General features: G+C 43.4%; 60 protein-coding genes, 3 tRNA genes, 3 rRNA genes and 2 pseudogenes (1 of these 68 running past the window's edge). 22 read left to right on the top strand and 46 right to left on the bottom strand.

The window, feature by feature from the left end:
• Positions 1-8: 8 nt before the first annotated feature.
• Complete coding sequence (locus AC04MN_RS09340; protein WP_475382910.1) at positions 9-407, bottom strand: hypothetical protein; 399 nt, start codon at positions 405-407, stop codon at positions 9-11.
• Positions 408-542: 135 nt separating this feature from the next.
• On the opposite strand from AC04MN_RS09340, the gene AC04MN_RS09335 reads away from it, so the two are divergent.
• Positions 543-740, top strand: coding sequence for a hypothetical protein (locus tag AC04MN_RS09335; protein WP_475382909.1), 198 nt, complete (start codon positions 543-545; stop codon positions 738-740).
• Here AC04MN_RS09335 and AC04MN_RS09330 read toward each other — a convergent pair.
• The gene (locus AC04MN_RS09330) at positions 737-1,462 is read right to left on the bottom strand and encodes a hypothetical protein (protein WP_475382908.1); all 726 of its coding nucleotides are present in this window, start codon (positions 1,460-1,462) and stop codon (positions 737-739) included. The two genes, AC04MN_RS09335 and AC04MN_RS09330, sit on opposite strands and share 4 nt — an antisense overlap.
• A gap of 79 nt (positions 1,463-1,541) precedes the next feature.
• Here AC04MN_RS09330 and AC04MN_RS09325 point away from each other — a divergent pair.
• The 4 genes and pseudogenes from AC04MN_RS09325 (at position 1,542) to AC04MN_RS09310 (ending at position 3,175) form a co-directional block, all read left to right on the top strand.
• Positions 1,542-1,618, top strand: a tRNA-Pro gene (locus tag AC04MN_RS09325).
• 388 nt (positions 1,619-2,006) lie between these two features.
• A pseudogene (locus AC04MN_RS09320) lies at positions 2,007-2,854 on the top strand (integrase core domain-containing protein).
• Positions 2,855-2,992 (top strand): annotated as a pseudogene (locus AC04MN_RS09315) (AAA-type ATPase lid domain-containing protein); the annotation flags it as partial.
• A gap of 33 nt (positions 2,993-3,025) precedes the next feature.
• Positions 3,026-3,175 carry a hypothetical protein gene (locus AC04MN_RS09310; protein ID WP_475382972.1) on the top strand — a complete coding sequence of 50 codons (150 nt, stop codon included), beginning with the start codon at positions 3,026-3,028 and terminating at the stop codon, positions 3,173-3,175.
• A 90-nt stretch (positions 3,176-3,265) separates the two neighbouring features.
• Here AC04MN_RS09310 and AC04MN_RS09305 read toward each other — a convergent pair whose 3' ends face one another.
• Genes AC04MN_RS09305 through AC04MN_RS09290 form a run of 4 tightly spaced genes read right to left on the bottom strand, consistent with a single transcriptional unit; the run spans position 3,266 to position 8,453 of the window.
• Positions 3,266-6,403 carry an efflux RND transporter permease subunit gene (locus AC04MN_RS09305; RefSeq protein WP_475382907.1) on the bottom strand — a complete coding sequence of 1,046 codons (3,138 nt, stop codon included), beginning with the start codon at positions 6,401-6,403 and terminating at the stop codon, positions 3,266-3,268.
• Positions 6,404-6,406: 3 nt separating this feature from the next.
• A complete protein-coding gene (locus AC04MN_RS09300) occupies positions 6,407-6,838 on the bottom strand; it encodes a hypothetical protein (protein WP_475382906.1) in 432 nt (143 codons plus the stop codon).
• Positions 6,835-8,037, bottom strand: a complete 1,203-nt coding sequence (locus AC04MN_RS09295; RefSeq protein ID WP_475382905.1) for a TolC family protein — start codon at positions 8,035-8,037, stop codon at positions 6,835-6,837. Before AC04MN_RS09295 ends, AC04MN_RS09300 begins: the two co-directional genes overlap by 4 nt.
• Positions 8,034-8,453 (bottom strand): ArsR/SmtB family transcription factor, encoded by a 420-nt coding sequence (locus tag AC04MN_RS09290; RefSeq protein ID WP_088616658.1) that lies wholly within the window; start codon positions 8,451-8,453, stop codon positions 8,034-8,036. The genes AC04MN_RS09295 and AC04MN_RS09290 overlap by 4 nt, the downstream gene beginning before the upstream one ends.
• 76 nt (positions 8,454-8,529) lie before the next feature.
• Between AC04MN_RS09290 and AC04MN_RS09285 the strand changes: the two genes are divergently transcribed.
• The 5 genes from AC04MN_RS09285 (at position 8,530) to AC04MN_RS09265 (ending at position 11,844) form a co-directional block, all read left to right on the top strand.
• The gene (locus AC04MN_RS09285; protein WP_088616657.1) at positions 8,530-8,769 is read left to right on the top strand and encodes a hypothetical protein; all 240 of its coding nucleotides are present in this window, start codon (positions 8,530-8,532) and stop codon (positions 8,767-8,769) included.
• Between the two features lie 11 nt (positions 8,770-8,780).
• Positions 8,781-9,602 carry a cation efflux transmembrane domain-containing protein gene (locus AC04MN_RS09280; protein WP_475382904.1) on the top strand — a complete coding sequence of 274 codons (822 nt, stop codon included), beginning with the start codon at positions 8,781-8,783 and terminating at the stop codon, positions 9,600-9,602.
• Between the two features lie 324 nt (positions 9,603-9,926).
• Complete coding sequence (locus AC04MN_RS09275; RefSeq protein WP_475381949.1) at positions 9,927-10,304, top strand: transposase; 378 nt, start codon at positions 9,927-9,929, stop codon at positions 10,302-10,304.
• A 5-nt stretch (positions 10,305-10,309) separates the two neighbouring features.
• Complete coding sequence (locus AC04MN_RS09270; RefSeq protein WP_475382970.1) at positions 10,310-11,131, top strand: IS3 family transposase; 822 nt, start codon at positions 10,310-10,312, stop codon at positions 11,129-11,131.
• Between the two features lie 98 nt (positions 11,132-11,229).
• Positions 11,230-11,844, top strand: coding sequence for a hypothetical protein (locus tag AC04MN_RS09265; RefSeq protein WP_475382903.1), 615 nt, complete (start codon positions 11,230-11,232; stop codon positions 11,842-11,844).
• Here the strand turns inward: AC04MN_RS09265 and tnpC are convergent.
• From tnpC to AC04MN_RS09250, 3 genes are read right to left on the bottom strand one after another with little or no spacing between them, the layout of a single operon-like run.
• On the bottom strand, positions 11,765-13,321 hold the full coding sequence (gene tnpC, locus AC04MN_RS09260) for an IS66 family transposase (protein ID WP_475381868.1): 1,557 nt from the start codon (positions 13,319-13,321) through the stop codon (positions 11,765-11,767). The genes AC04MN_RS09265 and tnpC overlap by 80 nt on opposite strands.
• A complete protein-coding gene (tnpB, locus tag AC04MN_RS09255; RefSeq protein WP_475381867.1) occupies positions 13,321-13,734 on the bottom strand; it encodes an IS66 family insertion sequence element accessory protein TnpB in 414 nt (137 codons plus the stop codon). Before tnpB ends, tnpC begins: the two co-directional genes overlap by 1 nt.
• On the bottom strand, positions 13,725-14,135 hold the full coding sequence (locus AC04MN_RS09250) for a hypothetical protein (RefSeq protein ID WP_475381866.1): 411 nt from the start codon (positions 14,133-14,135) through the stop codon (positions 13,725-13,727). Before AC04MN_RS09250 ends, tnpB begins: the two co-directional genes overlap by 10 nt.
• A 51-nt stretch (positions 14,136-14,186) precedes the next feature.
• Here AC04MN_RS09250 and AC04MN_RS09245 point away from each other — a divergent pair, with 51 nt between their 5' ends.
• The gene (locus tag AC04MN_RS09245) at positions 14,187-14,711 is read left to right on the top strand and encodes a hypothetical protein (protein WP_475382902.1); all 525 of its coding nucleotides are present in this window, start codon (positions 14,187-14,189) and stop codon (positions 14,709-14,711) included.
• Positions 14,712-14,738: 27 nt separating this feature from the next.
• Positions 14,739-15,653, top strand: a complete 915-nt coding sequence (locus AC04MN_RS09240; protein WP_475382901.1) for a hypothetical protein — start codon at positions 14,739-14,741, stop codon at positions 15,651-15,653.
• A gap of 6 nt (positions 15,654-15,659) precedes the next feature.
• Here AC04MN_RS09240 and AC04MN_RS09235 read toward each other — a convergent pair whose 3' ends face one another.
• From AC04MN_RS09235 to AC04MN_RS09225, 3 genes are all read right to left on the bottom strand, one after another.
• On the bottom strand, positions 15,660-15,830 hold the full coding sequence (locus AC04MN_RS09235) for a hypothetical protein (RefSeq protein ID WP_475382900.1): 171 nt from the start codon (positions 15,828-15,830) through the stop codon (positions 15,660-15,662).
• The gene (locus AC04MN_RS09230) at positions 15,827-16,099 is read right to left on the bottom strand and encodes a hypothetical protein (protein ID WP_475382899.1); all 273 of its coding nucleotides are present in this window, start codon (positions 16,097-16,099) and stop codon (positions 15,827-15,829) included. Before AC04MN_RS09230 ends, AC04MN_RS09235 begins: the two co-directional genes overlap by 4 nt.
• Positions 16,100-16,458: 359 nt before the next feature.
• Complete coding sequence (locus AC04MN_RS09225) at positions 16,459-16,725, bottom strand: GNAT family N-acetyltransferase (protein WP_475382898.1); 267 nt, start codon at positions 16,723-16,725, stop codon at positions 16,459-16,461.
• A gap of 178 nt (positions 16,726-16,903) precedes the next feature.
• On the opposite strand from AC04MN_RS09225, the gene AC04MN_RS09220 reads away from it, so the two are divergent.
• From AC04MN_RS09220 to AC04MN_RS09210, 3 genes are read left to right on the top strand one after another with little or no spacing between them, the layout of a single operon-like run.
• Positions 16,904-17,689, top strand: coding sequence for a DUF4423 domain-containing protein (locus tag AC04MN_RS09220; protein WP_475382897.1), 786 nt, complete (start codon positions 16,904-16,906; stop codon positions 17,687-17,689).
• A gap of 2 nt (positions 17,690-17,691) precedes the next feature.
• A complete protein-coding gene (locus AC04MN_RS09215) occupies positions 17,692-19,092 on the top strand; it encodes a hypothetical protein (RefSeq protein ID WP_475382896.1) in 1,401 nt (466 codons plus the stop codon).
• 14 nt (positions 19,093-19,106) lie between these two features.
• On the top strand, positions 19,107-19,793 hold the full coding sequence (locus AC04MN_RS09210) for a hypothetical protein (protein ID WP_475382895.1): 687 nt from the start codon (positions 19,107-19,109) through the stop codon (positions 19,791-19,793).
• Positions 19,794-19,848: 55 nt separating this feature from the next.
• On the opposite strand, the gene AC04MN_RS09205 is transcribed toward AC04MN_RS09210, so the two are convergent.
• Entirely contained in the window at positions 19,849-20,202 is a 354-nt protein-coding gene (locus AC04MN_RS09205; protein ID WP_475382894.1) for a hypothetical protein, read from the bottom strand.
• A 23-nt stretch (positions 20,203-20,225) separates the two neighbouring features.
• Positions 20,226-20,624: a hypothetical protein gene (locus tag AC04MN_RS09200; protein ID WP_475382893.1), complete on the bottom strand. Its 399-nt coding sequence runs from the start codon at positions 20,622-20,624 to the stop codon at positions 20,226-20,228.
• A gap of 95 nt (positions 20,625-20,719) precedes the next feature.
• On the opposite strand from AC04MN_RS09200, the gene AC04MN_RS09195 reads away from it, so the two are divergent.
• From AC04MN_RS09195 to AC04MN_RS09185, 3 genes are all read left to right on the top strand, one after another.
• Positions 20,720-21,514 (top strand): hypothetical protein, encoded by a 795-nt coding sequence (locus AC04MN_RS09195; protein WP_475382892.1) that lies wholly within the window; start codon positions 20,720-20,722, stop codon positions 21,512-21,514.
• Between the two features lie 126 nt (positions 21,515-21,640).
• Positions 21,641-22,375 (top strand): hypothetical protein, encoded by a 735-nt coding sequence (locus tag AC04MN_RS09190; protein WP_475382891.1) that lies wholly within the window; start codon positions 21,641-21,643, stop codon positions 22,373-22,375.
• A 366-nt stretch (positions 22,376-22,741) separates the two neighbouring features.
• Positions 22,742-23,497: a substrate-binding periplasmic protein gene (locus AC04MN_RS09185; RefSeq protein WP_475382890.1), complete on the top strand. Its 756-nt coding sequence runs from the start codon at positions 22,742-22,744 to the stop codon at positions 23,495-23,497.
• Here the strand turns inward: AC04MN_RS09185 and AC04MN_RS09180 are convergent.
• From AC04MN_RS09180 to AC04MN_RS09170, 3 genes are read right to left on the bottom strand one after another with little or no spacing between them, the layout of a single operon-like run.
• On the bottom strand, positions 23,494-24,222 hold the full coding sequence (locus AC04MN_RS09180; RefSeq protein WP_475382889.1) for an amino acid ABC transporter ATP-binding protein: 729 nt from the start codon (positions 24,220-24,222) through the stop codon (positions 23,494-23,496). The genes AC04MN_RS09185 and AC04MN_RS09180 overlap by 4 nt on opposite strands.
• Entirely contained in the window at positions 24,219-24,962 is a 744-nt protein-coding gene (locus tag AC04MN_RS09175; RefSeq protein WP_475382888.1) for an amino acid ABC transporter permease, read from the bottom strand. Before AC04MN_RS09175 ends, AC04MN_RS09180 begins: the two co-directional genes overlap by 4 nt.
• 5 nt (positions 24,963-24,967) lie before the next feature.
• A complete protein-coding gene (locus AC04MN_RS09170) occupies positions 24,968-25,774 on the bottom strand; it encodes a basic amino acid ABC transporter substrate-binding protein (RefSeq protein WP_475382887.1) in 807 nt (268 codons plus the stop codon).
• A 184-nt stretch (positions 25,775-25,958) separates the two neighbouring features.
• On the opposite strand from AC04MN_RS09170, the gene AC04MN_RS09165 reads away from it, so the two are divergent.
• A complete protein-coding gene (locus tag AC04MN_RS09165; protein ID WP_475382886.1) occupies positions 25,959-26,930 on the top strand; it encodes a GNAT family N-acetyltransferase in 972 nt (323 codons plus the stop codon).
• A 140-nt stretch (positions 26,931-27,070) separates the two neighbouring features.
• The gene (locus AC04MN_RS09160; RefSeq protein WP_475382885.1) at positions 27,071-27,697 is read left to right on the top strand and encodes a hypothetical protein; all 627 of its coding nucleotides are present in this window, start codon (positions 27,071-27,073) and stop codon (positions 27,695-27,697) included.
• Here AC04MN_RS09160 and AC04MN_RS09155 read toward each other — a convergent pair.
• The 9 genes from AC04MN_RS09155 to AC04MN_RS09115 all read right to left on the bottom strand — a co-directional run bounded on the left by AC04MN_RS09155 (position 27,694) and on the right by AC04MN_RS09115 (position 34,766).
• On the bottom strand, positions 27,694-28,419 hold the full coding sequence (locus AC04MN_RS09155) for a coenzyme F420-0:L-glutamate ligase (protein WP_475382884.1): 726 nt from the start codon (positions 28,417-28,419) through the stop codon (positions 27,694-27,696). The two genes, AC04MN_RS09160 and AC04MN_RS09155, sit on opposite strands and share 4 nt — an antisense overlap.
• Before the next feature lie 2 nt (positions 28,420-28,421).
• Complete coding sequence (locus AC04MN_RS09150) at positions 28,422-28,937, bottom strand: asparaginase domain-containing protein (RefSeq protein WP_475382883.1); 516 nt, start codon at positions 28,935-28,937, stop codon at positions 28,422-28,424.
• Complete coding sequence (locus AC04MN_RS09145) at positions 28,934-29,737, bottom strand: hypothetical protein (protein ID WP_475382882.1); 804 nt, start codon at positions 29,735-29,737, stop codon at positions 28,934-28,936. The genes AC04MN_RS09150 and AC04MN_RS09145 overlap by 4 nt, the downstream gene beginning before the upstream one ends.
• Before the next feature lie 20 nt (positions 29,738-29,757).
• Positions 29,758-30,954 (bottom strand): exo-beta-N-acetylmuramidase NamZ family protein, encoded by a 1,197-nt coding sequence (locus AC04MN_RS09140; protein WP_475382881.1) that lies wholly within the window; start codon positions 30,952-30,954, stop codon positions 29,758-29,760.
• A gap of 72 nt (positions 30,955-31,026) precedes the next feature.
• Positions 31,027-31,362 (bottom strand): DUF1904 family protein, encoded by a 336-nt coding sequence (locus AC04MN_RS09135; protein WP_475382880.1) that lies wholly within the window; start codon positions 31,360-31,362, stop codon positions 31,027-31,029.
• Between the two features lie 6 nt (positions 31,363-31,368).
• The gene (locus AC04MN_RS09130; RefSeq protein ID WP_475382879.1) at positions 31,369-32,061 is read right to left on the bottom strand and encodes a FliG C-terminal domain-containing protein; all 693 of its coding nucleotides are present in this window, start codon (positions 32,059-32,061) and stop codon (positions 31,369-31,371) included.
• Between the two features lie 205 nt (positions 32,062-32,266).
• On the bottom strand, positions 32,267-33,070 hold the full coding sequence (locus tag AC04MN_RS09125; RefSeq protein ID WP_475382956.1) for an IS3 family transposase: 804 nt from the start codon (positions 33,068-33,070) through the stop codon (positions 32,267-32,269).
• Positions 33,071-33,093: 23 nt separating this feature from the next.
• Positions 33,094-33,471, bottom strand: a complete 378-nt coding sequence (locus AC04MN_RS09120; protein ID WP_475381949.1) for a transposase — start codon at positions 33,469-33,471, stop codon at positions 33,094-33,096.
• A 104-nt stretch (positions 33,472-33,575) separates the two neighbouring features.
• Entirely contained in the window at positions 33,576-34,766 is a 1,191-nt protein-coding gene (locus AC04MN_RS09115) for a hypothetical protein (RefSeq protein WP_475382878.1), read from the bottom strand.
• A 310-nt stretch (positions 34,767-35,076) separates the two neighbouring features.
• On the opposite strand from AC04MN_RS09115, the gene AC04MN_RS09110 reads away from it, so the two are divergent.
• A complete protein-coding gene (locus tag AC04MN_RS09110) occupies positions 35,077-35,496 on the top strand; it encodes a hypothetical protein (RefSeq protein WP_475382877.1) in 420 nt (139 codons plus the stop codon).
• Positions 35,497-35,591: 95 nt separating this feature from the next.
• Here the strand turns inward: AC04MN_RS09110 and rrf are convergent.
• From rrf to AC04MN_RS09080, 6 genes are all read right to left on the bottom strand, one after another.
• Positions 35,592-35,708 (bottom strand): 5S ribosomal RNA (rrf, locus tag AC04MN_RS09105).
• 88 nt (positions 35,709-35,796) lie between these two features.
• Positions 35,797-38,724: ribosomal RNA gene (locus AC04MN_RS09100) — 23S ribosomal RNA — on the bottom strand.
• A gap of 90 nt (positions 38,725-38,814) precedes the next feature.
• A tRNA-Ile gene (locus AC04MN_RS09095) sits at positions 38,815-38,891 on the bottom strand.
• A 115-nt stretch (positions 38,892-39,006) separates the two neighbouring features.
• Positions 39,007-40,519, bottom strand: a 16S ribosomal RNA gene (locus AC04MN_RS09090).
• Together the 16S, 23S and 5S rRNA genes with 2 tRNA genes alongside form the textbook arrangement of a ribosomal RNA operon.
• A gap of 266 nt (positions 40,520-40,785) precedes the next feature.
• A tRNA-Ala gene (locus tag AC04MN_RS09085) sits at positions 40,786-40,861 on the bottom strand.
• A 157-nt stretch (positions 40,862-41,018) separates the two neighbouring features.
• Positions 41,019-41,534, bottom strand: coding sequence for a hypothetical protein (locus tag AC04MN_RS09080; protein ID WP_475382876.1), 516 nt, complete (start codon positions 41,532-41,534; stop codon positions 41,019-41,021).
• Between the two features lie 253 nt (positions 41,535-41,787).
• Between AC04MN_RS09080 and AC04MN_RS09075 the strand changes: the two genes are divergently transcribed.
• Positions 41,788-42,093 carry a cupin domain-containing protein gene (locus AC04MN_RS09075; protein WP_475382875.1) on the top strand — a complete coding sequence of 102 codons (306 nt, stop codon included), beginning with the start codon at positions 41,788-41,790 and terminating at the stop codon, positions 42,091-42,093.
• Between the two features lie 82 nt (positions 42,094-42,175).
• On the opposite strand, the gene AC04MN_RS09070 is transcribed toward AC04MN_RS09075, so the two are convergent.
• The 14 genes from AC04MN_RS09070 to carA all read right to left on the bottom strand — a co-directional run.
• Positions 42,176-43,465, bottom strand: coding sequence for a replication-associated recombination protein A (locus AC04MN_RS09070; RefSeq protein ID WP_475382874.1), 1,290 nt, complete (start codon positions 43,463-43,465; stop codon positions 42,176-42,178).
• Between the two features lie 55 nt (positions 43,466-43,520).
• A complete protein-coding gene (locus tag AC04MN_RS09065; RefSeq protein ID WP_475382873.1) occupies positions 43,521-44,120 on the bottom strand; it encodes a hypothetical protein in 600 nt (199 codons plus the stop codon).
• A gap of 11 nt (positions 44,121-44,131) precedes the next feature.
• Complete coding sequence (locus AC04MN_RS09060; protein ID WP_475382872.1) at positions 44,132-46,273, bottom strand: type IV pilus secretin PilQ; 2,142 nt, start codon at positions 46,271-46,273, stop codon at positions 44,132-44,134.
• 14 nt (positions 46,274-46,287) lie between these two features.
• A complete protein-coding gene (locus AC04MN_RS09055) occupies positions 46,288-46,851 on the bottom strand; it encodes a pilus assembly protein PilP (protein WP_475382871.1) in 564 nt (187 codons plus the stop codon).
• 17 nt (positions 46,852-46,868) lie between these two features.
• On the bottom strand, positions 46,869-47,441 hold the full coding sequence (locus AC04MN_RS09050) for a type IV pilus inner membrane component PilO (RefSeq protein ID WP_475382870.1): 573 nt from the start codon (positions 47,439-47,441) through the stop codon (positions 46,869-46,871).
• Between the two features lies 1 nt (position 47,442).
• Positions 47,443-48,063, bottom strand: a complete 621-nt coding sequence (locus AC04MN_RS09045) for a PilN domain-containing protein (protein ID WP_475382869.1) — start codon at positions 48,061-48,063, stop codon at positions 47,443-47,445.
• On the bottom strand, positions 48,060-49,145 hold the full coding sequence (gene pilM, locus AC04MN_RS09040; RefSeq protein WP_475382868.1) for a type IV pilus assembly protein PilM: 1,086 nt from the start codon (positions 49,143-49,145) through the stop codon (positions 48,060-48,062). Before pilM ends, AC04MN_RS09045 begins: the two co-directional genes overlap by 4 nt.
• An 86-nt stretch (positions 49,146-49,231) precedes the next feature.
• Positions 49,232-50,035, bottom strand: a complete 804-nt coding sequence (locus AC04MN_RS09035; RefSeq protein ID WP_475382867.1) for a prepilin peptidase — start codon at positions 50,033-50,035, stop codon at positions 49,232-49,234.
• Complete coding sequence (locus AC04MN_RS09030) at positions 50,028-50,789, bottom strand: ABC transporter permease (RefSeq protein ID WP_475382866.1); 762 nt, start codon at positions 50,787-50,789, stop codon at positions 50,028-50,030. The genes AC04MN_RS09035 and AC04MN_RS09030 overlap by 8 nt, the downstream gene beginning before the upstream one ends.
• Positions 50,786-51,529, bottom strand: a complete 744-nt coding sequence (locus AC04MN_RS09025; RefSeq protein WP_475382865.1) for an ABC transporter ATP-binding protein — start codon at positions 51,527-51,529, stop codon at positions 50,786-50,788. Before AC04MN_RS09025 ends, AC04MN_RS09030 begins: the two co-directional genes overlap by 4 nt.
• A 56-nt stretch (positions 51,530-51,585) precedes the next feature.
• A complete protein-coding gene (locus AC04MN_RS09020) occupies positions 51,586-52,467 on the bottom strand; it encodes a phosphate/phosphite/phosphonate ABC transporter substrate-binding protein (RefSeq protein ID WP_475382864.1) in 882 nt (293 codons plus the stop codon).
• Positions 52,464-55,658 (bottom strand): carbamoyl-phosphate synthase large subunit, encoded by a 3,195-nt coding sequence (gene carB / locus AC04MN_RS09015; RefSeq protein WP_475382863.1) that lies wholly within the window; start codon positions 55,656-55,658, stop codon positions 52,464-52,466. Before carB ends, AC04MN_RS09020 begins: the two co-directional genes overlap by 4 nt.
• Positions 55,659-55,671: 13 nt before the next feature.
• Complete coding sequence (locus AC04MN_RS09010) at positions 55,672-56,337, bottom strand: DUF7986 domain-containing protein (RefSeq protein WP_475382862.1); 666 nt, start codon at positions 56,335-56,337, stop codon at positions 55,672-55,674.
• Between the two features lie 13 nt (positions 56,338-56,350).
• Positions 56,351-57,075: the 3' portion of a glutamine-hydrolyzing carbamoyl-phosphate synthase small subunit gene (gene carA / locus AC04MN_RS09005; protein ID WP_475382861.1), read on the bottom strand. The gene runs 346 nt beyond the window's last position; only the last 725 of its 1,071 coding nucleotides appear in the window; its start codon lies beyond the right edge, outside the window — the gene reads right to left on this strand; it ends in the stop codon at positions 56,351-56,353.

Genomic DNA, 57,075 nt, shown 5'->3' with positions numbered 1-57,075 from the left:
TGGCTTTTTTATTTTCGAATCGATGCTTTTCTCAGACTCCAATAGGCCCAGACGGTGCTTGCCATCATGGCCATAAAACTGATGTTCGACCAACGATGTAAATTTTGCCCACTCACTCCTAAAATACTTAGCGAATTAAAATCCGCATCCCAATTCATCAACCGAAGTCCCAAAATTGGGAACGCAAAAAACACCAAGAACTGCGCGTGACCTAAGAACCAAATCCAGTCCTTTGATTTAAACTTTAAAACTTCCCTTAATATCAACAGCAAGGGAAGCCCCACAAATAATGTCCCCGCCTGGGTCGCGGCCAACTTGCGATCTGGAGTGATTTTAAAAATAAGTAAAACTAGCGGGATCACCGCAAGTTCAAGCAACAAATAAATTAGATAGCGTCTTTGTCTCATATCCAAGAACCTAATCCAAAGTTTTAGACAGAACAAGCTCAGCTCAAAGATATTGCACTCGGACAGTTCCGAACCTCGGCCCTACTCCTGCAATAAAGCCCCAACATCAAACATTCACAAAAAAATGGGGGAATTATGAAAGCGAAAAGAGTTATCAAATTAAATACAAATCTAAAACAATTCGGACTCAATCCGACCGAGTGGGTGATTCTACCTAAGACTCCGGGCATCTTTAAAATCCAAAACAAAAAAGACGCCGAGCTCAGCTTGCTTGGACACGGTAAAATCACTTTTGACGGCATTCAGTGGCAGCAGTTGCATTGGGCTTTTTAATAGGCCTCACAACGGACTGAAAAAAGACTGCGATTAAAAATCTCCTGCTCTGAAAGGCTCTCAGAGGCCAGCTTCACAACTGGCTCTAGCTCTTCGCCAGGAGTCCCCGCCTCGCCAGAAACTGCGGGGTCAGGTTCGACTACGGCCACCGGCGCCTCTTCAACAGGGGGCGGTGGCTGCTCGCCAGGAAACTTAGCTGAAATTTGCTTCCGAAGCTCGTCAAAGGCTCCCTCGCCCGCCCCACGAATATAGACGCTCTTGATACGACAAAACGTCGATATCTCTGCCTCTTGCATCCAACTAAACCGATTAGTCGCTGCCGGATCCGGTGGAGCCGATCCCCATGCGATTCTGGCCATCACCTCGATCCCATCTTTCAAGGTTTTTTGAATCTCGGGAACTTCAAAGTATTTAGGAATGCATTCCGACGTCGAGCCGCTGACCAAGTTCGACAGGTCCCGCAGGATATCAAAATATTCGTAACAAGAGCCCGCACTATTACCCAACTGACAGGCCTCTTTCACCGATTGAATTTTAGCTGGCGCAGTATTCTTTTTAAACTTTTGCGGAAAAAGAACCCCCGTGAGCGCCTCTCGCTTTTGCTCAAGCTCGGCATCACAGACTGTATGCGGGGGGTTGGTATTCCATAAAAAGAATACAACTAATACCAGAACCAAAATTGCCAAAATAGGCTTCGGAGTCGAATTGATGAACTGTTCCATAAAAACATGATAGCGCCAAAAATATCAAAAGATCAAATTGACAAGCGCATACAGATCTTCTAATTTGGGCCCTCGACCTCGGGGAGTAGCGCAGTCTGGTAGCGCATCTGGTTTGGGACCAGAGGGTCGCAGGTTCGAATCCTGTCTCCCCGACCAATTTTAATTCTAAACGAACTTAAAACCTTCTCATCCCGAGAGGGTTTTTTCGTTTTAAGACCTGCATTTTCAATAGCTTGAAGACTTCCAGACTCAAAATCATCCCCACTCACTTTGTCCAAACCTGATAGATCAGCGACATTTTTACTACTTCCCCAATAGATCAATTTCACTTCATTAGATTTGACAACTACAGCCTGAAGAACGCGCTTCAAAAGTAATTTCCTCTTGGCGATCGATGCTTTTTTCCAACCACGAATAAACTCATCCATTTGACCGCTAACAATTTCCACTCGCCCATCAATATCTTGAATGGCATCTGCTGATTCTGACCTGAACCCCTTAACTTAATCCACCTCATAAGATAATATTGAGGGATAAATAAGGGATTGTCTATGGCAAGAAAAAATATAGCCCCGAACAGATCGTTCAGATCTTACGAAGTATTGAAATTGAGCAAGGACGAGGAGCCACTCAAGAAGAGGCCGTAAAGAAAGTTGGAATAACGCTACAAACTTACTTCAGATGGCGCAAAGAGTTCGGCGGACTTAAAACCGATCAAGCAAAAAGACTGCGCGAGCTCGAATCCGAGAACCAGCGATTAAAGAAACTAGTCGCAGACTTGGCGCTTGATAATTCTGTCCTCAAAGAGATCAACAAGGGAAACTTCTAAGCCCGTCTCGAAAAAGAGAAGCTGTCGAACACGCAATTGAAACCTTTTCGATTTCCGAACGACGGGCTTGCAAGATCCTTGGACAAAGTCGTTCCTCACAAAGATACACAATTCAATACTCGCCAGACGAGGATCGCCTCACTCGAGAAAGCTTAGTAATTAAAGTCAGCAGAAAACTCACTAGCGATGATGTCATTGAGACTCTCGGAGACTTATTTGTAGCCAGAGGAGTTCCAACGCATGTTCGCTCAGACAATGGGCCCGAGTTCATCGCCACGAAACTAAGGCTTTGGTTCGAGCAATTGGAGTTAAAGCCGCTCTTTATACAGCCAGGAAGTCCTTGGGAAAATGGATATTGTGAATCGTTTAACGGGAAACTCAGAGATGAGCTTTTGAATGGAGAAATTTTCTACTCGCTAAAGGAGGCCAAGGTAATGATTGAAAGATGGCGCAAGCACTACAACACCGTAAGACCGCATAGTTCGCTCAAATATAAGCCACCTGCACCAGAAACTTTTTCACCTACACCGATAAAATTTGAAAGACGTCTAGTCGCATTGTAATTGGTACTGAAACTGGGTTCAGGTCAGTTTAGGTCATTCGATTGGCCGGGAAATGTTCGTCAATTAAGGTCAGTCGTTGAAAGACATCTTTTATGTGCTGAAAGTGATTCAGTTAAAAAAGAAGATCTTGAGCCAGCTCTATTCCAAGTCATAAAAAATTCACCCGTTACTATGAGAGAGCTTGATGCCCAGCTTGAAGAAATAAAGAAAAACCACTTTCGTGAAATACTTCGAAGTACACCAAAAAAAGCTGAAGCTGCTCGGAAATTAGATATTGAACAAAATCTCCTGTCCTATTTTGTCAATAAATGGGGATTATAGCTCTACGACTATAATCCCTGACCTGCTGATCGCGCTCAAGAGAAGGGCTACGGAGAACCGAGGTCCCAATTTTTCAACCCTCGAATTTTACTAATTGTGTTTCGAATTTCCGTTTTTCATATACCGTTCAAACATCAAGTATAACACTGGCAATACCACCAATGTCAGAATTGTTGCAGAAAACAATCCCCCAATGACAACGCTGGCTAGAGGACGTTGAACCTCAGCACCGACACCCGTGGAAAGCATCATTGGAATAAAGCCGAAAATGGCAACTAAAGCAGTCATCAACACAGGTCGAATTCGCAACGATGTTCCTCTTCGCACAAGCTCAAGGCCGCTAAGTCCCTGGCGTTGCAAATCATTAAAGCAATTAACAAGAACCACACCATTCAAAACTGAGATGCCTGAAAGCGCAATAAAGCCAATCCCTGCTGAAATACTAAATGGAAGACCATTAAGCTTGAGTCCTAAAACCCCACCAACCAGAGCTAGCGGAACTCCGACGAAAACCAAAATGGTTTGCATAACATTTCCAAATGCCCAGAATACCATCGCGAGAACAAGGAAAAGCGCCACCGGAGCAAAAATCATTAACCTTGCGCGTGCCTCTTGAAGATTTTGGAAGTTTCCACCCCATTCCAAGTAATAACCAGGTGGAAGCTTCATTTCCTTATTCACAACCGTTTGAGCATTTTTGACGAATGTCTCCGTATCCACTCCACGCGGATTTATCATTACAGCCGCTCTACGCTTCGATTGTTCGCGATTGATAACACCATAGGTCTCATCAAACTGTATCGAGGCGACCTGCTTAAGAGGGATTGTAGAGCGCTCTCCAATCTGCACAGGAAGAGTCTTTAGCTTCACCAGGTCCGAACGATCATCCTCATTCAGTCGAACAAGAATCGGAAAGCGTCTCACTCCATCAAATAGATAACCGGCCTCTTCACCGCCAAGGGCGATTTGCACCGTTTCTAAAACCTCACGCTTTGGTACTCCTAGATTTGCAAGCAGACTTGTATCAGGGCTGACCTTCAGAATAGGCGATGTTCCCTGCATCTCTGCCTCTACATCTCCTGCGCCGGGAACTTTACGAATGACTTCTGCAAGTTTTTGGGTCAACTCAGTTAGCTTCTCCATATCTTCACCAAACACTTTGACGGAGACGTCGGCTCTTGTACCTTCTAGCATTTCGTTAAAACGCATTTGGATAGGCTGACTGACAAGCACACGCTGCCCGGGGATCTCTTCCTCCAACCTCTCCACAATATGTTCTGTAACTTGAGACCAAGTTTTTGCGCTGTTATCTTTAGGCCACAATGAACGATCTTTAAACATCACAAATGTATCTGAAAGATTCACGCCCATCGGATCAGTTGCGACTTCACCTGTGCCAATTCGACTAAAGACAGATTCTACTTGTGGAAATTCTTCGATAATTTTTTGCGACTTTCTTTGAAGATCAATTGATCTATCCAAACCAATATTAACAGGTCTTACAAACTGAATCGTTCTTGAAGCTTCATCCATTTGCGGAACGAACTCGCCTCCGAGAGTCGTAAAGACTATACCGGCTACGACGACTGACAAAACACCCATGCCAATCGTAACAGCTCGCTGCTTTAAGAAGAAGTTGAGCACTGGGCGATAAAGTCTCTCAGCTTGCCTCATTAACCATGGATCTTTTTCTTTTGCACTTCCTCCCAGCCAAAGACTTGCAAGCGCTGGAACGGTAGAAAATGACAAAATGAGTGCTGAGAACACCGCAATAGCAAATGTTGCTGCCATCGGCTTAAACATCTTGCCTTCAATGCCAGCAAGAGCAAGCACAGGAAGGAAAACCACTACAACAATAAGCTCTCCGAAACCTGCTGCAGTTCGAATCTCCACAGTTGCTTCATAGACCGTTGATTGAACTTCTTCCTTTGTCAGACTACGCTTGCGGGCCTTCACAGCATCGTGAATTTTTCGCACGCTATGATCTAGAACAATAACCGCGCCATCCACGATAATCCCGAAATCCAATGCTCCCAAGCTCAAAAGATTTCCAGAGATACCAAAATACTTCATCGCAATAAAAGTTATGAGCAGCGACAATGGAATTACGAACGCCGTGATAACGGCAGCACGGATATTACCCAATAGAAGCAAAAGGACAATAATCACCAGGCTCGCACCGAAAAGCAGGTTGTGTTCAATCGTCCCAAGCGTCTTATTCACAAGCTCGGAGCGATCATAAAGCACTTTGATTTCCATTCCTTCTGGCAAACCCTTTTTGATTTCCTCAAGGCGCTCAGCTACACGAATTGAAACATCACGGCTATTTTCCCCCATTAACATGAGCACAGTTCCAAGAACCGCTTCATTTGAACCGATGATTGCGGCACCCGTTCTCAGCTCAGAAGCCAGTGTTACCTTTGCAACGTCTTTAATAAGGATCGTTTTGAGTGCATCTAAATTCTTGATAGGGGTATTTTCAATCTCATCAATATCAGAAAGAAGACCACTTCCTTGAACTAAAAATTGCTCGCTTGTCTGTTGAATGTATCCGCCGCCAACATTTTGATTGGTGGCATTGAGCGCCTCAACGATCTCGTGAAAACTAATACCATAGCGCGCCAGCTTCACAGGATCTGGCTGGACATGGTATTGCTTTTCGAAACCACCGATAGTGTTGACTTCAGCAACTCCCGGAACGGTCAAGAGTCGTGGCTTTACATACCACTCCTGGATAGATCTTTCTTCCATCAATTGCGTTAATCGTTTTTCGCCCTTTTCAGGATTTTTAGATTCAATTGAGTAAAAGAAGACTTCCCCAAGCCCCGTACTGATTGGGCCCAACTTTGGATGAACTCCTTTCGGTAGTTCATTTGAAAGACCTTGTAGGCGCTCAGAGACCATTTGTCGCGCTCGATAAATATCTGCGCCATCATGAAAAACGACGTTAACGACTGACAGTCCAAAGCGGCTTAATGAACGAACCTGTTTAACACCAGCAATACCCGCCATTGAGTTCTCAACAGGGAAGGTGACATTCCTTTCAACTTCTTCGGCTGACAGGCCTCCAATGGTTGAAAAGACTTGAACCTGGGTATCAGTAATATCTGGAACCGCGTCAATAGAAAGATGGCTAAAGCTATACCAGCCTAGCCCTGCGAGAAGCGCTGTCATAAAAAGAACTACGCCACGATGATAGACTGAGAAATGAATAATTCGATTTATCATAAATTAATCCGCGCAAGCATCAGCTTCAGGCCCAAAGACATCGAGATCAATGACTCGAATCAGCCCGGCATTCCTCGTTACAATTCGGTCCCCAGGCAAAATATCTTTCGATGTGAAATGAGCAGACAATCCTTGAATAACAGGCTCAATTTCTACCATCTTAAACCACCCCGCCCGTTCTCTATAAACAGCAGAGAAATCTTGAAAGTGAACCAACGATGACGCTGGAACTACCAAAGTGGATTTTTCAGAGACTTTCAAAAACTCAAGCTCCAAATTATTGAGTGCCTTTTCTGAAAGCTTAAGGCCTTCCTTTTCGGACGCTTCAATCACAGCTTTTCCGGGGCCCACCCTGCCCTTTTTTCCTTCTTCCGCTTCCTCTGCAAAACCTTTAAAAGTGAAAAGAATCATTGCAACAAGTAAAAAATGTTTCATGGTAGTTCCTTTGGAAATGAACCTTTCAAGTTTTCGGCTGTTGACCACATCAGCATTGCCTGAATTTCGTTTCTATGAATTTCCTCGATAAGTTCGAAAGTCGAGCGATACATCTCAATAAGTGATGCGGGAGAGATCAGGGATCTATCAAACAGCCGCTCACTATCCTTAACAGAGCGAGTTAGGTCAGTTACTGGCTCCATTTCGCTCAATATTTTTATCAAGTCTTCATATTGTTTCTGAAGACTATTGATCTGACTCATTTGTTGACGTTTGGTTGATTCATGCATCGCTTGCGCAGATTTCATGCGGGCTTTAGCGAGATCTTTGCCAGCACCATTTATATTCCAAAGAGGAATAGTCACTCCGACTTTAACGCCCCATGAAGCCTCGCTCTCGTCAGGCTGGCGTTCAAAACTAGGTCCAACTCGTAAATCCGGCCAGCTTTCACTCTGAGCCAATTTCATTTCTGATTTTGCAAGCTCCAATTCGGCCATTGAAGTCCTAAGAGCTGTCGTTTGCGTGGAGGCTGTTGCTAAATCAAGACTTGGCCACTTTTTAAAAGCTGCTACATCAAGATGATCATTCTTAGTGATAGGCCTTCCAATGGCGCCTTCAATAAATGCATTTGTTTTTTGGACATCTTTCTCGATATTGAGTTTTCTAAAAAGCAAAGTCTTTTCAAATGTAGAGAACAAACGAAGTGTCGTTTTTTGTTCCGGCGATAGAGCTGGTCGAGATTTCAATTTTCGATTCACTCGATCAAGAATTGAAAGACTATCTTTGACCAAATCAGCCTCAGCTTTAAGCTGTCTAAGACGAATTAAAGATTCAAGGGCCGCATTTGAAGCTTCTATGCGCGCCTCAAGATCTTTTGCCGACAAAAACGAAGCTTCGGCTTGGGCTCGCTCTACGCGAGCACCTCTCTTGCCTCCGATTTCAAGTGGCTGAAGTAGACTTACTTCGAGCTTCTTCTCCCCAGTAAATTCAAGACCGGCATCAAGCTCAGGATTCGGGATTTGCTTGGCTTTTGCAGAGAGGGCTTTAACCTCATCCTCTCTAAAGCGTAACGCTTGCATCCCAGGACTTTGCTCTAAAATACATTGGTAAGCATCAAATCCTGACTTCAGTGGTTCGGGGCATGACGCCCGACTTTGAATAGAAAAGAAAAACAATAGAGCAATTATAGTCTTTTTCATACGGTTACTTTGCGAGGTGAACGAGGTGCTTGACGCTCAAAATCCGATCCATCTTTGGTACAAAGTTTGTTGGAACGCTTTGCTAGCTCGTTTTTAAAACGTTTTAAGTCTTTAGCGAATGTTTGATCTAGATCTGGAATCTCGGCGATGAGTCTATAAAATGGCTTCACTGATTTCTCAGAGCTTAAACTCTGATACACCCATCGCCCATCTTTACGAGAACTTAAGAGTCCCGCATTCCTTAGAACTTTGAGATGCCTTGAAACATTATACTCTGGTTCCTGTAGGCTATCCGTTAAATCACATAGGCAAGCCTCTTCTTTAGGAAGAGATACCAGAATGCGAAGAATCCGTAGTCTTGTTTTATCTGCAATTGCTTGAAGCAGCGCCGTAGGTTCAATATTAATTGAGTGCATACTTGCATCATAGTGCAAGTATGTTAGTAATGTCAATAAACCGTACCTTAATGAAAATCAAAAAAAGGAGTCACATTTGAAAAGCCTCTTAGTACTTACATCCCTTCTCATTTCACTTTCATCTTACGCACAAGAAAGCGCTGACGTGGTCGCCGCTTGCAAAAAGGACTGCCCCAAAGCAACAAACAACGAAGAAGCTCATAAATGTGCAGAAAAAAAAGGAAGACTCAATAAAGAATTTAGAAAGTCTCAATGTTGGGAAGTGAATGAGAAATACGAAGCCGCACAAGCTAAAGAAAAAGCAGAGACTCACTAGGGAGCCTTAATTTGAAACAGACAGTCTTTGATATTCCTCAGATGGATTGCCCATCTGAGGAGAAAATCATTCGCATGGCACTTGATGGCAATGATGCTATCAAGGATTTGGCCTTTAATCTCAAGTCTCGACAACTAACCATCTCGCACGAAGGAGATTCTACTAAACTTCTAAGGGCTTTAGAGCCGTTGGGGTTTGGCGCGAAGATTTCAAATTCACGGGACCTTTCAGAAATGGAAGAAGCATTACTCGGCCCGGCAGAAGTAGACAGCAAAACTGCAGCGTCCGAAGCAACAGTCTTGCGGCAGCTTCTTGCAATTAATGGCATTATGTTCATTGTCGAACTCTCAATAGGGCTCTACGCCCAGTCAACTGGATTGATTGCCGACTCTCTTGATATGTTCGCAGATGCTGCCGTATACGGCCTTAGCCTTTATGCAGTTGGTAAGACAATCCAACTAAAAAAGAAAGCCGCCCACCTGAGTGGATATCTCCAAATTATACTGGCAGTTGGTGCCTTAGTGGAGGTTTCCCGCAGACTTGCATTCGGCAGTGAACCCGAAGAGTTTCTGATGATGGGAGTCGCCTCCGTAGCACTCATCGCAAACACCTTTTGCCTTTGGTTACTATCAAAACATCGCGATGGTGAAGTGCACATGAAAGCGAGTTGGATTTTCTCAACAAATGACGTTATTGCGAACGCCGGAGTTATCATAGCTGGCGCCCTAGTTTGGCTTCTACAGTCCAACTGGCCTGACTTGATCGTCGGCCTGATCATAGCGATCATTGTCTTAAGAGGCGGACTTCGAATCCTGGCAATCTCCAAAGCTTAATCTCAGAATTTAAAAGTCGATTTTCGCGTACGATACAAAGCATTGTTGTTTTGTATCGTACACATTTCATTTTTACAGACCAAAAGGGGTTTTACTTTTTACTTGAAAATACTCGTGGACTTTCCCATGTCGAAGTTCGTGATTCAAACACGATCTTGCTATCCGAGCAGCAGGTGAAAAAGTGTTCAAAGAACAAATGCCAGGAATCGAAACTCAAGTTCCGAAAAAACCGCTTCAAGACATTAGTTCAGTTTAATTCCTTATTAACAAACCAAGATGTTCCTGACCCCGATTTGATTTGGACACCCAACCCAGGGGGTCTTTATGGAAGTAACGTCTAGCAGACGGAAAGTATTTACACAGGAAAAGAAGCAATTAATCATCAAAGAGCACTATTCGCAGGGAATTTCCATCCCCGTACTTGCCAGGAAATATGGGGTTCATGCTATCACTCTCTATAGTTGGAAGAGGCAAATGAACCACAAAAAAGACGAATCACCAGTCAATGCGGAATACATCCAAAAGCTGATCGAAGAAAACGACAAGCTCAAAGCTGAGAATCAAAATCTCAAAGCCAAGGTTGGTGAGTTGGCGATCAAGAACGACATCTTGAAAGATGGTCTGGAGATCGTCCAAAAAAAAGCGATCTTAAAAGCACTTCAACCGCCAAAGAAGTCAAAGCGCTTGATCGGTATGAAGTAACCCACATCGCGGAAGCCTTCGAAATCAGTCGAAGTTCACTTTACTACGAACCAGTTTCTCAGGAGGAAATTGGCATGCCTCGCTTTTACCAAAAATCGGAAGATGAAGTAATTTTAAAAGAAATCAAAAGTGTTATCGCCATCAGATCAACTTACGGTTATCGCCGAGTTACCACGATGGTGAATCGCCAGAGGTCTCTTGACGGTCGCAATAAGATCAATCGCAAGCGTGTTCAGCGAATCATGCGTATGAATGGCCTTTCACTGCCACAAACATTGCCGCAGCAGAAGCGACCACATACGGGCGTGGTAATGACAATGTTTCCAAACTTGCGTTGGTGTTCGGATGGAATGGAAATCCGTTGTTTTAATGGCGAAAAAGTTTTCGTGGCATTTGCCTTGGACTGCTGTGATCGAGAAGCTTTTGCTTACGTCGCTAGAACCGAGCCACTGTCTGCCGACGACATCGAAGAGCTAATGGTTAAAGCTGTTGAAGCGAGATTTGGTGAGTCGTTGAGATGCCCTAGGGAGATCCAGTGGTTGTCAGATCGTGGGTCAATTTACAGAGCGAAATCAGTAAAGGATCTTGGTAAAGAATTGAACCTACAATGCTGCTACACCAGAGCATACAGTCCAGAGTCCAACGGTATGGCCGAAGCCTTCGTTAAAACAATTAAGAGGGATTACGTTTATCAAGCAGACTGCGACAGTGCAGAGACGGTTCTTAAGCTTTTACCGCAATGGTTTGCTGACTATAACAACGTCGCTCCGCACTCAGCCCTTGGCATGAAGAGCCCGGTCGAGTATAAGGAGTCCGTGAACTTTTAAACCGTGTCCAAAAAATCGGGGTTCACTCCAAAGATTATTTGGCGTTGGGAACTAAATTTAATATTGTTTTACATATACCTGATCGAAATAATTAAGGAATGCTAGTTGATCAAAACGCAGGTGACCAAAATAATGTTTATGCTGAAAACTCATCCTACAATTGGATCTATGCAGTTGCATCCGAGATCGAGCATCACTATGGTGCAACTCCCGACGATTGGAAACCAAATTTAGACACTCATTTTTCTCCTGTTACGGTTCAAAAACCAAAGCAAACTATCGAGCGAAAAATATTTCAGAAAATCTTCCACGGAATCAATTTAGGGAATTCGATTCGTTTCAAATATGACGCTAACTACTTTAAGTATTGTGATCTAGTTGGAAGCATTTCAGATTTTTATTATGCTCTGTACAATGTGTTCATCTCCATAGCTATGATTCGAGATGTCCCAGAAAACAACAAGCATGGGAAGAATATTTCCATTTATCATAACACTAAAAACATCTTGCCTTATCCTTTTAATATTGTGAGCGAGTTCGACCCCACAACGTGGAATGGAAAAAATCTCATCAATAAAAATAACTTTAAATGTGTGTTACCCGAATTACTTTGTAAACCCTGCGTAAGACGCGTTATTGACGAAGGGCTCGGGCATGTGCCAGTGGCGTCGGCGGTGTTTTTCCGTCGGCCACCATATGCAGTGCCATGCTAAGATAGGTCCGCGGATCAAGATCATTCTTTTTGCACGTCTCAATAATTGAAAACAAGGTCGCAGCTGTTTCTCCACCAGCATGATTTCCAGAACCATAATAGTTTTTTCTTCCAACGACAGCATGTCGAATTGTGCGTTCGGCTTCGTTGTTGGAAAGTGGAATGCGGATGTCCCCTAAAAACAATGTAAAACCATCCCACCGTTTGGTGAGGTACTCAATGGCTTTGCGCTTCTGACTTCCTGGCCGGGACTTCGGAAACTCTTCCAGAAGTTTTCGATTTAAATCATTTACAACAACGAGACTTTTGGTCCTTCGAATATTTGCGAGTTCCTCGAAAGACTTAGCCTCGCGCTCGATCTCAAACAATTTATCGATGTCATCTAAGATGGGTTTCACCGATGGATCGTGGTCTTCGATTTTTATAAATTCTCTGCGGCCATGGGCCCAACAGAAAGCTTGTGGGATTGCCGCCTCTTGAAGAACATTGTAACCGCTATAACCATCAGTCACCACTGGACCGTTGTATCCATCCAAAAATTCTTTTACAACTTGCCCTGACCTGGTGGGTTTGAATAAGTAATGACTACCATAGCGGTTGCTCACAACCCACATATAGCCGTCCTTTTCATCTTTGTTTTGGATTTTCCAAGGCGTCTCATCCAGGTGAAGTGCTAAATCAGTAACTTTAAGTTCCTTAAGAATTTCTGCCTGAATGGATTCCAAACTTGCTGCCACAAGTCCGGCCATTCTGGATAAAGTACTGTTCTTGATTCCCTTAAGTCCCAAAGACTCCATTTCTCGAATTTGTCTTTCAAGTGGCATGTGGCTGATATATTTATCCGCCACAACACTGACGACAAAATCTGTGGAGTAATTCATTCCCGGCAATAGACCCGAAGGGCCATTGGCCGTGATAATAACTTCTTTATCAGGATCGGGATTGAATTTTGGATCAAGCTTGTATTTGAACTTTTTGTGGATTTCTTTGAAGTAAGAGCGTTCGATGATTTCTATGCGGAAGGATTCATCATAAAGGCCCGTATTTTTCCACATTGATGGCTGCGGATTTTCAATACCACGAAGCTTTGCTTCTTCATCAAGTTCGCGATCAGCAAAATGATGTTCAACTTCTTGAGTTGGAAGACCAGACCACTTGTTTTTTGTTTGATCCTCGCGTGAAACTTCAGCAGGAAATGCGGCCTGGCTAAATAACAAAGCCTCGGTCTGACTCTTATCGCGCGGGCGGTCTGTTGCCTCAGCTCTTTTTTCTGCGGATTTGCCAAAAATACTTCGGCGAAGAAGTTTAACGCGCTCATCGAGATTAAACTTGGATTGTGCGCTCAGCGCCTGCTCCTCCTGAAGTTTTGCTACCAAAGCCTTTTGTTGATCGATGAACTCGAGTGCTTGTGTCAAAAGCGCCTGCAAAATGCGGGGATCTTTTTCGCTTTCAATAATTCGTCGAGTTCGCTCATCCATCAGACAAGATTCTGAATGGCCCCTTTGGGAAGATCAACTGACTCCCTTTGCGTCAGTGCATTTTGTGGTATTGATGCTGATAGCGACCGATCCACAATCGGAGTTCTGATCATACTGCCATGAAAAATCATCTTTAATTCTGCAAGACTGACTTCGGAACGGCCAAGTAAATCTGCTAAAGACATGAAGTTGCCCTTTTCCATACGCTTTGAAATCTGTACCAATCCAGTACCATCATAAAACAGAGCTTTGATTCGTTTGCGGTTTTTTCCGAAAAATATATACACATGCCCCTGATCCATGATGGCTTGCATTTGGTGAACACAAAGCGAGTGCAACTTTTCAAACCCACACCGCATATCTATACTTTCTCGATAGATGAATGCGCGAAGTCCCTTGCGATCTAGAAACATGAGACCCCCCGCTGAAGTTCAAGAATGGTTTTGGCCGCAATGGCTTCGGGAATTTCCAAAATATATCCTTCAGGTGTTCTAACCGTCACAGTTAGACCACTATTAGACTTCTGATTGTTAGATGGTCCAACTGTGACGGTTGGACTGGGTCTAACTGTGAGGGCATGGAAATCTGGTTTGATTTTCTTTTTGGGCCGAATTCGCCAGGACATAATGGTCGCATAGGGGATGTCGATTTGCCGAGCTGTTTTCTTCACCGGTACGTCTAGTTCAAACAATTCTTGGATTCTCGTTTTTATAGATTTCGGCCAGGGTTTCCTGACTGAACTTACTTCAGCATGATATTGGCGGGTGAGTTCTTGAATTTCTTCGATAAGTTGTTTTGCACGCTGTGTATTCATGGAACTCAGCATGCCGGACGACGAAAAACTTTCCTAGACGCGTTTTATGCAGTGGTTACATTACTTTCTACTACAAATAATAGTTTTGGATACATCAATGGAACCTACTCAGGCACCCTACTTGATAAGACATATAGTCAAGACATCGTTCATGGTTACCTAATTGGAACTTTAGAATATTATATTGGTGCTCAAAGAGAAGAATTAGAAGCAACGCTAAAACGTCCACTTAATGGTCGACTTCAATCTGACAAAGACTTGCTAAATCAAAAGTTGATAAAATTGAAGATCAATTTTATGAACTGTCTTTATCGCTACAGAACCAAGGCACATTATCGCGATTTCAGCTTCCTAACGTACAAGTATGTAGACGCAGATAAAAAAACTAATAATACCATGAATATTGAATTTTATGACTTTATGGCTCGAATAATAGAATTTGCGACTTGCGCTACTATTATCCATGCTAAACAACGAATTGGAAAAACGACAGTCAAAGCCTACTTAGACGACTTTACAAATAAGTTTAAAGATCAAATACCCACGGGTTCAGACTATTGGAATCGGCTCATTTAAGCTAAAAAAAATTAGCGAGGTATTACATTGAGTTCAACGAAAACCGAAATACATGGTAGATTCTTTTCAATTACGATTCCCCAAGGAACTGATATCGACCAGGCGTACCTCATCAATAGAGATTCAGAGTTTAGATCTGACGTCAGAGAGATATTGGAACTCATGTGGAAGGAATATTCAGTATATTGCCCCGACTCCGACTTCCTCCTCGACGCAGTAAAGCAGTTTCAATCTTGTGCATGGCAAATGGAAATATCACTATTCATGCAAAGTCGTTTTAAATTAATTCCTACAGGTAGTGAGGGTCCTGATTTACGATTTTTAATCGGCGGCGAAGAGGTTATTCTAGAGGCTGTATCTGCAAAGCCCGGAGCTGGGCCGGATGCGGTATCATCTCCCCCATTTGGAAGCGTTTACCATCCTGACGACAATGGAATAATTATCAGACTTCGTAATGCCATTGATTCTAAGATTAAACAGCACCAACGCTGGCTACGCTCTGGTGTGGTTAAAGGCTCGCAACCGTTAATTCTAGCAGTAACAGCTGGCGAGATTTCAACTGCGATAGACTTCTTTGGCATGAGTCATATGGAGCAAGCACTTTTTCCATTAGACAACGGCGCATGGCATGTTCCGATCAAATTTGATGGAACTCATGCTGAGGAGCCAATCGAATTTAAATACGGATTCCGGGAATCAATATCTAAAAAAAATGGAAGCCCCGTCTCAACTAACGTATTCGTTACCAAGGATGCCGAATACATTAGCGCAGTAATTTACAACCCTCATCATTTCGTTAATTCGCAAAGAACTAACGGCCGATGTTTTCGTATAATCCACAATCCAAATGCATTGAATCCTCTTCCACAAGGATTCATGGAATGCGGTGTTGAAGCATGGGTTGAAAAGGAGCATTTACATTTTAAAGATTGGCGAAAGTAATCCAGATTACTTTTGCTGTTGTAAGAATCTTGGAGATCCCCAACCCGCGGTTCGTGATTGATAAAGTAATGCACCCTGCGCCTTCAATATGCTTCGATGAATTTCATCAATGTGACGAACAGCACTGAAAGCAAGAATAATTCCCAGACACCATTGAATAAGACTCGTTAAGTTCATATACCTTTTCCTTCAATAACTATTTTCTTAGATTCAAACCGTGCAACAATCTTTTTAACGGCCTTGTTATGCCATTCCTTGGCTTTTCGAGGCTTGATCTTCTTTCCGTTCAAATATCGGGTGATTTCATTTGCATTCATCCCCAACTTCCATTGGCGATGGATTTTCAGGAGCGCATCATATTCGATTGGATTCCTCACTAGCTTGCCTTGGAAGTAACAGAACCCAAAAGGTGGAGGTGCCTTAGTCTTTCCTATACGCCAACGCATCACCTGCTCAGGGGTTGGGTCCTTAGGCCTCAGGACAACACCCGCATTTATTAAGTGCTCGCGAACCTTCGTTTTTGGGATGTTGAGCTCTTTGGAATTATCTCGCAGTGAGAGGTTTTTCTTGTATAAATCGACAATTTCAGGAATAAATGCCTTCGATTTATCAGGCGCTTTATAAATGATTTCAATAGGTTGGACGCGTGCGTTTACACGTACAGTCTGGCGACCAATTTATCTAAAAAACCGAACCTTTGAGTTCGGTTTTTTTATTTTTATCACCCCACTCAATTTGAACACAAATCGATACCTTGCCTTTTGGTGTTAGTTACCTAAATTTTTTAGATACAGTCGCCACCTAATCAACTATTTCTTAATTCCATCATCATTGGAATATATCGAATCTTTGAACCACCAATTTCAATGGTTGCCATTTCTGCTGAATTCACAAAGCCCATGCTTTTATAAAAACCGTGCGCAGTTAAAGTTGATTCCAAATGAACTTTAAAGACATTTTGCCTTTTTGCCTCTGCAATCATTTCTTGAACAATCCATCTTCCACACCCTTTACCATTGGCTTCTGGAACCAGATATAACCCCATTATATGAGCGGTAATTAGCCCCTCCAATGATTTTATAGATAAATGTCCATTAGATAAATTCTAGGATTGATTTTATCGCAGTCAACTAAAGAGTCGCCCTTACATTCCCCCCTCAATTCCCTAACAATTTGTAGGTGTTACATAGGCGTAACAGATTGTTACATATTGGGTTGTCGCTGGGATTTTAGGTGGTTATATTGGCCGCATGATTTATGAATATGCGTACATTAAAGACTTTTTAAAAAATCAGCTGGAACAGCGGATTCAGGCCAATCCTCGGTATTCGATGCGAAGCTTCGCCAAGGCGCTGGGAATTCATGCCGCTGAACTTTCGTTGGTCCTGCGTGGGGAACGAACCCTCAGCTACACCTCGTCTCAGAAGGTTATTCAGAATTTAGGACTCACTCCAGGACAACAAAAAAAGTTTATGGAGGTGCTGCAGTTTGAAAAAAATGGCGTCACTATTATCGACTCCCCGCCAGATTCAAAAACTCATCTTCAAGTTGATAAATTTCAGAAAATTTCGAAATGGTATCATTTTGCAATTCTTAATCTTTTGAACACTCCCAACTTTAAATGGACACCCGCTCACATCTCTAAACGCCTTGGCATTAGCCAGATAGAAGCCGGATTTGCCATGCAAGACCTGCTCGCCGAGGGAATGGTCAGCCTCCAAACGAATAAATCGAAGAAAAACCCCCAACTTAAAGTCATTCAAGTTGAAACGCCCCTCCCCTCTTCGGTCATTCGCAACTATCACCACCAAGTACTTGGAAAAGCCCAAGAGGCTCTTCAAGAAATTCCCATGGACTACCGCGAATTTCAGTCCGTTGGAATCACTTGTTCGATCAAAGACATTCCAAAAATAAAAGCAGCCCTCAATGAACTCACTGATAGCTTCATTGAACAACAACACAAACCCAACGGCGAAGAGGTTTATCAACTTCAAGTCTGTTTTTTCCCCCTTACTAAAATCACGAAGGAGTCGTAATTATGAACACCTTTGCCAAATCATTCCTTATATTGTTCCTATTTTCCTTGGTACTTTCTGCTGCCAACGCTAATCCCACCAAAGTCGGTAATGGCGACGCCGGAGGCGATCTTGAAAAAATGGATAAAATCCAATCAGGCATTCTTATCAGCACTCGCGATAAAGCCGTCGAGCTACTAAAAAAGCAAAATGTTCAGAATATTGCAGGCCTATCTAAATTGATTGCGGAACTTGAAAAAGCTGACATCTATCTAAGCCAAACCAATGTTTCACCAGTCCTCGACACTGACAATCAAGGCGAAATTTCCAAAGATGGCCGTTTCGTCTACGCACGCACATTTGCAGAGCCTCATGCCCCAGTTCGCTTCTTTCCCGCGGCGATGATGCTTTCAGAAGAACAACTCATCAACTTACATATTCATGAGGCCCTTCACAGAGCCCTTCCCCAAGCTATCAATCAAATTGAGGCCGCGGTTAGCGAAATCACACTGGCCCTTACTAGCACTGATGCCAATATCGATCGCACCCAAGCCGTGGTCGACAAACATCTTAAAAACAGCACGAAGCCTTCAAATGAAGTTTACGCATCTGCAGAGTCTATTCAATCCACAACTAAGCTTGCTCCGCCACCAACTGCTAAACTTTTAAATCCTTCGACCTTCTCTTATAGCTACACTGGCTATCAGCTAACTAAACAAGATAAAAGCTCGTTCCCAATCAACGGCATGCATGAAATTAAAAGCCTGCTCTACCCCTTCGGAGAAAGCTCTAGCGTTCAAGGTATCGGCATCCGATTTTCATATCTGAATCTGGAAAAAAAGTCTTTCATGGGGCCCTTGGCAGTCTCTGCGAACTCCCTCTTCTCGACTTGGAGAGGATTTGAAATCGATGGATTTGCCGAAGCTGCACTTTACACTTTATCCAACGAGGAGCTCAAAAATCTCCCTAAAACCCGAGACACTCTGACAATCGGTGTTTCGATGAAAAAATCATCGCCGCTATTTTACACTGAAAACTTTGTATCCATCATCCCTGGTAGCCAAAAGAAGTTCAAAGTTGGCAACGTAAACTATTCTGAAGAATATTCTGCAGTTTTAGATACACGTATAGAAGCCGGGATAAAAATTGAACAAATATCTCTGGGTATCTTTGGGGACTTCCTGTTAACGGATGGCTCTAAAATCAAATCGGATGACTCGCTGTTTGTTAACGAGCCCGAGCGCATACGAGCATTTAAAATCGGCCCCCGAATCTCTTACGCTAAAGACAACTTTCAGATACAAGCCTATTCTCAACATCTTGTTGATAAAACCCCTGGTTACACCCTGTCTGATTTCGGAAATCTTATGGGACTCGGGGCCGGAACATCTAATGTCGGCGGAAGCCTCATTTTTAACTACTAACGAAGGAATCTCCAATGAATGCCATCTCTAAACTTGGAATATATACTCTTTGCCTTTTCCTGTTGTCTGCTTGCGAAGGCATTACTCTTGGACCAGCTCTTGATCCAAATGTCATCACAAATACAAACCTAAAAAAATCCAGCTTCAAAGAGATCAAATTGATTTCCGAGAATATTTCTGACGCTCAAGATACCCGCTCGTTCAATGCTCGCACCTATGATCTGAATATTCATTCTCGGCTATTAATGCGAATTTCAGATTTAAATGAAATCAATCCATCCATACTCGATCAATACCCAACTCTAGTCAGGATCAAATCCACTACTTCCACAAGTGCTGTGACATTCAACGATCTTCAAATCTGTCCCATAGCAAAAAACTGGATGATGCTGTCCACATGGGATCAGGCCCATCCCTACAAGAACGGAGCATGGACTCAACCCGGGTCTGATTTCGAAAGTGATTTTTGTGTGACGCCACTAAGTCCCGCAGAAATCTCAAGCCTAAGTGGCAATGAAAAAGAAATCTGCTCGGAAGAAAATTCAATCTGCTTTGACGTTAGGCCTATCCTAACTGATATCTATCGGGTCAATATGAAGAACTACGGTTTCGTTATTCTTTATCAAAACGAAAACAACCTACAAATTCACGGCGACCAATCACCGTTTCAACCCATCCTGCTTTGGCGGAGACTCCGCTAAACTTCGCCTTCCAAAAAAAAGACCGTGCTTTTTAGCACGGCCTTTTGTGGGTTGATTACTTCATTACGCAGCGAACGCTGTCTACTGAATAGCTGCCCCAGTCTTTTGCTGAATGGTCATAGCTGTCTGAATAAGAAGAATAAACTGTGATCGTGTATTCGTCGAAGATATTTTGATCCATTCTTTGCTCGCCCACCAAGGTAGTCACGTAGTTTGCATCGATAATACCCTGATCAACACGAATAGTTTCTTTTTCAACGTTAACAACTTGTAGGCCTCTGAAGCTACCACAAACTTCGTTGATGTTCTTTACGATAAGATCGTAGTGTCTTGTTTCAAGTGCTGCTTGATTTGCTGCAAATCCTGAAACTGATGCCAATGTTACCAATGCGATTAAAAGTGCTTTCATTTAGTCTCCCTTTAGTTAATGAATTACTTTTTGCAAAAATTATTTTGATCTTTAATTAAATTTACAGAGAGCTTCTCTTCGTAGTTTCTCCAGTTACTGAAGTCACTGTCCAGAATCTCCATACTTAAACTATTTAAAATCTGTCCGTCGGTACTCAAGTGTTCAAGTTCAATGGAATAGTAAATATCAATAATTCCCTGATCTACTCGGTCCCGTGTCTGCTGAACTGACTTTATGTTAAAAGTCTCAAGCCCCTGACCAAGCTTGCAATTCGCCAATTGCTTAATCAAAAACTGAGAGACCTCAGGAACTTCAAACTGAACAACTCCAGAAACAACCACTCCGCGCTCAACCCCATTACCCGCCCACGAAAAATTTGAAATCAATAAGGACAAAGGTACTGCTAATAAAAATCGAAACATACTAGACCTCTAATTTTTTTGATGACCAGTCTTTATTGGATGTTCAACCCTAAAGAAAGTCTTAAAAAATGCGATAATCTTATTAGTGGAGATTTATGAGTTTGATCAGTCAGGCTTTAGTTAAGATTCGTAAGGAACTCGGCTGTAAAACCAGCAAAGAACTGTATCTGCACCTCAAAAAGAGGGGGCTTGAGTGTAATTATCAGCATTTTGTTAAGATCGAAAAGGGCGTGCTTTTGCCATCAAGCATCTTGATTCACCAGATTGCCGCAGCCCTCAACAAGCAGTTCGGCCAAGAACTGATTCTGAATTATTGCGCCCAGCTGTTTCCAACCCATAATTATCTTTTCGAAGTAAAAAATGATGACCTACTAACCAGCTCAAACTCAAAAACAACAGCTCCCAATAACGGGCTGGCCAAAGAGCTCTCATATAAGCAAGTTGCAAGTTTGGCCCTTCGAAAAGAAAACTACTATCTGTTTTTGATTTTAACTCTTTCGCGCAGCCCGATAAGGATTTCAGAGCTTAAGAACTTATCTCATTTAAAAAAAGCTATTCACGATTTAGAATCCGTCGAAATCGCTCATATAGAAGACGACTACGTCCATGCGATAAATACTGAATACCGCTTCCCCAAAGATGACCTTTTGAAAATTCACTACGACAAGTTTGATCGCTGGGATATCGAATTCACTTCAGATTTTAACTTTCAGCCGCTAATGAACAAGATGATGACTCGCCGAATATCCCCTAGATATATCCATGTTATCAACCAACAAATCGAAGCCCTCGTGGGACTAGTTCGCCTATCTGATGAGGCAGACAAAGTTTACAACTCTGAAGTGCTTCATTTGCAGATAAAAATGCAAAAAGGTGATCTTCCGGGATAATTTGTTACAGGACTTAAGTATTATCCGTTTTATTCCGATATATATACCAAGTTGCTATTGGGGATCACTCCCCAGAAATATCAAAACGAAACGCATCCCCAACACAGCGACAATATGGGAGGCGTTATGTCACAAACAACAATCAATCTGATAGTTCTAAGTCCAAGTCTTGATTTAGCCAAGAGAGTCCAAATCATGACCAATCGAATCCAAGAAAATATGCCGAATCTTGCGTTCAAAATTTATCCGGCTTCGGATTCAACCAAAGCATCAGAATATATCGATGTCCACAAAATGCACTCAATTTTGGTAGACGAGACTTATTTGGATACGGGTCCGGAAAAATGGATACAAGACTTTCTGGCAAAGACGGAAACGACGCTAAATAAAGGATCTCCAATCTACTTGGTTACTGGAAAGCCTGATGTAGAAAAAACAAAAAATTTAGTCAAAATTGGATTCACCGACGTTCTGATTTCTCCTTTAGACTACAGTCTCACCGTGCAAAAACTTGCCATTCATAATACCGAAACAAAAATTCTAGCAGAATCCCAACTCTTTACACTTGAAGTAAATAATCCTGTCGACCTTGGATTTCGCTATGAAATGAAAAGTATCTCGGAATTTGGAATGACAATTAAAACCGATCAAGAGCTTGATAAAGGGATGGTCTTAACGATTTACACCCAGTTTCTAGAAAAAGATCTTGCCGCTCAGGTTAAGGAAATCAAAAAAATTGAGGGAAGCTCGGGGGAATTCGAAGTCTTTCTTTTATTTCTAGGCGTAGACCCTGCCGAAAGCCAGGGCCTACGAAAATGGATGAAGGCTGCCTATGCTCTTAAGAACCAAAAAGCAGGTTAAGCCCTAGGCCAATAGCTGCTCTAACGTCGCCACACACTCTTCAGCTGAAGCTGCATTTGTCTGGGTTGCTTTCAAAGATTAAATTTGTAATATCTTTTGCTGATGTCGCACTTGAAAAACAACCTTGATTTATTTTAATCGAATTAAATGAGACTTCTGAAATACTCTTCGGATATTCTATCAACATCCTTATTAGTCTTTAACAAGTGCGACGATTTCTCGCGTTCCCGCAGATTATCGTATAATTTAGTGCTCCATTTTAATACGTGAACACTCCCAAATTAAATGCCAGCAAGGATTTCGCAATCCTTAGCTAAATTAGAAAGTGTTGGCTAAAATAAATGGATCTGTAAATTGAGGAATCTAATGAAAATCTCGACGACTCTACCAGTACTTTTTATTCTCTTGGGCTTTATCGGCGCTCAAGCCTCTGCTGACAAAATTATTAGTCTCACTGGGCATCCAGACTATCCTCCGGTGACTCACTTCAATAGCGCTAACAAGAAGCTTGAAGGCCAAGGTGTCCTTCTGATCACGAAGGCCCTGGAAGAGCTAGGATACAAGGTTCGAGTCGTGCATACCGGGTCATGGGCAAGAGCGCAAGATCAAGTAAAAACCGGAGCGATTGATATCTTACTTCCTCCCTACCGTACTCCAGAGCGTGAAGAGTGGATGTTGTTTTCGAATAAACCCTTCATGGATGATGAGTCGGCAATTTTCGTAGCTAAAAAGAATAAAAACATCCAGATTCAAAATCTTAAAGATTTGGCAAAATATAAAGGTGTTGCGATCATAAATGACAGCTTTGGGGCCGATTTCGATAAGCTCGATAGTGAACTTTTGAAAATGACTCGAGTGGGATCTACAGAGCTATGCTTTAGAATGATCACCAAAGAACGCGCAGACTACGTAGTCGCAGGGCTTCATGCTGGTCAAAAAGTTTTAAATGATCTTATGCTTAAAGACCAAATCGATGTTCTTCCGCTACGTGTGGTCGTCACTGGGATGTACGTGGGGCTTTCAAAAAAGTCTCCGTTTGCAAAAGACCCCCAATTTATGACAAAGCTTGATTCAAAAATAAAAGAGCTGAAAGCTAAAATGCCAACGAAGAAAAGCCCCTAAGAGCGAAGGACTTTACTTAAAAAGTCTTTTGTTCTTTGGTTCTTCGGCGTTTCGAAGATCTCCGCTGGAGTTCCAATTTCCGCAATTTGACCTGCATCCATAAAAAACACCCGATCGCTCACTTCCTTAGCGAAGCCCATCTCATGGGTCACAATGACCATCGTTTTGCCTTCTTTCGCTAAGCCATTAATAACGTCCAACACTTCGCCAACCATCTCTGGATCAAGTGCTGACGTTGGCTCGTCAAACAACAATACGTCAGGCTTCATAGCTAACGCCCTTGCAATCGCTACTCGCTGCTGCTGCCCCCCTGAAAGTTCGGAAGGATAAGCTTCATACTTGTCACTAAGTCCCACTCGATCCAACAAATTTTTTGCAAGAACTTCAGCTTCTGCAATAGCCATCGAACTCACTTGAACAGGTGCCAGCATAATATTCTGAAGCACGTTCAAATGCGGAAATAAATTAAAGCGTTGAAAAACCATCCCAGCTTTTGCTCGCAAAATATTTAAATCTGTATCCCCAGAGGTCACTTCCACCTCGTCAATAAATATCTCTCCGCCATTGGCCACCTCAAGCGCATTGAGACATCTCAAAAATGTAGACTTTCCCGAACCCGACGGACCGATAACACAAACAACTTCGTTGGGTTGGATGTTACAACTCACATCCTTAAGAACTTGCTTCTTCCCAAAAAACTTTTGAAGTCCTTGAACGCGAATCATATGTTTCGATACCTCTCTTCAAGAGTATGAACCAAATAAGATAAAGCTAAAGTGATAACTAAATACATAAGCGAGATCATCAAATAAGGCTCCCAATAACGAGCATAGGCTCCAGCAGCTGTTCTTGCTGCATAAGCAAGTTCTGCCAATCCAATAGCTGAAACTAAAGAGGAATCTTTTAGCAAGGTGATAGCTTCATTGCCCAAAGGAGGTAACATCCTTCTAAAGGCCTGAGGAATAATGATAAATCTCATCGTTTGAGCGTAGCTCAGCCCCAACGACCGTGATGCTTCAAACTGCCCTTTGTCGATAGATTGAATACCTGCCCTAAAAATTTCTGCTATATAAGCTGCCGAATTCAGACTCAAAGCAATGGCGCCCGAGATCATAGCCCCGTACTCACGCTTCAGCTCGAGTGCTAGTTCTCCAGAAATAAAAAAACCGTGTTCAGGATGAATAAGGGTTGGGACCAAAGCAAAATGAATTAATAAAATCTGCACAAACAAAGGTGTTCCCCGAAAGAAACCCACATATATCTGAGACGGCCACCGCACGAACAAACGTATGACCCATTTTTCCCAACCTCTGTCTACATTTGCTATTTTCCCAAGTCCCAAAAACAAACCCAGAAGGGTGCCAAAGAAAATTCCAATACTCGTCAGCTTTAAGGTCATGACAAGCCCTTGAATAAACAAAGGCCAGTACTCAATAATAATATCAGTTCTGAACCAAGTAAACATCGATACTACTTAGAAAAATACTTTTTATAGATTGAATCGTAAGTTCCGTCAGACTTTATTGCTACCAAAGCTTCATTAATTTTCTTTTGTAGCTCTATGTTTCCTTTTTTAACAGCGATTCCATAGTACTCTTTAGAAAAACTTGTATCTAAAATAGTTCGGAAAGACTTGCCATTATTCATTGCAAAGTTATCCACAACACCATTGTCTGCGACGACTGCATCAACACCGCCATTGACTAATTCCTGTAATGCCAGAGGCGTCGACTCAAAACGTTTGATATTTGCATTCGTCTTGCCTAACAACTGACTTACAACTTCATCACCAGTCGTGCCGGTTTGAACTCCGACTTTTAAATTCTTAAGCTCGGCAAATTTATTCACTTTTGACTTTGCTGGCACAGCAATTAGCTGGACTGCTTCGAAATAAGGTTCAGAAAAATCCATCACTTTTTTACGTTCATCGGTGATCGTAATTGCAGAAATCAAGATATCGCGATCCCCGCTTTCAAGCTGAGTGAAGAGGCCTTCCCACGGAGTATTGATAATATTAATTTCAAACCCGGCCTTTGTTGCAATCGCCTTGATCACATCAATATCAAAGCCTGTGATTGATTTATCGGCATTTTCGATCTCAAACGGCGAGTATGCGGCATCAGATCCCACCACTAAAACTTTTTTACTAGTTGCGGCCCCCCCCTCATTGGGGCTCGTTGCATTGTCCGCTTTTTTAGTACAAGAAACAAAAGTAAGAGCCGAGCAAAGTAAAACAGCAGAAAAGATTCTTTTATTAAAAAAAGATTGTGCAGTCATTTTCACCTCAACGTGACCTTACATATTCGTAAGGATTTGATTTTATTAAGCTTCTTTCTTAACTTGATCATCGCTCTTTAATCGAGTCAAACAATTAAGCTGCCTTCCAGCACGACAAAAGTCTTCCCGAATCAGCAGTCGAGTCTAACTATGAAATCCCGCAGCGTTCTGACAGAATTAAGGAATGGAAAAAGCAGATTCTGTATCAACGCCACCGCAGCCATCACTCTGTTTAAATTTTTCGTTACGAACTGTTGGCGAATGGCGCGCGCTGCTTGAAAAACCCGTAAGAACATCTTGGATGCAGACGATCCAATACGCATCTGCTGCCCATAAGGTAGATCAAAGAAAAACCCATTTTGCGACGATAGAGCAAGATGGCACCCCCATCGGCCTTGTTGCCATTCAAGAGCAAAAATTAGGACCTCTTCACTTTGTAAGTATTTATCGCGGCCCGCTCTGGTTCGAAGGTCACGAAACGCCCCAAAATATGAATGACTTCATTCGGATTTTCCAAAAGGCCTATCCTCCCCGTTTACTACGCAGAATCCGTTGGATGCCTGAATGGAATTTTATCGAAGATAGCTCTATCGACTTTAAAAAGGCAGGTCTGAAAAATGCCAACCAAAGTTTTCACACACTTTGGGTAGACATTCGTCCTTCACTCGCCGAACTAAGAAAAAATCTTGCTCAAAAATGGCGGAATGCTCTTAATAAAGCAGAACGAAGTGATATTGCAATTACTGCCGACAATAAAGGCCTCCATCTTGATCATTTTTTAAAAGAGTATGATTTCTTTAAAGCTCAAAAAAAATTTCAAGGCCCTTCTGGGAAGTTCTTTAAACAAGAAATCGAAAGTGCGCTTCCGTTTAAGGACGCCATTATTCTTTGGGCAAAAATCAGTGGAATACCAGTTGCAGGTATCGTCATCATGAAACACGGCCGATCTGCCTCCTATAGGCTAGGTTGGAACTCCCAACTAGGAAGAGACACAAACGCCCACTATCTTTTGATCTGGAAAGCCATAGAGGTCCTAAAAAAATTCAATGTCGAATATTTTGATCTAGGAGGTATCCTTCCCGATGAAAAAGAGGGACTGACTCAATTCAAAATGGGTCTGAATGGTGAATCCTTCAAAACAGAAGTCTTTAAATAAGCTGTAAACATAACGTCAACCCCGACCATACGTCGTGGAGTCATTCTGCCCCCACATTTTTAGGCACAATCTTTGCTTGTTTACCCAAGTAGTCGGTGACCACTCACCACCAACATCTTAAAAATGAGTCCGGGGGGATCATGAAAAAATCAATCGCAATACTCACTCTTTTAATCTGTAGCAGCCTTCAATCCTTTGCTCAAACTTGCAATCCTCAAGAACTCGATTATGCCCGACAAGATGGCGAGCGCAGAGCTCTGGAAATGGTCCGAAATGATATGAACGCCGAAGGCGTTTCCCGGGGTAGCGCCATTGGATTTTCTCCGGAAGATTGCATTCAGCGAGCTATTTCAAGAGCTCAAACAAATGGCTACCAGGCAATCCAAGAGTGTAATAATCGCTCGACTTACTTCAAAAACTGCCAACTCATGGGCCACAGAGTAATCCAACATCCAACGATAGTACTTCCAACTCGCGCGGTTGGAAAAATCGACGAACGTGATATCACCGAACAAGAATGCCGAACTCGAGCAGTTCGTGATGCTGAACGAAATGCAATTCAACAGTGTGAATCCGAAAGCGGAACTCGTTGCGGCCTTACTCGTCCTGCGAATGATTCATCCCACCGCGAAGAACGCCGACGCCGTTACGGCATCGCTGGCCCTAAAGAAACTTACCATATCTGCGAGGCCTCTGCTGAAGCCCTTCCTTTAGGTGGATCTCAATTCAGATGCTCTGTCGAAGTCTTTGCTCGAAATAGATTCTAATTTTTTTCCCGAAGTGACTCCAAAAGGGGATGATACATATCATCCTCGTAGCTATAAGAAAGCTGACTGGCATCGCAAGTCGTTGACCAATCTAATTTAAGCCCTTCTATGATAGCCAGTGGGCTTTGCTCGCTGGCTTCTCCCATTAACATCACACAAATGGAAGCCATCGAGTCTGCCAAATGAACTTGAGTCATTTTTAATTCACGACCAAAAAGATCCTTGTCGCCAATTTTATTTAAAACGGGATTAAATCCCCAGTGAGCCAAACAAACACCTTGGACGCCTCGTCGCAAAGGACGCGTGCAAGAGTCTGTCAAAATCAATCCCCAACTTTTAAGTTGCCAGCGCTCACTTAATGCCTGATGCAATTTTTGAGCACTTTCAAAAGGATTCTCAGGGTATACAATATAGTCTGCAGATTCCGAATTAGACTCGTCAATACCGGCGGACACAATCATCAAGCCCTGCTTGACTGTGAGGTGACTTCCGTAACCTATGGGCCCTAAATAAATATCACATTGTTCTTTTATAAGCTGGCTCTTGTCTACATGAGCCGAGACCAAACATCCCTCGGCGATGCTGACTAATTTTGAAGTTACAGCCAGCACCATATTTTCTTTGATCAAATCGGCACGGACATTTTGAACAATAAAATCAATAAGATTTTGACCACCCTGAAATAGATCCGTCTTGATCGCACTCACCGATATATTCGTCATAATTAATTTTCAAAAGTTCCTTTATCTTTATTCTTTTTTGCACCAGGAACAGTGAAGACTTGATTGTGAAATGAGATATAGAATCCAGGTGATAGGAGTTTAGCTGCCAACAGAGCTTCTGTGACGTTCTGAGATGCATCAGAGTCCTCGAAACCCATAGGGATCATCGCTCCAGTAAAGACTACTGGCACTTTCGGCGTGCCCATTTTGCTAAAGCAATAGTCTGCAGTGATACTCATCGTGTCCGTCCCATGCAATACAACGATGGGCTGACTCTTTTGCATCTGATCTTTGAGGGTCATCGCAATAAGTTCTCGATCTTCATCGGTCATATAAAGGCTGTCTTTGCTTAGTAAGGGATAAACGTGAATATTCGTATAGGGAAGACGCATCTTCGAAAGAATGCGATTTTTAATACTGGTCCCTCGATTTTCTAAAGAACCGTCAAATTCGTTGTACGTCTTTTCGATGGTCCCACCCGTTGTCACAATGATGACATCTGTAACTTTTGTACTCATACACCCTCGATTTTACCTGGCTCAATAACCCGAGCCTGTGGAGCTCCAAATCTTGCGTGGCTTGGCACAATAGTTTTAGGTAAAACCATTGTATTCGGCAAAATTTGAGCAGCTTCGCCAACAACCACAGCTCCCATTAAATAAGAATGAAGTCCAACGTTGGCTTTATTTTCAATTTTTAAGCTATCAACTATTAGGAAACCTTTCATCCCGTAGTGCGCCATCATATAAACCGATCCTCCGATCGTCACATGCTCACCCACTTCAATTAGACAAGGATCTGAAATATTCGACGTATTAATCATAGTCCCTCTACCGACCTTCATACCCATCGCCCGCAAAAAAGCAAGGGACAGAGGTGTCGGTGTCAGCAAATCCAACACCGTGTAGCGAACTAAATAAAATAAAGCATTGTGATAAAACCAGGGAATCGACTCTAGTGAAAACCACGGCCCACGATAGCTTTTTACAAAGGGAATTATAGGGCGATTTAACAAGGCTACGACCGTCGGCAATAATAAAATAAATGCAAGCAGACCCACAGCAAATGACCCGGCTATTCTAAGTCCGAGCTCGAAACTAGCAATCTGTCCTATTTTTTCAAAATTTAAAACCAACAAATAAGCTAAAGGAAATAGAGCAAAACTAAGAGCCAAAATAAACAAAAGAACAACAGGCAGAATTCCTAACAAATAAGAGATCAATTGAAATTTCCGAAGAAAATTTTCGAAAAATCCCAAGGTTCCCGACTTGTGGGACTTTTGTTGATTCAATTCCTCTGCACTTAATTTTTTATTCAAAAAACCCCCACGCAATTTCCTTATTTATACAATAAATACTTTCGTCGGTTTTTAATCCAAGCTTTTTCATCTTTCTGCAAAGCCTTCTCAAGTTGAGCGACCGTCGCTTTTCCGTTCTCGATCCAATCTCGCAATGCAGGCCCACCGTTTATCACATCGAACGGCAATTTATCGTGAACGTACTCGTAAGCAAATTCACGATAGATCTTATAGTTAGGATATAATTCTCGGATTGCTTTCAACATCAATGCCGTTAATCTAAATGGCTTAAAATAATTTTGCTTGAACGAGGGCACATCCGTGTGAAATTGAAATCCATGACAGAGTTTTCCTACGTGTTTGTGAAACGTCGGCTCAAAGAAGCACTCTCGTAAAATCACACCTTTATGCCACTGAGGGGCTTTCTTTTTCATCCATTGCAGAATTTTAGAATAGTCCAAATCAGAAGCGCCAATCACTTCCAACGCTCGAGTGGTGCCTCGGCCCTCTGACAAGGTCGTACCCTCGATGAGTACGGTCCCAGGATAAGCTCGCGCCATATTTAGTGATGCCGCATTTGGACTTGGATTCACCCATGCTCGCTTTTGATCCCAGCCAAATCCTGGGCCTTTGCTAGGAACGTAGCCCTGCATTTTTACAACACTTAGATCAAGACTCATTTGGTAATGATCTTTGAAATACAACGCCAATTCTCCGACTGTCAGACCATGCCGCATAGGAATTGGGGCTGCTCCGACAAAAGACTCCCATCCCTTAAGCATCGTAAAGCCTTCAACTTCACGTCCAGCAGGATTAGGACGATCTAATACAATAACTCGCTTGTTCAGCTTTGCACACTCTTCCATCACATAAAGAAGGGTCGTAATGAATGTATAGATGCGACAGCCTAAATCTTGAAGATCAAAAATCAATACATCAAAGTGGGACATCATTTCAGGAGTCGGCCTTCGCACCTCTCCATACAAACTAAACACAGGAATTTTATGTACAGGATCCACGAAGTCAGGGCTCTCGATCATATTATCTTGCTTGTCGCCACGAATTCCATGCTGAGGCCCAAAGGCACAGGTCACTTTTAATTTAGGCTTTAACAAATCCAATGAATGGCGAAGACTTTCATCAACGCTGGCTGGATGGCAGACTAGTCCAACTCTTTGCCCTTTAAGACTGGCTAACAATTTTTTATTATTGAGAAAAACTTCAATACCCAACTTCATAATAACGTCCTTGTTATAGAAAAAGTTTATTCTTTTTTAGACTGATTACCAACTCTTTTTCAATTGAAGAGTCTACGAACCAAAATGTTTCGAATTTTCATAGTAACAATTTTTAGGCAAATCTAGAAAGACGACTGCCACATACTCGGCCCGAGTTATTTGCTTTAATTTTTCGGTAATCAGCTCGGCGACCCGATCCTGAACTTCCTGCCCCCGATCAAACCAAGCAAACTCGACAAAAGGATAAAAAGCAGTTTCTTTCCCGCCCTCGAAGAAGCGATTTTGCACCAATTCAAAACTAAAATTATCTTCTGTCGTTGAAATGATTCGAGCAAGGTCTGCAGGCAAATCCTTGCTCAATTGACGAACGGTCTCTTCAGAGACCGCTTTAAAACGAAGATGTGGCATAACTCATTAGGCAATTTTTTTAATCTGAGCAAGTTTGTCTTTTAAAACAATATTTTCCTGCTTCAGAGCATTGACCTCTCCCACCAATAGATTGACCTTTCTTTTTAAAAATTCAATCTCTTGTTGATGGACTGTCGCATCAGAAGCTCCTGATGGACTTTGTGCAATTTTATTAGTCTCTTGTTTGATACCATCCAGGTCTTCTAAAGATAAAGTCGCAAAGTGAGTCCCCAAAATATCTTCGATGTTTTCAGGAATTGCGAGTTCCGGGTCAATCTTATCTAATTTTAAAATTCCCTGGGAAATGTAACCACGAACTTCTGATTGCATCTTCATCAAGCAAGACGCTTTCTCGCCCGGATTTGGGTTCACCTCTGCAATTCCGTCAGTGATCTTTCGACGAGTAATCGGCGGTAAAGCACTAATCACGCGTTCGACTTCATCTGAGTTCATTCCATGCAAAATAACCGACACAGTTAAAAGAGGTAATCGTGTCACGATCTCCGCTAAAATTTCTGGCTGCCAGGACAAGATTTTGTCAGCCGTAATTGCTTTTCGCTTAAGAGCTTCCTCCCAAGCAGGGCTCTCGCTTGCTATCAAGCTCAAGAACTGTTCTTGCTTCGCTTTGGGCGAAGTCTCGATCAATTGAAGAAGTTGAAGAAAGCCACCTTTTTTCTTATATCTATCTAACATTGCCATACTGGACCTATCGGCAATCGAGTCCAGGACTAAATAGTTAAAGCCAATAAAAGCCAGACAAACGAAACAATAATAACAACAGGATAATATTCAGACATCGAATTGATAAAAGACAAAAAAACCGAAAGGGAAATTTCGGTTTTTCGTCAAAGTATTAGACAGTGTGATTTAAAACTGGAGTGAACCCCGATTTTTTGGACACGGTTTAAAAGTTCACGGACTCCTTATACTCGACCGGGCTCTTCATGCCAAGGGCTGAGTGCGGAGCGACGTTGTTATAGTCAGCAAACCATTGCGGTAAAAGCTTAAGAACCGTCTCTGCACTGTCGCAGTCTGCTTGATAAACGTAATCCCTCTTAATTGTTTTAACGAAGGCTTCGGCCATACCGTTGGACTCTGGACTGTATGCTCTGGTGTAGCAGCATTGTAGGTTCAATTCTTTACCAAGATCCTTTACTGATTTCGCTCTGTAAATTGACCCACGATCTGACAACCACTGGATCTCCCTAGGGCATCTCAACGACTCACCAAATCTCGCTTCAACAGCTTTAACCATTAGCTCTTCGATGTCGTCGGCAGACAGTGGCTCGGTTCTAGCGACGTAAGCAAAAGCTTCTCGATCACAGCAGTCCAAGGCAAATGCCACGAAAACTTTTTCGCCATTAAAACAACGGATTTCCATTCCATCCGAACACCAACGCAAGTTTGGAAACATTGTCATTACCACGCCCGTATGTGGTCGCTTCTGCTGCGGCAATGTTTGTGGCAGTGAAAGGCCATTCATACGCATGATTCGCTGAACACGCTTGCGATTGATCTTATTGCGACCGTCAAGAGACCTCTGGCGATTCACCATCGTGGTAACTCGGCGATAACCGTAAGTTGATCTGATGGCGATAACACTTTTGATTTCTTTTAAAATTACTTCATCTTCCGATTTTTGGTAAAAGCGAGGCATGCCAATTTCCTCCTGAGAAACTGGTTCGTAGTAAAGTGAACTTCGACTGATTTCGAAGGCTTCCGCGATGTGGGTTACTTCATACCGATCAAGCGCTTTGACTTCTTTGGCGGTTGAAGTGCTTTTAAGATCGCTTTTTTTTGGACGATCTCCAGACCATCTTTCAAGATGTCGTTCTTGATCGCCAACTCACCAACCTTGGCTTTGAGATTTTGATTCTCAGCTTTGAGCTTGTCGTTTTCTTCGATCAGCTTTTGGATGTATTCCGCATTGACTGGTGATTCGTCTTTTTTGTGGTTCATTTGCCTCTTCCAACTATAGAGAGTGATAGCATGAACCCCATATTTCCTGGCAAGTACGGGGATGGAAATTCCCTGCGAATAGTGCTCTTTGATGATTAATTGCTTCTTTTCCTGTGTAAATACTTTCCGTCTGCTAGACGTTACTTCCATAAAGACCCCCTGGGTTGGGTGTCCAAATCAAATCGGGGTCAGGAACAAAACTTAATTCTAAAAATCGTTTTAATTATCAAATCGCTAAGCTTAAATAAGCGAACTTAGTCGAGCTTCGAACACTTATAAGCAACACGAACCTTTGTACCCGCAGTCAATGTTGTAGCAAACTTGATCTGTTTACCAACACGAGTCCATGATGGAAGAGCCGCGGCACTTCCTGGAGCTGCAGATACTACCAAGTCAATCGGAGCTGAACAATTCAAAGTGATCCCATCAATTCGTTGAAGGATATCAGTGCTGATGGCTCCAATTTCATTAGTATAGTTCAAAGAACAGATACTTACCGACTTACCCCAATTTTGATTGGTAAATGTCTGATAAACAGTTCCGAAGGTCCCTTGAACAAAGCCTCTTGTCGCTTCCACTGCGGGATTTCCTAAAACTTGATTGTTTTGTTCCGCAAGACAAGAGGAGTCTTTCACCGTGATCGCGTGAACACTCAGTCCTTTTCCAGTACCGTATTTGCTTGTAAAAGTAGATACCAAGGTAGCCGGTTGATCTAGATTTGCTAACCCATATCCCGAGTAATAATAAAGTTGAGACCGAACATCTTCGTCAGATAAAAAGATGACCGCTAAGTGAGCATCTTTTCTAATGAAACTTGACGGATTGTTTTGAATTGCCAACGTCGCCGCATAAACACCACGTTCATCGCCAGATGGGCAATTAGCTTTGTACTGTCGAGCATACTCAGAGCTATTCTCGGTACTTGCAACTCCATTATTTCTAATCCAATTTGCAATAAAATCCTCACATTGACGAGTCTCAGGGCGAACAACCGTCGAGTTAAATAGACTTACACGATTAGATATGTCTTTCGTTAAGTATGCGTATCCACCAAAGCTCAGAAGATTTCCATTTTGAATTGTCCCAGCACCGTTGATCGGGCGTGGATCATTGCCATCACCATCAACATGAACATCAGTTGTTGTCATTGCTATTCTATAATCAGCACTTCTTGCTTCAAGAGCCTGAATAAATCCAGAAAATCGATTAGCAAGGGCCTTCTGCTCAAATGACATTGAAGCCGAGTTATCATTAACAATAAGGATATCAACCTTACCGGCACTTGCTTCTTTAATATCGTCAAAGGTGTACAGATTGTTCTCGACAACACAGTTTTCACCAGCTGTTTTACATTTGTCTTCATCCAACGAGAATTTGACCGGAGAACATCCGACATAAATCCCTACTAAAAATGAAGCCGCAGCCAATTGCGCTAGTGTTTTCATAAAGCTACCTCGCTAACACTGTTATATCCAATGTCCATGCCAAACACAGATAGCCAGCTAAATACATGAATCTATTTAGTTTTTAATTAATCGGCTTAACTAATTAGCGTCAAAACCTTAAGCAAACCGCTCATTTGCGGTTCCCAAAAAAGGCACTGCTTAGGATTTTTTATATTTCTTAAAAAGGGTCTAGTTCCTAAAATTCCTCTACTGTCTCAAATTGCGACAACCACCAAGTCATAGAATAATAAAATGAAGAACAAAGACTAGGAGTCCTTCGACTCCTTAAACAACCAGAAGGAATAAAGCGATGTTAAAAATCCTTGGTGCCGTACTCATTATAGGCGCGGTTCTTTTAGCTACCTTTGCTAATGAAGAAGTCCAAAATATAGTGGAATGGAAACTAGCAGACAACTCCCAAAGGCTTGGCCTTATTATTGAGAGGGACTTCAAAGCCCTTCAAAGTTCTAATCAGCTACCTAAAGAGTGGGCTTCTATAGGCACTGTGACTTACTCCATTAACTCTGAAACAGCCAAAAAGCTTCTTGAAAAACATAAACCCAATTTGACCAGTAAACCAGGCTCAGAAATTTCCTTAGAGCTTGAGATCTTCGATATTCCCGACGATAAAAAGCCAGGCCTAGTAATCCAAGCCAGCTTAATGAACAAGAAAAACAAGATATTTGAAATAGGTCGAAATATTTACCTCGAAGAAATTCACAAAGAGTAGCCAATCGACCAAATCTAATTTCAGTATTTATTTATTGGGTATAAAAAAGGCAAAAAAAAAAACCACCTATCTTTCGATAAGTGGTTTAAAAAAGGAGCTGGCATTGTGCTACTCTCCCACACGGTTGCCCGTGCAATACCATCGCCGCAAGCGGACTTAACTTCTGAGTTCGGAATGGGATCAGGTGTGGCCCCGCTGCTAAAAACACCAGCAAAAAGCTTAAATTTTAAATAGTTTTTTTGATTCTTGAATGATTGATTTAACTGATTTTTAGCTAAAGGAATAGTTCCTAAATAATTAATAAAAAAGCCGCACGGACTATTAGTACGGATCAGCTGAATGCATTACTGCACTTACACCTTCCGCCTATCAACCTCGTAGTCTCCGAGGGTCCTTCAGAGGCCGAAGCCTAGTGAGATCTCATCTTGTAGTTAGCTTCCCGCTTAGATGCTTTCAGCGGTTATCCATTCCGAACATAGCTACCCTGCCGTGCCGCTGGCGCGACAACAGGAACACCAGAGGTTCGTCCATCCCGGTCCTCTCGTACTAAGGACAGGTCTACTCAAATCTCATACGCCCACAGAAGATAAGGACCAAACTGTCTCACGACGTTCTGAACCCAGCTCGCGTACCACTTTAATTGGCGAACAGCCAAACCCTTGGGACCTGCTCCAGCCCCAGGATGTGATGAGCCGACATCGAGGTGCCAAACTCCATCGTCGATATGGACTCTTGGATGGAATAAGCCTGTTATCCCCGGAGTACCTTTTATCCGTTGAGCGATGGCCCTTCCACGCGGGACCACCGGATCACTTTGGCCTGCTTTCGCACCTGCTCGACTTGTAGGTCTCGCAGTCAAGCACCCTTATGCCAATGCACTCGACGCCTGGTTTCCAATCAGGCTGAGGGTACCATCGCGCGCCTCCGTTACTATTTGGGAGGCGACCGCCCCAGTCAAACTGCCCACCAGACAGTGTCCTTCTCCCTGTTGAAGGGAGCAAGTTAGATTTCAAAGTCTACAAGGGTGGTATTTCAAGGTTGACTCCACAAGGACTGGCGTCCCTGCTTCAAAGTCTCCCACCTATCCTACACATGACGACTCTAAAATCACTGCCAAGCTACAGTAAAGGTTCACGGGGTCTTTCCGTCTTTCTGCGGGTACTCGGCATTTTCACCGAGAGTTCAATTTCGCGGGGCATTTAGTTGAGACACCGGAGAAGTCGTTACGCCATTCGTGCAGGTCGGAACTTACCCGACAAGGAATTTCGCTACCTTAGGACCGTTATAGTTACGGCCGCCGTTTACTGGGGCTTCGATTCTCAGCTTCGCTTGCGCTAACTAATCCTCTTAACCTTCCAGCACCGGGCAGGCGTCAGCATGTATACTTCGTCTTGTGACTTTGCACATGCCTGTGTTTTTGATAAACAGTCGCTACTCCCATTTCTCTGCGACCCGAATAAGCTTGGGGAGCAAGTCCTTACACTTACGCGGGCACACCTTTTCCCGAAGTTACGGTGTTAAGTTGCCGAGTTCCTTAACTAAATTTCACCCCATCGCCTTAGGATATTCACCCCACTCACCTGAGTCGGTTTACGGTACGGGCGATCTCTTAAACTAACGAAACTTTTCTTGGAAGCATGGTTTTTCTCACTTCTGGGGTAAACCCCTCGCATTCGCGCCTCAGTGTTATGTGCCGCGGATTTGCCTACGACACCACCTACACGCTTACACCTGAATCCGATAACAGGCTGAGATATCCTACTCCGTCATTCCTTTAGCAATCCGAGATCGGTAATGGAATATTAACCATTTTGCCATCGACTACGCCAATTGGCCTCGCCTTAGGACCCGACTAACCCTGGGCGGATTATCCTTGCCCAGGAACCCTTGAGTTTTCGGCGCCCGAGTTTTTCACTCGAGTTAAACGCTACTTATGTCAGCATGATCACTTCTAGTTCGTCCAGCTGTCCTACCGGTCAACCTTCAGCCTACACTAGAACGCTCCTCTACCACTGTCTTACGACAATCCAAAGCTTCGGTAACATGCTTAGCCCCGTTGTATCTTCCGCGCAGGGTCACTAGACTAGTGAGCTATTACGCTTTCTTTAAAGGATTGCTGCTTCTAAGCCAACCTCCTAGTTGTCAAAGTAACCCCACAACGTTCTCCACTTAGCATGTATTTAGGGACCTTAGCTGTTGGTCTGGGCTCTTTCCCTCTCGACGCATGACCTTATCACCCTACGTCTGCCTCCCAGGGTAGTTATGTACGGCATTCGGAGTTTATTTGGGTTTGGTAATCCGGTAAAGACCCCTAGCCCATCCAGTGCTCTACCTCCGTCATAAATTTTACCTGAGGCTATACCTAAATATATTTCGAGGAGTACCAGCTATCACCCAGTTTGATTGGCCTTTCACCCCTAACCACAGCTCATCAAAAGAGTTTTCAACCTCAACTTGTTCGGCCCTCCACGAAGTGTTACCCTCGCTTCAGCCTGGCCATGGTTAGATCACCGGGTTTCGGGTCTATCCCTGCATACTAAACGCCCTATTCAGACTCGCTTTCGCTACGACTACACCTGCAACGGCTTAATCTCGCATGCAAAGATAACTCGCTGACTCATTATGCAAAAGGTACGCGGTCGCGCATATAAAGCGCTTCCACTGCTTGTAAACTTGCGGTTTCAGTTTCTATTTCACTCCCCTCTCGGGGTTCTTTTCACCTTTCCCTCACGGTACTTGTTCACTATCGGTCACTAAGGAATATTTAGCCTTGGAGGGTGGTCCCCCCAGATTCCCACCAGGTTTCACGTGCCTGGTGGTACTCGGGATACCGCTAGAGCCTCTGAACATTTCGAGTACGGGGCTGTCACCCTGTTTCGCCAGACTTTCCAGACTGTTACTCTATATTCTCGGGTCTCACATCGCGGTCCCACAACCCCTCAATCAAATTAATGATCAAGGTTTGGGCTTCTTCCCGTTCGCTCGCCACTACTAGGGAAATCTCGTTTGATGTCTTTTCCTCAGGGTACTGAGATGTTTCACTTCCCCTGGTTCGCTTCTTTAACCTATGTATTCAGCTAAAGATACCTATTAAAAGGTGGGTTTCCCCATTCGGAAATCTCCGGATCAAAGTGTGTGTGCCACTCCCCGAAGCTTATCGCAGCTTACCACGTCCTTCATCGCTTCTTAGTGCCTAGGCATCCACCACAAGCTCTTTGTAGCTTTAAAAATTGGAACTAACCTCGCTAAAAATCAATTAAATCAATCTATTCAATTGTCAAAGAACTAAAATACAAAACTTTTTCGAGCGACTCATATTGGTGGGCCCGGGAAGACTCGAACTTCCGACCCCACGCTTATCAAGCGTGTGCTCTAACCAACTGAGCTACAGGCCCTCGCCTTCGCTCTCTCAAAACTAAACAGCTAGAAGATTTTTGGGACTCACGCAAAAACTATGTTTGCGTTGACCTAGGATTGTATGAACTAAAAGTTCATAAAAACATTCCTTAGAAAGGAGGTGATCCAGCCGCAGGTTCCCCTACGGCTACCTTGTTACGACTTCACCCCAATCATCGACCATACCTTGGGCGCCTACTTCCTTGCGGTTAGCGCAGCGACTTCTGGTACAACCAACTTTCATGGTGTGACGGGCGGTGTGTACAAGGCCCGGGAACGTATTCACCGCGGCATGCTGATCCGCGATTACTAGCGATTCCAACTTCATGGTCTCGAGTTGCAGAGACCAATCCGAACTTAGATAGCTTTTCTCCGATTTGCTCCATCTTGCGACTTCGCTTCAGTTTGTGACTACCATTGTAGCACGTGTGTAGCCCTAGGCATAAGGGCCATGAGGACTTGACGTCATCCCCACCTTCCTCCGGTTTAACACCGGCAGTCCATCTAGAGTGCCCAACTGAATGCTGGCAACTAAATGCAGGGGTTGCGCTCGTTGCGGGACTTAACCCAACATCTCACGACACGAGCTGACGACAGCCATGCAGCACCTGTGTACCGGCCCGAAGGCGACGACATTTCTGCCAGTCTTCCAGTACATGTCAAGCCTAGGTAAGGTTTTTCGCGTTGCATCGAATTAAACCACATGCTCCACCGCTTGTGCGGGCCCCCGTCAATTTCTTTGAGTTTTAATCTTGCGACCGTACTCCCCAGGCGGGATACTTAACGCGTTAGCTTCGTCACTGAAGGGGTCAATACCTCCAACAACAAGTATCCATCGTTTACAGCGTGGACTACCAGGGTATCTAATCCTGTTTGATACCCACGCTTTCGGGTCTGAGCGTCAGTGTTTGGCCAGCTATCCGCCTTCGCCTCCGGTATTCCTCCTGATATCTACGTATTTCACCACTACACCAGGAATTCCAATAGCCTCTCCAACACTCAAGCCTCGCAGTATCGAATGCACTTCTAGGGTTAAGCCCTAGGCTTTCACACTCGACTTACAAGGCCACCTGCACCCGCTTTACGCCCAATAATTCCGAACAACGCTAGGATCCCTCGTCTTACCGCGGCTGCTGGCACGAAGTTAGCCGATCCTTTCTCGTAAGGTACAATCAGAACTTTTTCCCTTACAACAGAGCTTTACGACCCGAAGGCCTTCATCGCTCACGCGGCGTCGCTGGATCAGGGTTGCCCCCATTGTCCAATATTCCCTACTGCTGCCTCCCGTAGGAGTCTGGACCGTGTCTCAGTTCCAGTGTGACTGATCATCCTCTCAGACCAGTTAAAGATCATCGCCTTGGTGAGCCGTTACCTCACCAACTAGCTAATCTTACGCGGACTCATCCTCAAACGAATTGCTCCTTTGACCTCAACTACCTCAGTAGTCGTGGTCTTATGCGGTATTAGCTAATCTTTCGACTAGTTATTCCCCATTCGAGGGCAGATTATCCACGCGTTACTCACCCGTGCGCCACTAGTACTCACCCGAAGGCTTTCCCCGTTCGACTTGCATGTATTAGGCACGCCGCCAGCGTTTGTTCTGAGCCAGAATCAAACTCTCCAGTTTAAATTCTGTCCCACAAAACTAGCTTTTAAAAATCTAATTCTGGGTTTTTTTATAATTTGAAATTGTGAAAACCTTGCGGTTTTCAAAGAGCCCAAAAATCTTATATTCTAGCTATTCAGTTTTCAAAGAACGATTCAGTTTTGAACCGACTTTTCATCGGAACAAGGTCTCAAGTTTTATCGCAAGAGCCTTTTTCGTGTCAACAACTTTTTTTAAAAAAATTTAACAAATTTTAAAACACAGTCATTTGAACGATTTAGCAAGATTGGTGGAGGCAACAGGGATCGAACCTGCGACCTTCTGAATGCAAATCAGATGCTCTCCCAGCTGAGCTATGCCCCCAGTGCGTGCTAAAGTTCGGCTGTTTTCGCTCAAAACGACCTCAACGTCAACTGTCTTGTTATATTTTTTTAAAAAAGCCCTAAAAAATGCAAAAATCCCCTGTTTTTCTTGCTTAAAAAGCAAACAGAGAATTTTGCAAATTATTGAAAGGACTGAATTACGCCGAAGCCTGGAATCTGGACGCAGCGAGTCTATTAAACCAGGCGCGCTCGGACGGCAAATCAAAGCCCGCCTTTTCTGCGCCCGTCAAAATGGCCTGAAGAACTCTCTTTAAAATCTCAGCTTCGTGATCCAAACCAGAATCAGCGCCCAGGCTTTCTTCAACAGCCTCAAATACACTCTTAAGGTCTGGCGTTGTTACAACCTTCGGAATTCGAGACATATCTAGACCGATAATCTCTGAGGGTTTAAACCCAACCAGATTATCCGTCAGAAGAACTTTTACATTGCTCTTAAAGTTCACCTGCAAGAAAGGCTTTCCGTCACCATCTGTTCGCTGAAGGACCTCGGTCACATCGTGCGGTTGGAAGGTGAAAACCTTCGCATCCACCGTCTGAGTAACAGCAATTCTGCCGTTCTCAAGCGTCCGGGCTTTTAATCCTTTTGATGAATCGACATAATTCAAGATGCTGTCGGTATTGGCTAGTGTCGATCTAGTCTTAGAATTACTCAATGGACCCTCCTGTAGGGAATAACTCACATGAGGAGGTATCGGTGATGAAAAAGAGGACTTAACGTTTTTTTTAAATTAAATAATAAACCAGCCTTCAGCATTGTTGCTGAAAAACCAAAACGTCTCAGAGTGATCTAAACAAAGCGGAGTTCCGCGCCAACCTCAAAAGACTCTTGAATAGATTGTCTCGTTCTGGGATAACTAATCGAGCTTTTTTCAAGAAGCCCTTTTCATTCCAGCGGAGATAATTTCCATGATAGTTACAAAATGGCAGGCCCCCCTTGTTCCCTCAAAGCAGCAAGCCGCTCTGATTTTAGAAAATGAAGGACTCGAGCCCTTCGAAGAAATCTATGAACCTTCAGCTAAGGTCAAAGAGCACAGACATCCTTTCTATGAAATTAGAATTATTGTTGAAGGCGAGTTACTTTTTTCCGTTTCTGGCAACCAATTCCTTCTGCGCCCAGGAGATAGGATCGAGATTCCTGCAAACACCCGACACTCTCATGTTGCTCAGGGCAATCAAACCTGCGTCTGCATCTGCGGAAGCCGTGCTATCTAAAAGCGAAAGAAGCAAACTCAAAGATCCTTAATAATAACTAGAGGACTTAATAAAAAAAGGAAGAGGCAACCTCTTCCTTTTTTTATTTTTTTAACCACTCGACGAACTCTGAGATTGTCTTCTCAAATCCCCATTTTTTCGGCTCATAAAGAACAGTATCCTTTAGTGACTCAGGCAGATAGTCCTGCTCAACCCACCCCTTGGGGAAAGAGTGTGGATATTTGTAGTTTATCCCATAACCAAGCTCTTTAGCTAAAGCTGTCTTCGAAGACCTCAAATGAAGAGGAACCGGCAAAGAACCCGTACGCTGAACAAGTTCTTTAGCCTTGTTCAGCGCCATGTAAGCTGCATTGCTTTTTGGGCAGTTGGCAATATATGTCGCCACCTGCGAAAGCGTGATGGCCGCCTCGGGCAAGCCAATAGCTTCGACCGCCTGCAAACCCGCAATTGCCACCGAAATAGCTCGAGGATCGGCATTACCAACGTCTTCCGACGCCGATATCACAAGCCTTCTTGCTATAAATACAGGGTCTTCGCCACCGTCCAACATACGAGCTAAATAATAGACGGCAGCATCAGCATCGCTCCCTCTTAAGCTTTTGATGAAGGCCGAAATCACATCGTAATGAAACTCGGAGTTCTTATCGTAAGCCCGAGGAGCCACCGCCAAAATCTCGCTTAAATCTTGCGGTAAAATCTTTTCCGCAGGGGAAACCTGATGATAAGTCCATAAAATTTCTAGAGCATTTAACAATCTTCGCCCATCTCCGTCGCAATAACTCAATATTTGCTCAATAGTTTCCTGAGCACAAAAATCAGATAGCAAAGTTCCCATTTGATGCTCGGCTTTTTTTACTAACATCTGCAGATGCCGAGGCTCTAAGGATTCAAATACCAAAACACGCGTTCGACTTAATAGCGCCCGATTCAACTCGTAAGAGGGATTTTCAGTTGTGGCTCCAATTAAAATCAAATCGCCCTTTTCCATAAAAGGCAAAAGAACATCTTGCTGAGCCTTATTAAATCGATGAATTTCATCCACAAAAAGAAGGGTTTTCTGATTCAATTGAAGCCGACGATCCCGTCCCGCTTCGCCTTTTTCCCGTAACACCTTAGCGCCAGAGTCCACTGCGTTTATAGATTCAAAATGAGCACCTGCTTGCTGCGCCAATGCCAACGCAAAACTGGTTTTACCAGTCCCCGGAGGGCCCCAAAGAATCATGCTGGGAATATGCCCAGCTCGCAACAACTTTCCAAGACGTGAGTGAGGACCAATGAGCTTCTCTTGGCCGATGACATCGTCCAAGGTCTTAGGCCTCAGAATTTCTGATAAAGGAGCCAGAGCTTTTTGATTTTGGGCAAACAAATCCATGAACTGGAATTAGCCCATGAGCGCCCCTAGAGCAAGCCAAGAGCAGGGTGTTGCCCTACTCTTTTGTGTTAATAAGGGTAAATTCTTGAGATGTAGATGTTGGAATCTCGGTCGTCCCCGAGGTGTAGAAGCCAACCAAGGTCACCTTGGCATTGATTTGAAACTCTTGATTCAACTCTGTTGGAATAGAGATTCCGCCGATTTTTAAAGGACACTGCAAAGTCAACGACGTTGAAGGCGCAATCACCCCTCCGTTATAGAGAGAAGGATTGTAGGTATAACCAGCGCCCCCTGCCGCAACACCAGCAGCCGGAGCCAACTGATCTTCAGCGAAAATGACATCGGAGATTTGAATAAATGTTGAGCTAAAACTTACCTTCACGTAGGCAATATTAAAGTTCGTATCACCATTCCACGTAAAAACCAGATTTTTCAATGAAAAGTACTTGCCGGTGATATCTGCAGAAGGAGCCGATCCAGCAGCCAAACCATCCGCAATCGATTTGCAGCTCGTCGATGTTCCCGGAAGCAAGTAGACCTTTTTACTTAACAAAGTAATTGCAGCGTCAGAACTTTCCTCTTGGACAGCACCGCAAGCTGGCACCAAAAGAGAAGCCATCGAGATCATCAAAAATTTTCTTATTTTTAAAGTCATCTTAGCCCCTATTAAAAGTCACTTGTTTGAGATTTTCCACCACTATCCGCCTGCCCAACAATTCTAGGCGTCAGGAAGATCAGCATTTCCGACTTATCTTTTGTTTTAGTTGAAGCCGAGAACAGCCCCCCCACAAGAGGCAATTTACGAAGTCCTGGAACTCCTTGCTCGCCCTCTGTGGATTCATTCGTGTAAATCCCACCAATAACGGCCGTGTGTCCGTTTTTAACTAAAACCCTTGTATTAGCTTCCCTAGAATTGACCTCGAAAGTCCCTTCTTTTTGATCAACAACGGCCCCCTTAAACTGCCGAGAGATATTGATCTTCATTATAATCGAAGCATCGGCCGTTATCTGAGGAGTAACTTCTAATTTTAGAGTTAACGGCTTAAATTGATACGAAACCTGTGGCGTCCCGTTTGTAATCGTCGTTGTACGAACTGGAACCTCGGAGGTTTGAGTAATTACCGACGTCTCATTTGTCATCGACATGATTCGAGGACTTGATAGCACTTTCACAACACTTTCGCTTTCACGCAAAGAAAGGGCCGCATTTAATGCTCCAAAAATATCGAATGTCCCCACGTTCAACGTGATTCCCAAGTTTCCTGCACCGATGGCCCCCTGGTTCACGTTCAACGACGGAGTCATATTAACAGGGCCCCGACGAGATTGTCCCAGCTTGATCGTCTGGCCTGAAGCCCCCCATGCAATCCCGATATCGCGCTGGAAGGATTCTTTCGCTTCGACAACTTTTCCCTCAATTAGAACTTGCGGCGGCTGAACGTCCAAGCTTTCGATCAATTTTGCCACTTTAGATAGGGACTCTTCTGTATCCGTCACAACCAAAGCATTTGTACGCACATCACCCACTGCACGACCACGCTCGGTCAAAAAGTCTTTGATCTTTTTTTCTAGCTCATCCACTTTTGCATAACTAATTGGGAACATGCGTACCTTTAAAGTCTCTAGCTTCTTCTTGTCAGAAACTAACTTGGCCGCGCGGTCCTCTTCTTTAAGAAGTTCTTCCATCGTGGTGATGCGAAGAACATTACCTTGACGAGTATAACCTAAGTTCTTTGTTTTCATCAGAACCACAAGCGCTTGATCCCAAGGAACTTGACGGAGCTTCATACTTACAGAGCCCTTAACTTCGTCAGAAATGACCATATTCAGACCACTCTCGTCAGTAATAAAACGAAGGGCTTCACGAATATCCATACTGTTCATTTCCAAAGAAATACGTTTCCCGTAGAATTTTACGTTTCCAGCTAAATAGTCCGACAGCGTATAGCTCGATAGAACGTTGGCATCCTGAAGATCTGAGTTCGGATCTGACTCGCTATCATAAATTGTCGTATCACCTTGATTCGCTACATTTTGCTTAGCCGCCGGAGATGATGCCACAACAAGCAGAGTGTTACCCTCTTGCTGAACAGCCGGCTCTGCAACTCCTTCACGTAGTTGAATCACAAAACGTGCAGTCGACGATCCAGCATTTTGATAGGCATCAACAGCGCCGATACTTCCGCGAATATCCTTTGTGTTCAAATTACGCTTAAGTTTTGCAGGCAAAATGGCATTTTCAACTTCGATTATATATTGGCGTAATTCTGGATTAGTTCGAGTCGTAAAATTAACAGGTCCATTGCTTTCAATTAAAATTGTTCCGCCAGATTCATTAGCTTGGAATTTAAGCCCCGTAATCTCTACTGGCTTACTTGATTCAACCATTGGAGCTGGCTCATTCGTTAATGGTTCTTCAGCGCCCGGAGGCAAGACCTCTGCGACATCTGAAGGTGGAGCTGGCGTTTCAGTCTTATTCGACTCTGACAAGTCCGTCATCGGCGCTTCGGCGAACGGATCATCGGTAGGCGGAGGCGGTGTCTGCTCGGCAGGCTTACTTTCAGCTGTCTTTTGCGATGAAGCTTGATCATCCAATGCTAAATCTTCATCCGCTTGCTCCGATGCCGCTTGCTCTGATTGCGCTGAATCTAATTCGTCACCAAAATCATCCTGTCCATCTCCGGCTGATGCCGACGATGCCGAGGGAGCCTCGTCTAATGACAAATCGTCTTCTGTGGATTTGCTTGCGCAACCCAACCCTTGAAGAATCAAAGCCCCAATAATCATGAGTTTGATAATTCTATTCACAAGACCCTCCTGGCTCACTTCAATCCAAGCGTTCTAATTTCATACTTAGGAACCCCGTCATTGAAGATCTTTTCTTGAATGACAATTTCCCCTTCACGAATTGCAACGACTCGTCCAAAATTTTTTCCAACTTTAGTATTTTTAACAATAGTATGTGTCGAGCCCTCAGGCGTTCGTAAGATCGCTCGGGGACTTTGCACTTCCCATAAAATCGCCACAACCTGAAGCTTTTCCAGATCATAACGTTCTAAAGGCTCTAAATCTTTATCTTGAACAGCACGATCTTTAGCGGCATCAAAAGTCGCTCGAATATTTCGATAGGGCTTAAATGGATCCCGCTTACCTGAAGGATCATAAATAAAGCCATCGTCCCCAGCGGAAACAGCCGCCTTCGCAGAAATTGGCGATGACGCTTCAACACCAGCCGTTGCACCATCCGGAACTTCCTGCTGCATCACCGCGGGAACATCTGCTTTTACATCATCAGGAATAACTTCCGCATGAACTGGCGTGACAAAATGAAGACTTAAAGCGAAGGCTCCCCAGAGCGCAATGCTTACAAAAAACAAAGATGTCATTATCCACCTTAAATTCTTCACTTTTTCTTTTCCTCTAGCATGCGATAACCCGCAATTGTTCCTTCAAATCGTAGCTTTTTAGCACCTTTATCTTCGCCGACATCAATCTTAAAAGACTTCACTCGAGTCACTCGATCTAATTTTGAAATTTTAAAAATAAAAGTCCCTAGCTCTGAGTAACTACCATCCAGAGTGATTTCGATTGGAACCTCTTCGACAATGTCTAACTTTGATGAGTCTCCGGGCTTTTTACTTTTAATTTTAACACCAGTCTCAATAGCTACCTGATCAATTGTCTTTGAAAGCTCGATTGTCGGCAATTCACTGGGAAGCTTTTGACTTAACTCGATAAGCTTACTTCCTAAATCGCGCAGTTGGCTTTCAAGGCGCTTTTTTTCTTCCAAAGTCTTTTTATAGTCCGCATTTTTTGTACGCTCTTGTTCAAGAGTCTGCTGTGCTTGCTGAATCTGCCCCTGGATGGCTGATCCATCGTCATACATCATAAAGTAATACAAGCCGCCCAAAACAAGACCCGCGCCCAAAATATTTTGCAGAGGAATAATGGCTAATTTTTCCAGTAATTCATTCATCCTAGCCTCCCTCTTTCGTCTTTGGTTGCTCGGTTAAACATTTGATTTCAAAACTTTTAACCGTATTGTCTTCAATCTTTTCTTCTGCAGAACTCACTAAATTAACCGAAAAGAAATGAACAGATTTACTTAATGATTCCACAAACGCCGAGATATCAGCATCACTTAGAGCATATCCCTTGATTGAAAATGTGCCGTCTTTATAATCCAATTCACGGAACCAGACTGTCTCTGGGATCACATTTTGGAATAAATCAAGAACTCGGATTTCTTTGCCTTTTTCGCTGTTAATTCTGCGAACCAACTCCACTCGTTTTTCAACGACGGCCTGGCTTTCTTGGATCTTCTTAATTTGCTCGACAGTCTCTTGATTCTGACCATTTTCAGTCGCCAACGTACTTGTCTCGTTATTTATATTCGCCAACTGCGAATATAAATCTGGCAATGACTGCTGCTCGTAGAAATACAAGGCCGCTGGAAACATCACCAAAATCACGATTCTTTTTAGGGCTTCTTTTCGATTTTCTTCCGGGGAAAGAATCAGAACATTATCGACACTCCCAAGACTTCCTAGCCCAGCACTCGATAAGGCATTGCCCTGTAACAGATTGACTCGAATCATGAATCACCTGCCTTACGTAAAGCCAAGCCCAAGGCAATTGGTGAAAACGAAGTCACTTGCTCCATATATTGGAGATCGATTTTTTTAGGATTCCCTTTGATTTTCATCCAAGGAGACAGCGGTTCACATGCAATACCTGTTGTTCTGACAATGGTATCGACCAATCCAGGAGTGAAGGAAGCCCCACCAGAATAATAAAATCGATTGATCGAGACTCCGTTTGTCGTTGCTCCCAAGAAATCAATTGCGTTACGAATCTCTTCAGCAACGGCTTCATTAGTTTGACTTAAAACACTGTGAACATCATCCGGAACTTCTCGCCCGGCACTTGCGCTCATTTTTAGTGCCTCGGCTTCAGGAACTGTAACTCCAAGTGCTTTATGAATTTCGTTGGTGAAGTTAGCTCCACCAACTAAAATGTCCCTACAAAAAACAACGTCACCATTTTGAATTACTACAAAGTTAGTGATCGTAGAGCCAAAGTTAATTAGACCAACGGTCTCGGGTAAACGTCCGTAGTTAAATTCAAAAGTATTTGCAAGAGCAAACCCACTGACATCTAAGACAGAGCACTTCATTCCCGCAACCTCTACAGCTTGAGAATATTGCACCACGAGTTCATTTTGGGCTGCGATCAATAGAACATCCATCGACTCGGGGGAGGCATTGGTTTGTAGCTCGTGATACGCTAACGAAACATTTGAAAGATCAAAAGGAATATACTGCTCGGCCTCAAAGCGAATTTGGTCTTTGATGAGCTTTTTATCCATGCGAGGCATTGTTACTTTTTTAACAATGACCGCAGTCCCCCACATTCCTGTAGAGACATTTTTCGTCTTTGTTTTTGCCTCTTGAACGACTGATTGGATTGCCATGGCAACCGATGCGATATCATGAATTTCTCCACCGGTCACAGAGCCTGCGGGGGTTGGAACCATCGCAAATGACTCTAACGTCGCTCCATTTCTGGAGACGCTGAGCTCTGCGAGCTTGATAGATGTTGTACCAATATCAAGTCCAATGACTTTATTCGATTTAAAGAACATCCTGTTGCCACTTCCTGGTTGCCGTCCTGGGTCCATTCTCGACCCTTGTCGTTAGACGCAGGTCCTAATAAATTATCGAACCCACTGACTAGAATGTCAAAGGCGTGCCAAACAGGTCTGGTCTAGTTAAGGCCAGGAAGAAATAATGAAAAATACCAATCGGCAATTGTCTGCCCGCCGAAAATATAAAGAACTGCACCTAAGGCTAGCCAAGGACCAAAAGGAATCGCCGTCGATAGACCTTCTTTAGACCTTGCAGCTGCAACTAAACCTACAACACTACCAATAATTGCCGATGACATGATCACAAAAGGAATCGCCTTCCATCCAATCACTGCACCAATCCAAGCCAGCAGTTTGATATCTCCGCCGCCCATTCCCTCTTTGCCAGTCAAAAGGAAGTAGATCCAGGCTAAAGCCCACAAAAATCCCCCCCCGAACAACACACCATAGAAGGCTTCTAAAAAGCTGCGATCGGGATTAAAAGCTGCGCCGACCAAGCCAATCACAATTCCCGAAAGTGTAAACTCATCCGGTAAAATCATGTGATCGAAATCGATAAAAGTACAAACGACCAATCCAAAGCTAAATAAAAGATATTCCAACAAGGTCCAGCTAAAGCCGGCATAATGATAACTTAAAGCGAACAAGATCCCCATAATAGTTTCCACTAATGGGTAACGAGGACTGATTCCGACTTTACATTGTCTGCATTTACCTCGGAGGAGGACCCAAGATACAACTGGAATATTATCGAACCAACGGATAGGCTGACCACACTGAGGACATGCACTACCCGGAAAAACGACACTTTTTTCTGCTGGAAGCCGCAAAATAACAACATTACCAAAGCTGCCTAGTAACAAACCAAAAATAAAAAAGACTGTATAAAACCAAGCGTCTCCCGCTAAAAGTAAATCAGACAAGATCTTTTCTCCTAAATGAAATCGTCGCTATCCAGAAAGTCATAGCTGCCCAGACAAGACATTGCGCTAACGCCCAAACGCCCACCTCCACTGGTATACCCTCGCTGACGGCATACCAGGATTTAACATTCATTTTATAAAAATGAGGCACAACCCAGTGAAGAGCATCAACAGCCAACATGAACGAAACTTGGCCACTTTTAATCGCGAAGAACTTTAAATCTCCAAGCCAATGCCCCAACAACAACACGACTGCAGCCATTCCCGCTGCGAGCGATGGCCTTACCGCCTGGGCACACATGAACACGAATCCTAGAATTGCCACCGTCTGAGCCCACAAAACAAAGCCCACGGCTTGCACTTTTAAAAATTCGATAGAAGACCCTTTCAATAGAAAGTAAACCACCGAAGAAAGCCCCAGCGTGATCACTAAGTTATAAAGAGTTACCCCCAAAAATCGCGCCAGCAAAAAACTTGATCGGGAAACTGGGCGGGCCAACATCAATAAAAGAGTCTGCTTTTCCATCTCTTTTTGCATTCCAAATGCACCAGAAAAAATAGTGATAAACTGGATAATAAGAAACACCGCTAAAAATCCAAAATCGGCGATAATTTTGTTTGCTTCAGCAAAAGTCATTTCCCCTAAAATTAATGACATTCCAACCATCAAAAACGCCACCATTAGGCCCACCAAGTAAACCCGCTCATGCAAAAGCTCTTTTAAAACATTTTTTACCAATGCTAATAGTCTCATGGAATTAAATGTCCTTTGCGGTACGCCTCGAATGCAGCCTCAAGTCCCGTATTACCCATTTTAAAATTACTCAAGGTTCCAGAATAGGCAATCTGTCCCTTCTCGATAACAACCAAATCACTACAGAGCTCGTCCATATCCTGAAGCAAATGAGAACTAAAGAAAATCGTTGCTCCCCTCGATTGCTCTTCTCGTAAAATTTCTTTGACCAAAAAGCGACCGTCGGGATCAAGGCCTGACATGGGTTCGTCAAAAATAATAAAATCTGGTTTGGTCAAAATAGCTTGAGCAATACCAATTCGCTGCAACATTCCCTTTGAATAAGTACGAAGCTTTTTATCTTTGGCATGAGTCAAATTAACCCTCTCAAGAGCCTCGGACATTGCTGTATTAAACTCTGTCGGCAATGAACTTTTTCCCCACAGGTCCCAGTGTAATTTTAAAAATTCAGCTCCAGTTAAAAATTCATACAAATAAGGTCTTTCAGGAAGGTATCCGATCCGTTGACGACTTTGCTGATCTAAAGGCTTTCCATAAAAAAGAATCTGTCCCTGATCGGGAAATATAAATTGCATAATACACTTCAAAGAAGTTGTTTTACCCGAACCGTTGACCCCAACGAATCCTGTAGTGGTTCCTTCTTTTACTTTAAAGCTGATATCTTTTAAAACGTGGGCATCTTTTTTAAAAAGGCCCCCTTTAAATGATTTACTTAGATGTTCTACTTCCAGTGCAAACATGAAGCAATGCTAGCATGAACCGTGCGAAGTTCAAGCCACATCAGACATTAATCATTTTAATATTTAACCCCATCGAGACCGGGCAATTGAATGATCGTTCGGACTCCATCGTAGTGACGACTCGTAGCCGGAACAAGAGCTCGAGCCCCTAAAACCTCTCCCCATTTGTTGGTTTTAACATTCTCCTCGGCCATTTCAACCAACGCAAACATCACATCATGAGTGGTTCGCGCATATTTATCATAAAAATCATTTCGGACACACAATGGATCATTCGGGATGGCCTCGCTAGTCCACAACACCAAATAATCTTTTCCATTTTTTCCATAGTGATGAACCGCTGAGACTTTTGATTTTGCATCATCCGCAAACACCGCAATAGCATCGACCTTATCTTGATCTAACAACTCGACCGCGGCCTTATGCGAACCTGCAAACTGAATACTTGCAAAATCACTTGCTTTAAAACCCAACTTTGCTAATTCCCGAGATGGATACAGAAAGCCTGAAGTCGAATACTGGTCAACAAATGCAATTCTAGCATTTTTTAACTGAGACATTTTTTTAAACTTAGATGTTTTTTTAACAATAACAGATGAAAAATAGACGTCGGTATCCCACACTTTTTTCAACAAAACCTTAACCCGCTTCTCTCGTTCTAGATCAACAAACACAAAGGGCGTAAAAAAAGCAAAATCTACCTTTTTATCTCGAAACGCTTTAGTCAAGGCACCATAGTCTTTAGCCACGTAGATCGATACTGGCACCTGAAGTTTAGCTTGCAGCTCTTTAGCAAAATCCAAACTTTCAGTCGTCAGCTTTTGAGGGTTGCCCGCTGGAAAAAATCCAAAGACTATTTCCGTCGGCGCATCAGCGGCCCATGCCATCGAAATTGAACTCAACAAAAACAAACTGCAAACTAGCGATCGAAGTTTCAAAATGCCTCCATGGACGCAAGAGCAGATACCTCTGAGCCTCCTCGAATAGCTTTCTTTAAAGCTAATACGAAAGCCTCGGCAGCATCACTTTCCGTCATACATGGAATACTATAATCAGTGCAGGCTCTTCGAATATCAAAACTTGCTTCGATAGACCTGCGTCCAGTTGTTGTGTTAATAACGAATGCCACAGCACCCGATCGAATTCTATCTACGCAATGCGGTCGCCCCTCATCCACTTTTTTTAGTGGTAAACAATCAATATTTCTTTCGTTAAAGTACTGCGCCGTTCCCGACGTCCCAGAAATACGATAACCTAAATTTACCAGTTCCTGAATCAAAGGCAAAAGTGGCTCTTTGTCTTTATCCCTTAAAGATAAAAACACCTCTCCACTAGTAGGAAGCTTTGTATTGGAAGACAAGATTGCCTTCATCAGAGCCTCGGAGTAGTCCCTGCCTCGCCCCATACTTTCACCGGTGGACTTCATTTCCGGACCCAAGATAGAGTCCGCCTCTGGAAATTTTTTAAACGGGAATACAACACCTTTAACCGCTACTGATTTTATATTCCTCCAATTCAAATGACTTAATTGAAGCTCCGTTGATTTTTTACCCAACATTGCCGCAACACCAAGATCAATTAAAGGAATGCCCGTTGCCTTAACAATGAAGGGTACCGACCGTGAACTGCGTGGATTGGCTTCTAGAACATAAATAATGTCATTTTTAATAGCGAGCTGAAGATTCAAATGCCCAATAACTCCTAATCGCTCGGCCAAACGGCACGAATCTTTTTCGATTTTCTTTAACGTTTCAGGCTTCAGACGCTGAGGCGGCAATACTCCCATTGAATCACCCGAGTGCACGCCCGCTGCCTCAATATGTTCGACAACACCACCAACAACAACCCAATCAGCTCCCCGAACTAGGTCTACATCAACCTCTAAAGCTCCGGCCAAAAACTGATCCATCAAACAAGGACGCTCTTTAGTGATAAATTCCTTATGCCGTTCAAAGTACGAGACAAGTTCTTCGCGACTTTCAATCACTTCCATTCGACGCCCACCCAAAACATAACTTGGACGGCAAATCATTGGATAACCCACTTGAGGCTCTAATAGTTTAGCTTGCTCTAAATCACAGGCCATCCCTGAATTCGGAATTTCAAGTTCAAGTTCTTTACATATTCGAGCGAAAAGCCCTCTATCCTCTGCCAAATCTATTGTTTGTAAAGAAGATCCCAACAAGTGATAGCCGCGCTCGACCAGCGAGTGCGCCAAGTTGATCGGTGTTTGTCCACCTAACTGAGCAACAAATCCGAGGGGCTTCATATGCGCCAATATAGCTTCGACACTTTCTAGCGTTAATGGCTCGAAGAACAAAACATCCGATGTATCATAGTCCGTCGAGACTGTCTCGGGGTTCGAATTGACCATAATCACTTTCTTACCCGAGGCCCGAAAGGCTTTAACTCCCCTGACACAAGAATAGTCAAATTCGATTCCCTGTCCAATTCGATTAGGTCCACTACCGATAATCAACACAGCCTCAGGCAAAGGCCGCGCCTCATTATTTTCGCTCCAGTAAGTAGAGTAAAAATAAGGAGTAGAACTTGCGAACTCGCCAGCACAAGTATCGACCTGGAAGTAGGCGGGATGCAAATTGAAGGTCCTGCGCAGCTGCCTTATTTCTGATTCAGACTTCACAGTCAATTTGGCAATTCTTGCATCGGTCATTCCGGCTCTTTTTGCTATTAACAGAAGGTCCTTAGACAGACTCGCCGCCGAAGACTTCAGAGCTTTTTCAATTTCAATGACTGCGTGAATTTGCTCTAAAAAATAAGGATGAATTCTAGTAAGATCAACAATATCTTCTACCGATTTCCCTTCCCGGAACGCTTGGAAAATGTGCCAAATTCTTTGACTATTTGGATAAGAAACTTTTTCAGTTTTATATTCCACATCGGGAATAGCTTCTGAACTCATTTCAAGACTGGCTAAAGCCTTCATGAAAGATTCTTGAAGAGTGCGCCCAATTCCCATCACTTCACCGACCGATTTCATTTGAGTGGTCAGTGAATCTTTGGCCCCAGCAAATTTTTCGAACGCAAAACGCGGAATCTTAGTAACAACGTAGTCCAATGCAGGTTCGTAACAAGAGGGTGTCACTTTCGTGATATCGTTTGTTATCTCGTTCAAACGATATCCAACAGCAAGAAGTGCCGCGATCTTCGCAATGGGGAACCCGGTCGCTTTAGACGCCAAAGCAGAAGAACGACTGACTCGAGGATTCATTTCGATAACAACACGCTCCCCAGTCTGAGGGTGAACTGCGAACTGAATATTCGCGCCGCCCGTTTGAATTCCAACCCCTTCGATAATCTTCATGGCCTCGTCACGCATATCTTGATACTGACGATCTGAAAGGGTTTGCTGAGGAGCCACTGTGATACTGTCACCCGTGTGAACACCGCATGGATCAAAATTTTCAATAGTACAGACCACAACAAAACTTCCGGCAACGTCCCTCATCACCTCAAGTTCAAACTCTTTCCAACCAAGAATACTTTCCTCGACCAGAACTTCTGATGTGGGGCTCTCGTGCAAAGCACCGATTAACATCGCCTTATACTCATCCGGAGAGTATGCAATACCGCCCCCGCCACCCCCCAGGGTGTAGTTAGGACGTAAAATAAGCGGATAGCCGAGTTCGTCGGCAACATTCAAGCCCTGCTCGTAAGTGCGAACAAGATGGGACTTCGGATACTTAGCTCCAATGCGATCCAAGAGACCGCGAAAAAGTTCTCGATCCTCGCCAGCCTTAATCACTTCAGGAGTTGCCCCCAAAAGTTGAACTCCATGTTTTTGCAGAACTCCTTGAGCATGAAGATCCAAGGCTAAATTCAACGCCGTCTGTCCACCAAGAGTGGGGATCACAGCATCTGGCTTTTCTTTTTCAATGATTTTTTCTAAAAAAGGAGCCTTTAAAGGCTCCACATAGATTCTTGTCGCAATTTCAGGATCCGTCATTATCGTGGCGGGGTTCGAATTCACCAAAATAACTTCTAGTCCCTCGGCCATCAGAGCCTTACAGGCCTGAGTGCCAGAATAATCAAACTCACACGCTTGGCCTATTTGAATGGGTCCAGATCCAATGATCAGAACTTTTTTAAGGTCATGGCGTCGAGGCATTGAAAACTCCTTTTTATAAACCCAGTTTACCCTCGTTGGAATAAATCATTTCGGGCTTCACATGGCGATACTGTTCAAATTTATATCTCATTTTAACAAGTCGAAGCATCAATTGATCGACATTTAAATCTGGATCTTTGCGATGCTTTTTCACTTCACTCAAAATAAATTTCTTAGCCGATTCCGGGTGAAAACAAAATCCACGCGCAAAAACCCAGCTTCCCTCATGAGGAATCAATCGAGCTTCAAAAATCTCGTCGGGGTCAAATCCATAAACCCAAGGACTTTGTTTTACGACGATCTTTTTATCTGCCAATAAATCTCGTAAATAAACGTCACTGCCTTTTAGCTTGATAAACTCAAACAACGAGTGACGATGTTCTTTTAGAACTTCCAACAATTTCAATTCAGAATCATCAAATCGCAATTCGCGCTCGAGTGTACATGCTTCAAGAGGCGTTTTTACGTGGCCCGCTAATTCGCGAGTGAAAAAATACCAATCGTAAAATTGAGACATCCGAGATTCAAAATGTTCTGAGTTTTCATCTAAAGTCCCAGAGTTTTCAAAAAACTCTTTCTTCGCGATTAAAAGCTCGTCTTGATAAACACCTTTTACAAAGTGATTCAAAATTTTATCTATTAATATCTCGTATGCGTTTTTTTCAATGCCTGCTGCCATATATCTTCTCTGTTTAGGGAATCATTTTTTCAGTAAAAAACCTGAATAGGTCCTGCGCCTCGCGAGGCCCTGGACATGCTTCAGGGTGATATTGTATCCCTAAACAGTTTAAATTTTCACTATAAATTCCTGCCACAGTTTGATCATTCAAGTTGCGATGGGTCACACGCACCCCTTCGGGCAACGTGGCCTCATCAACTGCATAACCATGGTTTTGGCTAGTCACATAGACTTTATTCAAAATTCGGTCCTCAATGGGATGATTACTGCCCCGATGACCAAAAGGCATTTTGTATGTTTTTGCACCCAAGGCCAGAGATAGAATCTGATGACCCATACAGATTCCAAATATCGGCATTTTCCCTAAAAGCTGCTGTACCGTCTGCGTCGCAACCTGAACATCAGAAGGATCCCCTGGACCGTTTGTCAACATCAGCCCTTGCACTCCCGCAGAGCGAATCGCCTCGGCCGAGGATCGACTTGGAAAAACCACCAGCTCTCTGGTTAGACTTGCAAGCTCTCGCAAAATATTTTGTTTTGAACCGAAATCCAAGACCGCGATTTTAGGTCCTAAAGCATAGTTACCCGGAATCACGTAAGACTCTTTACAAGAGGCTCGGTAAACCCAATCTTTATCTAAATTTCTTTTAGAGCTAATTAAAACAGCTGCTTTATCGCGAGCTTCACCTTCGGAGCTCGCCTTTACCAAAGCCCCCCAGGGAGTTCCGCCGCTTCGTA

The organism is Bdellovibrio sp. ZFWA1 (genome assembly GCF_056175665.1).
Note: the sequence above shows the minus strand (reverse complement) of the source record. Positions and strands in the feature narration are given on the sequence as shown.

Bases quoted from the DNA above. Each gene is read 5' to 3' on its own strand.
- AC04MN_RS09205 (WP_475382894.1), bottom strand. From the start codon at position 20,202: ATGAAAGCACTTTTAATCGCATTGGTAACATTGGCATCAGTTTCAGGA.
- AC04MN_RS09160 (WP_475382885.1), top strand. From the start codon at position 27,071: ATGAAAAAATCAATCGCAATACTCACTCTTTTAATCTGTAGCAGCCTT.
- AC04MN_RS09290 (WP_088616658.1), bottom strand. From the start codon at position 8,453: ATGCACTCAATTAATATTGAACCTACGGCGCTGCTTCAAGCAATTGCA.
- AC04MN_RS09155 (WP_475382884.1), bottom strand. From the start codon at position 28,419: ATGACGAATATATCGGTGAGTGCGATCAAGACGGATCTATTTCAGGGT.
- AC04MN_RS09265 (WP_475382903.1), top strand. From the start codon at position 11,230: ATGCTAGTTGATCAAAACGCAGGTGACCAAAATAATGTTTATGCTGAA.
- AC04MN_RS09180 (WP_475382889.1), bottom strand. From the start codon at position 24,222: ATGATTCGCGTTCAAGGACTTCAAAAGTTTTTTGGGAAGAAGCAAGTT.
- AC04MN_RS09045 (WP_475382869.1), bottom strand. From the start codon at position 48,063: ATGATTCGAGTCAATCTGTTACAGGGCAATGCCTTATCGAGTGCTGGG.
- AC04MN_RS09175 (WP_475382888.1), bottom strand. From the start codon at position 24,962: ATGTTTACTTGGTTCAGAACTGATATTATTATTGAGTACTGGCCTTTG.
- AC04MN_RS09170 (WP_475382887.1), bottom strand. From the start codon at position 25,774: ATGACTGCACAATCTTTTTTTAATAAAAGAATCTTTTCTGCTGTTTTA.
- AC04MN_RS09075 (WP_475382875.1), top strand. From the start codon at position 41,788: ATGATAGTTACAAAATGGCAGGCCCCCCTTGTTCCCTCAAAGCAGCAA.
- AC04MN_RS09340 (WP_475382910.1), bottom strand. From the start codon at position 407: ATGAGACAAAGACGCTATCTAATTTATTTGTTGCTTGAACTTGCGGTG.
- AC04MN_RS09185 (WP_475382890.1), top strand. From the start codon at position 22,742: ATGAAAATCTCGACGACTCTACCAGTACTTTTTATTCTCTTGGGCTTT.
- AC04MN_RS09220 (WP_475382897.1), top strand. From the start codon at position 16,904: ATGATTTATGAATATGCGTACATTAAAGACTTTTTAAAAAATCAGCTG.
- AC04MN_RS09130 (WP_475382879.1), bottom strand. From the start codon at position 32,061: ATGGCAATGTTAGATAGATATAAGAAAAAAGGTGGCTTTCTTCAACTT.
- AC04MN_RS09065 (WP_475382873.1), bottom strand. From the start codon at position 44,120: ATGACTTTAAAAATAAGAAAATTTTTGATGATCTCGATGGCTTCTCTT.
- AC04MN_RS09250 (WP_475381866.1), bottom strand. From the start codon at position 14,135: ATGAATACACAGCGTGCAAAACAACTTATCGAAGAAATTCAAGAACTC.
- pilM (WP_475382868.1), bottom strand. From the start codon at position 49,145: ATGGACCCAGGACGGCAACCAGGAAGTGGCAACAGGATGTTCTTTAAA.
- AC04MN_RS09330 (WP_475382908.1), bottom strand. From the start codon at position 1,462: ATGGAACAGTTCATCAATTCGACTCCGAAGCCTATTTTGGCAATTTTG.
- AC04MN_RS09275 (WP_475381949.1), top strand. From the start codon at position 9,927: ATGGAAGTAACGTCTAGCAGACGGAAAGTATTTACACAGGAAAAGAAG.
- AC04MN_RS09150 (WP_475382883.1), bottom strand. From the start codon at position 28,937: ATGAGTACAAAAGTTACAGATGTCATCATTGTGACAACGGGTGGGACC.
- AC04MN_RS09110 (WP_475382877.1), top strand. From the start codon at position 35,077: ATGTTAAAAATCCTTGGTGCCGTACTCATTATAGGCGCGGTTCTTTTA.
- tnpB (WP_475381867.1), bottom strand. From the start codon at position 13,734: ATGTTTCTAGATCGCAAGGGACTTCGCGCATTCATCTATCGAGAAAGT.
- AC04MN_RS09195 (WP_475382892.1), top strand. From the start codon at position 20,720: ATGAGTTTGATCAGTCAGGCTTTAGTTAAGATTCGTAAGGAACTCGGC.
- AC04MN_RS09190 (WP_475382891.1), top strand. From the start codon at position 21,641: ATGTCACAAACAACAATCAATCTGATAGTTCTAAGTCCAAGTCTTGAT.
- AC04MN_RS09135 (WP_475382880.1), bottom strand. From the start codon at position 31,362: ATGCCACATCTTCGTTTTAAAGCGGTCTCTGAAGAGACCGTTCGTCAA.
- AC04MN_RS09295 (WP_475382905.1), bottom strand. From the start codon at position 8,037: ATGAAAAAGACTATAATTGCTCTATTGTTTTTCTTTTCTATTCAAAGT.
- AC04MN_RS09335 (WP_475382909.1), top strand. From the start codon at position 543: ATGAAAGCGAAAAGAGTTATCAAATTAAATACAAATCTAAAACAATTC.
- carB (WP_475382863.1), bottom strand. From the start codon at position 55,658: ATGCCTCGACGCCATGACCTTAAAAAAGTTCTGATCATTGGATCTGGA.
- AC04MN_RS09050 (WP_475382870.1), bottom strand. From the start codon at position 47,441: ATGAATGAATTACTGGAAAAATTAGCCATTATTCCTCTGCAAAATATT.
- AC04MN_RS09300 (WP_475382906.1), bottom strand. From the start codon at position 6,838: ATGAAACATTTTTTACTTGTTGCAATGATTCTTTTCACTTTTAAAGGT.
- AC04MN_RS09025 (WP_475382865.1), bottom strand. From the start codon at position 51,529: ATGTTTGCACTGGAAGTAGAACATCTAAGTAAATCATTTAAAGGGGGC.
- tnpC (WP_475381868.1), bottom strand. From the start codon at position 13,321: ATGGATGAGCGAACTCGACGAATTATTGAAAGCGAAAAAGATCCCCGC.
- AC04MN_RS09310 (WP_475382972.1), top strand. From the start codon at position 3,026: ATGAGAGAGCTTGATGCCCAGCTTGAAGAAATAAAGAAAAACCACTTT.
- AC04MN_RS09210 (WP_475382895.1), top strand. From the start codon at position 19,107: ATGAATGCCATCTCTAAACTTGGAATATATACTCTTTGCCTTTTCCTG.
- AC04MN_RS09200 (WP_475382893.1), bottom strand. From the start codon at position 20,624: ATGTTTCGATTTTTATTAGCAGTACCTTTGTCCTTATTGATTTCAAAT.
- AC04MN_RS09235 (WP_475382900.1), bottom strand. From the start codon at position 15,830: ATGAACTTAACGAGTCTTATTCAATGGTGTCTGGGAATTATTCTTGCT.
- AC04MN_RS09305 (WP_475382907.1), bottom strand. From the start codon at position 6,403: ATGATAAATCGAATTATTCATTTCTCAGTCTATCATCGTGGCGTAGTT.
- AC04MN_RS09215 (WP_475382896.1), top strand. From the start codon at position 17,692: ATGAACACCTTTGCCAAATCATTCCTTATATTGTTCCTATTTTCCTTG.
- AC04MN_RS09165 (WP_475382886.1), top strand. From the start codon at position 25,959: ATGGAAAAAGCAGATTCTGTATCAACGCCACCGCAGCCATCACTCTGT.
- AC04MN_RS09140 (WP_475382881.1), bottom strand. From the start codon at position 30,954: ATGAAGTTGGGTATTGAAGTTTTTCTCAATAATAAAAAATTGTTAGCC.
- AC04MN_RS09055 (WP_475382871.1), bottom strand. From the start codon at position 46,851: ATGACATCTTTGTTTTTTGTAAGCATTGCGCTCTGGGGAGCCTTCGCT.
- AC04MN_RS09120 (WP_475381949.1), bottom strand. From the start codon at position 33,471: ATGGAAGTAACGTCTAGCAGACGGAAAGTATTTACACAGGAAAAGAAG.
- AC04MN_RS09030 (WP_475382866.1), bottom strand. From the start codon at position 50,789: ATGAGACTATTAGCATTGGTAAAAAATGTTTTAAAAGAGCTTTTGCAT.
- AC04MN_RS09010 (WP_475382862.1), bottom strand. From the start codon at position 56,337: ATGGCAGCAGGCATTGAAAAAAACGCATACGAGATATTAATAGATAAA.
- AC04MN_RS09070 (WP_475382874.1), bottom strand. From the start codon at position 43,465: ATGGATTTGTTTGCCCAAAATCAAAAAGCTCTGGCTCCTTTATCAGAA.
- AC04MN_RS09230 (WP_475382899.1), bottom strand. From the start codon at position 16,099: ATGCGTTGGCGTATAGGAAAGACTAAGGCACCTCCACCTTTTGGGTTC.
- AC04MN_RS09115 (WP_475382878.1), bottom strand. From the start codon at position 34,766: ATGAAAACACTAGCGCAATTGGCTGCGGCTTCATTTTTAGTAGGGATT.